The following is a 56625-nucleotide window of genomic DNA, read 5'->3' on the forward strand; positions in this document are numbered from 1 at the left end:
TCAGAAATCCTGTCACTACCTGTACGTATTGAGAAAAGGATGATGCATGCAAATGCACCTAGATTCATAAATAGATAGGCGACCATATATAACACCATTGATGCGAACCCGTCTTCGGTTCCACATACAAGACCAATCATGACAAACCCTGCTTGGCCAATAGAGCTATATGCCAACATTCTCTTCATGGATGTTTGGGCTAGGGCTACTACATTCCCTAACGTCATACTTAAGACTGCTAACACCGTAAAAAGTAGTTTCCATTGACTATCAAAAGCACTAAAACATCCAACTAGAAGCCTTAGAGCAAGAGCAAAGCCTGCCGCTTTTGAACCAACCGAAAGGAATGCAACAACTGGAGTTGGTGAACCTTCGTAAACATCTGGAGTCCATTGGTGAAATGGTACTGCTGCAATTTTGAAAGCAACAGTTGCAAGGATGAATACGAGTCCAACTGCTGCTAAAGGTGTTGGTGTTGTTGCAAGAGCTAGTCCAATGCTTTGTAAATTCGTAGTTCCGCTTATGCCATAAAGCAACGATGCTCCATAAAGAAATACAGCCGCCGCCGCAGAACCTACAAGGAGATATTTCAGAGCCGCTTCAGAACTTCTAGCATCGGTTTTTAGATATCCAGCAAGTAGATAGCTTGCTACGGATAACGTTTCTAAAGAAACAAAAACGCTTACGAGATCGGTTGAGCCGCAGAGGAGCATCGCTCCCAAGGTAGCTGCAAGCAGAATGGCTGCATATTCACCAACTGGGCTTCCACTTTCTTCTGCGTAGCGCCAGCTGATCAGTAGGGATATGAGCGTAGAAAGGGCTACTACTGCTCTAAATGCAATGGCTAAGTTGTCAGCTAGAAATGCACCTAGAAACGCGTCCTCTAGGGGGCCATTCCATTGCAGTGCGAGTAGCACTAATGAAGCAATTAATCCCAAATAACAAATTGGAGGAGCCCACTTTGCAGCAGCTTTTTCGCCTGCTAGGTCCACTATGAGTGTCCCCAGCAATGCTAGTAATACTGCGCCTTCTGGGGCAATTGCCCCGGCATTTAAGGCAAGGTTTAGCAGTTCTGGTGGAGCTGCTGTGACCATGGTGGAAAACAAAAAGACACCCGTCTCGGGCATTGCGAGTGTGGGTTTAAACCTGTATTAGTAACTGTAGCGGTGGCAGCCTCCAGGATTTTATGAAAATGTTGATCTATGTAGTTTCGACCTCAATGCGATAGACAAAGAAGATGGCAAAAAGTTCGTCTGTGGCACAAACATTAGTGATCGTTGAGAGCCCTACAAAGGCTAGAACGATTAGAGGGTTCTTACCAAAGGCCTTTCAGGTAGAGGCTTCCATGGGGCATGTGAGGGATTTGCCCAACAACGCCAGTGAAATTCCTGCAGCTCAGAAAGGGCAGAAATGGGCCAACCTTGGTGTGAATACTGGAGCAGATTTTGAACCGCTTTATGTTGTTCCTAAGGACAAGAAAAAGATTGTTAAGGAGCTCAAAGCGGCTCTAAAGAATGCAGATCAATTGCTTTTGGCTACTGATGAGGACCGAGAGGGTGAGAGCATTAGTTGGCATTTACTTCAGTTGCTTGCACCAAAGGTGCCTGTCAAGAGGATGGTTTTTCATGAGATAACCAAGGAGGCAATTGCTAAAGCGCTCGATGAAACCAGGGATCTAGATATGCAGTTGGTTCATGCGCAAGAAACTCGCAGGATTTTGGATCGCTTGGTTGGCTATACCCTTTCTCCCCTACTTTGGAAGAAAGTTGCATGGGGACTTTCTGCAGGACGAGTTCAATCAGTTGCTGTACGTTTGTTAGTTTTAAGAGAAAGAGATAGACGAGCTTTTCGAGTAGGAAATTATTGGGATTTGAAAGCAGGGCTTGAGAAAAAAGGAAGTCGCTTTGAAGCCAAATTAGTTAATTTAGCTGGTAAGAAAATTGCTACAGGGAGTGATTTTGATGAGACAACTGGAACTTTAAAATCTGGAAGTAATGTTCGACTGATTAATGAAGAAGAGGCGCTTAAACTTGTTGAAGATATTAGTAAAGGTGATTGGCGGGTACAGAAAGTAGAAGAAAAGCCAAGTGTTAGAAAACCTGTTCCACCTTTCACAACAAGCACACTTCAGCAAGAGGCAAATCGCAAACTTCGCTTATCTGCCCGGGAAACAATGAGATGTGCTCAGGGCCTTTATGAGCGAGGGTTTATCACATATATGCGTACAGATTCTGTGAATTTGTCGCAACAAGCTATTCAGGCTGCACGTGATTGTGTTGGTTCTCTATATGGGAAAGAGTATTTGAGCAAGACTGTTCGAGAGTTCAGCACTAAGGCCAGGAATGCTCAAGAAGCACATGAGGCTATTAGGCCTGCAGGAGAAAGGTTCCGTATGCCTAATGAAACAAACCTAGAAGGACGTGATCTTTCTCTCTATGAATTGATTTGGAAGCGAACTGTTGCAAGTCAAATGGCCGAAGCACGCCTAACAATGTTGTCTGTGGATATAAGTGTAAAGGAAGCAACTTTTAGGGCCAATGGTAAGAGAATTGACTTTCCAGGTTTCTTTAGGGCCTATGTAGAGGGAAGTGATGATCCAGATGCAGCTATTGAAGGCAAAGAAGTTCTTCTGCCTGATTTAAAGGTTGGTGATTCCCCTGTGGCTAATCAAGTGGAAGCTTTGCCCCATCAAACTCAACCGCCTGCTCGCTATAGCGAAGCTTCTTTGGTCAAGATGCTTGAAAAGGAGGGTATAGGTAGACCATCCACATACGCGAGCATTATCGGAACTATCGTTGATCGTGGATACGCAGCCCTTCAGAGCAATTCCCTGACACCTAGCTTTACTGCTTTTGCTGTTACAGCCTTATTGGAGAAACATTTCCCTGATTTAGTCGATACAAGCTTTACTGCAAGAATGGAATCAACATTGGATGAAATTTCTACAGGGAAAGTTAATTGGCTTCCATATTTAGAAGATTTTTATAAAGGAGAAGAGGGCCTTGAAATTCAGGTTCAACAACGAGAGGGAGATATTGATCCTGGTGCTTCAAGAACCATTGATCTTGAAGGTTTGCCTTGTGTTGTGCGTATAGGGCGTTTCGGCGCCTATCTAGAAGCTAAGCGACAAGGTGATGATGGCCAAGAGGAGTTGATTAAGGCCAATCTTCCTAAGGAAATTACCCCTGCAGATCTAGACGAGAAAAAGGCGGAGTTGCTTTTGAAGCAGAAGGCAGAAGGACCTGAGTCAATTGGCGAAGATCCTGAAACGGGTGAGAAAATTTATTTGCTATTTGGTCAGTATGGCCCTTACGTGCAACGTGGTGAAGTTAGTGAAGAGAATCCAAAGCCGAAAAGAGCTTCTTTGCCAAAAGGAGTCAAACCTGAGGAATTAGTTCTTGAGGATGCGCTTGGTCTTTTGCGTCTTCCAAGATTGTTGGGGGAGCATCCAGATGGAGGCAAAGTTCAGGCTGGACTTGGTCGGTTTGGTCCTTATGTTGTTTGGAATAAAGGTAAGGGTGAGAAGGATTATCGATCTCTTAAAGGTGATGATGATGTTTTGGATGTTGGATTAAGTCGAGCACTTGAGCTGTTGGCTATGCCTAAACGAGGGCGTGGTGGCCGAACAGCATTGAAAGATTTGGGTCTCCCTGAAGGTAGCAAGGAAAATGTACAGGTTTTTGATGGGCCTTATGGTTTATACGTCAAGCAGGGCAAGGTAAATGCTTCTTTGCCAGAGGGCAAAAGTGCGGATGACATTACTTTAGAAGAAGCTGTAGAACTTTTGGTTGCGAAGTTAGCTACTAAAAAACCTGCTGGTCGAAAGAAAAGTCCATCTTCGAAGGCCCCTAAAAAGAAAACTTCAAAAGCTGCTTCTGCAAAGAAAAAACCTCCAGCAACAACTAAGACAGGACGCCTTAGGGCTAGTGCGGTGAGAGTTATTAAGCCTGGGGATCCTTGATGCAAAAAACTTCAATAATATCCATACCCTATAAGTATTCAGCAATAATAATTTGCTGCTCATTCGTTATAGGAATCCAATCTTGTGCAGGTACAGAATTTGGGAAGGAACTTGCTGAAAGTTTTGATTCAACAAGGGGTATTGATGACACTATCTTGCCGCGCAAAAAGTCAATTAAAAAAGCTGTCAGGGTAATTTCCAATAAAGATAGTAGGAAGTTAGAAGAAGTTGTTGATTCCAACCCTAAAAAGATCAAGGTAGTTGCTCGTAATCAGAAAAATAGAGTGATTGAAACTAGAAAACCATTTAAGCCACAACCATATCGAATAACTATTCAACTCTCTGCTGCTGACCCTTCTGCACCAGCAGAGAGTGTTACTAAGGCATTGAGAGGTGCAGGCGTCAGTTTTGAAGTTGAAAAGATTGAGCGTGTTTTGTCGAATTCTTTGAGAGAGTAATAGAAACTCTTCTTCGATCTATGAATCTTTTTTTGTGGTTTTCAGTAAGCGGAATATCAGAGGAGCTTTTAATTGAGAAGCTTTAGCCGAAGAAAAGCTCTACGAATGATGGAGACGTCATATTTGGCAGCTGCTTTTGCCTTGATATGGCTTGCTTTGTATTACTTGCCAATAGGAGGAGCTTTTTTTCGCTTAGCACTACCATTGCCTCTTGCTTTGCTGCAATTACGCCGAGGCTTTAAAGCTGGGTATGAGGGGCTTCTGCTTGCAGTGATGCTTCTAGTTGTACTTATGGGGCCTGTGCGGGGGCCGTTGGTTTTGTTCCCTTATGGCTTCTTGGCCTTGTGGTTGGGGTGGTGTTGGCACAAAGGGTGTAATTGGTGGTTTAGTTGGTGGATAGGAGTTGTTATTGGATCTACAGGTTTTTTGGTAAGGGTTTTGATGTTGTCTCTTTTAGTTGGTGAAAATCTTTGGGTGGTAATTATTAGGGCGGGGTCTGGACTCCTTGATCGATTATTTGATTTTTTAAATCTTGGAATTACTCCTGAGTTAAATCAAGTGCAGCTTGCAGCGATTGGGTTAGTTGTTGTTCAAGAGATTATTTACGTTTTAGTTCTGCATGCTTTGGCTTTTTGGCTATTCCCTAGACTGAGGTCGCCAATTCCTGATCCCCCAGGAATTTTGCAAGGATTAGTAGCACTTGATCCACTGTAAATTGAAGCAGAGTGTCTCGTTCAAAATAGGCTCCCAAGATTTTTCGGCCTTTGGCGATTCGGCTGATCCAGTAGTTCTCAATCGCTGGTTAGAGGCATGGGTAGATCAGGCAAAATCAACGAATTTCGTTTTGGTTTTAGCGGGTTCTAAAACTTCTGAAATAGAGGGAATTTCTTCTGCAGGAGCTACTGGACTGTCTCGTAGGTATACAGCTTTGGCTGATGCTGAATTTGTTCTTAAAGGCCCTGGTTTTAAAAGTCAATACCCTTTGCCTTCACTTAAGGCTGGGTTTTCCCCTGCATTAATTACTTATGTAGCTGCTTGTTCCTTGGGGTTAGTCCCTTTGGTTTTAGTCGTAGGAATTCTAGGAAATGCGAGATTCCCTCATTTACTCTTTGAACCGCCTTCTTTGGGACCAGCTAATTGTCTTAGCAGTGGCAAAGCAATGCCATTAAATCGCGTTGAAAGACTCTGGGATAGAGGATTCGCAATGGGTAGAAAATTAAAAGGAAATTTAGTTTTAGCTGAATGTGTTCCGGGTGGAACAACTACGGCTCAGGCAGTACTTACTGGTTTGGGTATCTGTGTGAGTGACTTGATTAGTGGGAGTGGAAAAACACCTCCATTGAAGTTGAAAAAGGAGCTAGTAGAAATTGGCCTTAGATCAGCATCGTTAGGGCCTAATCCATTGCCAAAGGAACTAATTGCCGCAGTTGGGGATCCTTTTCAAGCTGCTGCAGTTGGACTTTTGCTTGGGGCTAGAAGTGCTGAAAAACCAGTTTTATTGGGTGGCGGGAGTCAAATGCTTGCCGTCCTTGCAATCGCTTTGGCAACTTTGAAGCCGTCAAGACGCAAAAAATTTTTAGATGGAGTATCAATTGGTACTACAGCTTGGTTGATGAATGAATCTCTTCAGTCAGGCTCAAGAGCGAGTTCTCTTGGTGCATTGATGAATCGTGTAGAAGAACATTTTGGAGTCAGCCTTTTAGGCCTGGCATCAGGATTGAGGTTCCATATGAGTAACCATCAATGCTTACGAGATTATGAACTTGGTTATGTAAAAGAAGGAGTTGGAGCTGGCGCTCTTGCATTATTGGCTCAGTTGCATGGAAAGTCTTGTGAAGACTTGGTCAAAGCCTGTGATTTTGGCGTTGAAACATATATGAAAACAGTTAGTGAGGGGATATCCCCTTCAGATAAATAATTTTTGAAATGGGATTTCAAATGCTTGGTAGAAGAGAATTCTTGAGGGGGGCATTATCTGTAGGCCTTCTGAGCCTTTCGGGCTGTTCTTCTACTAAAAGCAGATCGATCTTGATGGCTAGTCCTGAAACTGTACCGAAGTATTGGCGACAAGTTTTGCCTATTGATTGGAGGTATAAACCATTGTCCTCAGGTTCTGAGCAAAAACCTTTTGATAAAGGACTTAAAGATGCAGATTTGCTTGCTCTTGGAGATGGCTGGCTAATGAATTTGCCTATAGACCGTTTAAAGCCAATTGATGCAGATCTTTTGAAGAAAAGGTTAGGCTTTCAGGCCCAATCTTTTCTGGAGGGTCTGAATGAAAATCTTTCTAGTCGAGTATTACCTGTAGGGGTTAGCCCTTGGGCATTGCTTTTTAGAAATGGCGACTACTGGCAGGATGAAGCAAGTAATGGTTGGGATGTTTTATTAGATCAAAAATTAAAAGGATTAATAGTTATGCCTGAAAGTCCTCTTTTGGTAATGAGTATTGCTCAAAGAATCAAAAGTTCTGATGCGCTTAAGCAATTAGTTGCTCAGGTTTACTCTTTTGATGATAGAAATGCATTGAATTGGTTATTAAAAGATAAGGCTCGAGTTGCGATTCTTCCCGTAGAGCGATGTTTTGGTCTTTTAAGAAGAGATCCACGATTGAAGGCAATACTGCCTAATAGTGGTTCACCATTGCATTGGACTGTTTTGACCATTCCTGCTTCCAGTGGACAGAAACTTCCTAAAGAGTGGGTTGAAGCGGCTTGGGATTCATCTTTGACTAAAAAGCTTCTCTCTGAAGGGTGGTTGCCTCCTTTACCGTATGAAAAGTTGAGTAAATTGGTTGCGCCTCTTCCTTTTAAAGACGCCTTATTGCCATCTCAAACTGTTTGGGACAGGTGCTGGTCTATCCCTCAATTAACTTTTGAAAAGCAAAAAGAACTTCTTGAAGTGTGGAATCAATCATTCCCATAGTCGTCTACGCGGCGAATCCTTTAATAGTTGATGAGTGTTTGAAAGTAGTTCAGGTATAGGTAGTTGATATGGACACCTGGGCAGACATTCTTGACAATTTTCACAAGCATCACCATTAACGCTTTCCCACCAATGGCCTGCTTTACCAATGAGGTTGTATCTTTCTTTGGCAAATCCAATTAGGTCATGACCTATTGCAAGATTTCTCAAGCGTAAAATCTCGGGAATAGGGACAGCTTCAGGACATGGGAGGCATTTTTGGCATTGACCACATTGTGTAATTCCAAGTCTTTTTTTCCCAGCAAATTGAAGATGTAAAAGACAAGCTTCTTCCTGTTTTGTTAGAGGCCCATCTTTATGGGCTAGTTTTTGTGCAATAGAAAAGTCTTCGGGTTTAGAAGCTCCAAGGGTGAGCGTGCTTATGCCGTTTGCGATTAGGAACCTATATGCAAGTTCAAGGGGAGGGATTGGATTGCAATCTTCAGTTAGGATTTTGCTAGGTGCTTGGAGTCTCCCTCCTTTATCGGCTGGTGAGATAGCCATGACTCCTATTCCTTCCTCTAAGGCTTTTTTTGCGAGGGGCAATCTCCCGGGGTCCAGAAGGTGAAGATGAAGGCTACAGAATTGAAATACTTTGCTAGTTAGTGCTTTTTTAATTAAGACTTTTGATCCATGGCTACTGAAACCAATTTGATCAATTAATCCTTCTCTCTTGGCCCAATTTAGGAGCTTCTTTCCGTCACCATTAATGGCCCAATGAAGATGTTCTGGGAGGTTTAGTCCATGAATTGCAAGATTGTTAACTTTAGAAATTCCAAGTCGCAAAATTGATTTTTTGAGTTGGTTTTTTCCTTCTTCGAACGATAGACCTGGAATGATTTTGCTTGTAATTACCCATCCTCCAGGAGGATTGAGCTCAAGAAGCTTCATTTCTTTTAGAGCTAATCCCACAAAAGCTTCTGCTTGTCCATATGAAGGAGCTGTTTCAATGTGATTGATTCCAGAGAAATAAGCAGCTTTGAGAACATTGAACATTTGCTCGGATGACTCGAGCGCTCTCATTGTGCCAAGAGTAAAGAGACTTACTTGTGAGCCTGCACCAAATGAACGCCGCATCATCGACATTATTTCGTGCTTTTGTCTTCGGGATCAGATGGTTCTTCCCCTTTAGGGGTACGAGATTTGAGATGCCTGACTAAGGCGGCCGGACTTACTTCATCTAAAAAACGTCTGAATTTGTCTTGGTCTTCTTCATCTGCTTCAGCATCAACTGGAATGGAAGCTTCTCCTACAACTTTTTCAAGCATCCAAATGCCGCAGTTTGTCCGCACTGCTAAAGCAATTGCATCGCTTGGGCGTGCATCAACATCAAGTAGAGCTTTTGGCTTTTCATTGTTTTCGGTTTCATCTTTTGTAACTGGACTAATTTTGAGTATTGCTTGAAATGTGTTTGCTTCAATCGCATGAATGATTACTTTCTCTAGATGGAGGTTCCCAGCATGTAGAAGGTCAACCATTAGGTCATGACTAAGAGGACGCTCAAGGTGAGTACCTTTAATCCCCGCCAAAATATTGTGGGCTTGTGCATGATCTATCCAAATCGGCACTTGTCTTCTACCGGAGGGATCACGAAGTAAAACAATTGGTGTTCGATTGGACGCGTCGAGTGCGAGACCGGCCACGCTCATCTCGACCACAGTTCCTCCTTTATCTTTTATCTAATTATGGCTAGTTTTCATTAGCAGGGAACTTCAATGTTTACTGGGCTTGTTCAAGGCATTGGGAAAATTAGGCGTCGTTCACGTGGACTCCTGATTGAGAATTGTGAGTCTTTGGGACCTTTGACGCTGGGAGACAGCATTGCCGTAGATGGTGTTTGCCTTACCGTGGCGGAAATTGTTCCAAATGGTTTTTTGGCAGATGTTTCAGAAGAGACACTTCGTCGTACAACACTTGGGCTAAAGGCCGATGCATTGGCGTGCGTGAATCTTGAACCCGCACTCAGATTGTCTGACCGGATGGGTGGTCACATAGTTAGTGGACATATAGACGGACTTGGAAAAGTAGTTGAAATTGTCTCTAATCCCCAGTCCGTACATCTTGAAGTGATGTGGCAGGAGTCTTCGTATGGACGGTATGTATGCGACAAAGCCAGTATTTGTCTTAATGGAATTAGCTTGACCGTTGCTGCAAGTATTAGTAATGGCAGTCGCTTTTCAATAGCTGTTATTCCCCATACATGGACAAATACTTCGCTTAAGGTTCTTAAAGAGGGTGATCTGGTGAATTTGGAGGCTGATCTGATGGCTAAATATGCCGAAAGCTTGTTGTCAGCAATGTTTGAAGAAACAAATATAAAATCCTCAGCGCATCCTCTTATTTCAAAAGAATGGCTGGCTAACCAAGGTTGGGTTTAAAAAAATTAAGCCCTAGAAGATTCCTAGGGCTTTAAAAGTATAGAAATGAGATGTTTCTAAGAGGTTTCGTCGGAGGCTTTTTTGTTTTGCAATGGGAGAAGCCCAATGATTCCAGAATCTCGATGAAGTTCAATTCGGAACTCTTGCCCAGGTTCTAGTCCTAGCTTCTTTGTATAGGCATGACCTATTAAAAGGTTGCCGTTCCCATGGACCTTCGTACGAAACTCGGCTTGGCGGCCACGAGAGGATCGATTTCCTGGCCTCCCAGAACGATTGGTACGTAATTTGTAGCCTTTAGCTTCTACTAGGGCTCGGTAGAAGCTTTTGCGTAGAACGCGACCACTGGGGCCCACATACCCACAACCTCGAGCAATTTCATCCTCAGGACGATTGCTGAGAGATCTGGCTTTGTCCAGGAGTTCTTTTCCGACCAGCATTTCGCCAGCATTAGTTGAATCAATTCTGACTAGAAAGTGCAACTGTGGCAAGGGATTGCTCTAATCTTTGTTGATTGACAAGTCATAGCAAGGGTTTAAAGGAGGTAGAGGATGATAAATAAAATCACCCATATGCCATCAACAAAGTGCCAATAGAGCTCAGCAGCCTCAAGAGGAAAATGGTTATTGCTGTTAACTCGACCACCAGGGGAACGTGCTTGCCACCAGACAATTAAGATCATTATTGTTCCAAGACAAACATGTAATCCGTGAAAACCTGTTAATGCATAGAATGTGCTTGCGTAGAGATTGTCAGTCAAGCCAAATGGCAGTGTAAAATATTCGAACATCTGGCTAATTAGGAACAAAGAACCCAAGGATGCAGTTAAAAGAAGCCAGCTTTGGCAAGTCTTTGACATGTCTTTTCTTAGTGCCTGTCCTGCTCGATGAAATGTTGCACTGCTTACAAGCAATAAGATTGTATTAAGCGTTGGGAGTGGAAGCTCTAATTCATATATAGCATCAGGTAATAATGGGTTTACAGCTTTAAAAGTTAGATAAGCAGCAAAAAAACCTGCGAACGTCATCCCATCTGCTACGAGGAATGCAGCTAGGCCAAAAAGTCTATAATCTCCGTGATTTTCCTGCTGTTCAATTTCAGGAGAACTTTCTTTGTTAATTGTTGATGAAGTTGTCATTTTTCCACCTCTTTGGAATCTTCAAAGGGAGCTTGCTTTGTTTCCATATCAAGACTTAAGCCTTTTTGAGTCTCTCCATATCCATAAGGCTCTTTGACGAGGGGAGCTGGGCCAGACCAGTTTTCAATTGGAGGAGGAGATGTGGTGAGCCACTCTGGGGTAAGTGCTTCCCATGGATTGTTCCCTGAAGGGATTCCATCAAATGCGCTTTTAACTACGTTCCAAAGAAAAGGAATAGTGCTGATGGCCATTATTAGTGCACCAGCGCTACTGATTTGATTAACTAAAGTGAATTGAGGGTCATATTCTGCAACCCGACGAGGCATTCCGTTAAGACCAAGCCAATGTTGGGGGGCAAAACAAAGGTTGAAGCCTATAAAAGTCAAAAGAAAGTGAATGCGACCCAGATTTTCGTTAAGCATGTGACCAGTAAATTTTGGGTACCAATGATAGATAGAGGAAAAAATTACAAACACTGACCCTCCGTAAACAATGTAGTGAAAATGGGCCACTACAAAGTAGGTGTCATGAACATGAACATCGAATGGAACTTGCGCGAGTGCAACACCTGTTATTCCACCTAAGACAAAGTTAACTATGAATCCACATGAAAAAAGAAGAGCAGAGTTAAGTGAGATTCTTCCTCCCCAAAGCGTTGCAACCCAATTGAAAAATTTTATCCCGGTTGGAACAGCAATAAATGAGGTAGCAATTGTAAAAAAGAGTCTCATCCAAGGGGGGGTTCCACTCGTGAACATGTGATGAGCCCATACCACCAACCCTAAAACAACTATTGCCATGATTGAATAAACCATTGTGGTATAGCCGAACAGTGGTTTTCGACAATGAACTGGAAGTATTTCACTCACCAGGCCAAAAGCAGGCAAAACCATTATGTAAACAGCTGGGTGAGAGTAAAACCAAAAAAGATGCTGATAGACAATTACATTCCCTCCTAATGAAGGATTGAAGAAGCCTGTATGAGCAACAATATCAAAGCTTAAAAGTATTAAAGTTCCCGCAAGAACTGGAGTGGATAGAACAACTAGAATACTTGTTCCCAGCATTGCCCAGCAATACATTGGAAGTTGCATCAGCTTTAAACCAGGCCTTCTAAGCTTTAAGATCGTCGCGATGAAATTGATGCCTCCAAAAATTGAACTTCCTCCTAATAGGAGAACACTAAGTATCCATATGATTTGCCCTGCTGCTGGAGTGGTTATGCTTAAAGGCGGGTACGCTGTCCAGCCTGATTGAGCTGCACCAGTTATGAAGTAGCTAGTTATTAGCATTAATCCAGCTGGGGGAATTAGCCAAAAGGCGACAGCATTTAGCCTCGGGAATGCCATGTCCCTTGCTCCAACGTAAAATGGAATTAGGTAATTACCAAATGCCCCATTTACCACAGGAACAATCCAGAGAAATATCATTATTGTTCCATGTAGAGTTAAAATTTGGTTATATACATCTCTGGGCATAAAGTCTGAAATGGGGCTTGTAAGCTCTATTCGAATTGCTCCAGCTAGTAATCCACCAATTAAATAAAATATAAAACCACAGATTAAGTATTGAAGGCCGATGACCTTGTGATCCAGGCTGAAACTGAAGTACTTTAGCCAACCAGTTGGTTGAAGACTAAGTTCAGAAAGATCACTTTCTTGAGGATTGGAAGTTGTCATGCTATTGGATTAGTTGGCTTTGCATTTGTGTTAAACCATTCTTCGTAATTTTCAGGTTCTTCTACAACGACTGAAGACCTCATTCCGCCATGGTATGGGCCACATAACTCTGCGCAGATGATTGGATATCTTCCTGTTTTTGTTGCGGTGAAATTAAGGATTGTTGGTTGGCCAGGAATAATATCTTGTTTTAGACGAAATTCTGGGACCCAAAAAGCATGAATTACATCCTTGGAGTCCATTCGCATACTTATCGGTTGTCCTTTAGGAACATGTAATTCTCCTGAGGTGATATCTCCTTCAGGGTAATGAAAGATGAAGGCGAATTGGAGAGCATTTACCTCAATACGTAGAGGTGCGAACATCCCTGTTTTTGTGGCATCTTCAGGATTGGAGCCGATGCCTCCCCAGATTCTTTGATCATTCGACATGGCCGCGTGGTCATGCACTCCATGATCCAATGGTTGCATCCCTCCCATTCGGTCATAAATGTCGTAGCTGTAGAGCCCAACAAATAAAACGACAACAGCAGGAACTGCAGTCCAAAGTATTTCAAGAGGCAGGTTCCCTTCTATGGGCAATCCATCACCAATTTCATCAGGGCGGCGCCGGAATTTGAAAAGGCTATATACAACTAGTCCTGTCATCCCGAGGAAAAGAATTGTCCCAATACTGAATAGAACTTTGAAAAGTTCGTCGTAAACAGGGGCATTCTCACTGGCATCAACCGGGAGTAAATTGACGTTCTGTCCAGCCCACAGTCCCATAAGAATGAGGGCTGTGGAGATTAAAAGCGTCTTGATGGCCGAGGGAATCGGCAATTGTGGCCTCCAATATTTCACTAAGCCTATGTAGTTACTGGGCGTTCATCATTCAGGGATTGTTAAGGCGTTATGAAGTCCTGATGGAAACTTGCTTTGAAAGGGATTGATTAGTGGTCGAACCGTGGTCGCAAATAATTTGTGTCAGGGATATGAGATTTTTCAAGGTTTTTTGATGTTGTAGTCGTCCATACAACCTGACGTTTCTGCATCAATCGCTAGCTTTCACGAACATCAACCCATTTATGAATAAGGGTGGATCATTGACTACTTCCTCCCTCCCTGTGATTCGATTGCGTCTTGCCCAATTGACTTCACATCTTGTGGTGGCCCTAATAGCCCTTGTGGTTATTGGTGGCTCCACAAGGGTTATGGAAGCGGGACTTGCATGTCCAGATTGGCCTCTTTGTTATGGCTCGCTTTTCCCTGGCAGGCAGATGAACCTTCAAGTTTTTCTTGAATGGTTTCACCGATTAGATGCCTTTTTAGTAGGGGTCGCGGTGTTGGCTCAGTTTTGGGTCAGCTTGAGGTGGCGAAAGGTTTTGCCAACATGGCTTCCTTTTATATCTGGTTTACTTGTCCTTATGGTTGGGATCCAAGGAGGGTTGGGAGCCCTAACAGTCCTTCAATTGTTGCCTTCTGGTGTCGTTAGTGCTCACTTGGTTTTGGCACTAACTCTTGTTGCAATGGTTAGTGGAATAACTCAGCGGTTGTTTTCTCGCTCAAATTCTAATTCGCCATTTTGGTGGAGGTTGATGGGGGTTATTTCACTCTTTGCGGTAATTATTCAATCGCTTTTGGGTGGTCAAATGGCTACTGCCTGGGCTGCACAGAGGTGTAGGAATTTCGGACAGGCTTGTGAGCTCATTGATTTTCATCGCTTCTCTGCTGTTCTAACTTCTGCAACTATTTTGAGCTTTGTATTAGTTGCCTTTATTGCAGGTGGGTGGCCTAGGAGTCAATGGCGGTTTCTTTTGTCTGTAGTTGGGCTCTTAATCATCCAAATCACTCTTGGAGTACTTACCCTTCGTTTTGGTTCCTTCTACCCAACCATCACTATTTCCCACCAGTTAGTGGCAGCTTTGTTAGTTGCTTTTTTGGCGGCGTTGGTTTGCCGACGTCCCGATATTCCTACTAAGGAAATTAGTTTCATTTCCGAGATCTCATCCCCCCTGGAGCATTGTCATGGTTAGTTCCACCTCCGAGATGCTTCAGCCTCAAGCGATTCGGGAGCAAGTGGTCCCATCTCGCAGGTTTATAAAGCTCCCTCCATGGTTAGAGGTGGCAAAACCTCGTCTTATTCCTCTACTTCTAGCTACAACCATTGGAGGGATGGCTCTTACAGAGGGATGGCCATTGCCCTCTCCAAGACTGGCATGCACTTTGGGTGGCGGCGCCTTGGCGGCGGCGGCGGCAGGAGTGCTCAATTGTCTTTGGGAACAGGATCTTGATGGGAGGATGAAACGCACGAGTGGACGAGCACTGCCTTCAGGTCGTTTATCTTCGAAAACAGCTTTTGCAGTAGCTATTTCTTGCACCTTGGCGGCTGCAACCCTTCTTGTTAGTGGGGTTAACTGCCTTGCCGCTGGCTTGTCTTTGCTCGGACTTTGTAGTTATGTCTTGCTATACACAGCACTTTTAAAGCCAAGAACATCTAAAAATATTGTTGTAGGAGGTGTTGCAGGTGCAATACCTCCACTGGTAGGGGCAGCAGCTGCAACTGGGCATGTCGGTTTGGGAGGTTGGTGGTTATTTGCTTTGGTGATGGTCTGGACCCCAGCTCATTTTTGGGCATTGGCGTTGTTATTAAAGGATGACTATCGCTCAGTAGGCATACCTATGCTTCCAGTTGTGAAAGGTTCTTTCTTTACGGCAAAAGCAATCACCCGTTACGGTTGGGCAACGGCATTCTTAAGCGTTTTTGGAATATGGGCACTACCTGAAGGTGGTCTTTTATATGGTTTGCTGTGTTTGCCTTTTAATTTTCGGCTAATTCAAATGGTCCGCCGTCTTTGGCATGATCCTGAAGATCTGGAAAGGGCCAAGGGACTGTTTAGATGGTCAATCTTGTACATGTTCGGGATTTGTTTGCTCTTAGTTCTTAGTCGCCTTCCAGTCTCTGTTCAGTTCGATACACAGAGTGTCCTTTTGCTCCAACAGCTGGCAATGGGTGGTCAATTGAGCTAAAGATATTTAAACTCTCCATTTTTATTTTTTTAATAGCACTTCTTTTTTGCTGTCTACATTTCACCAATGATCCTTAAGTTGTCCGCTAGATTCGATCGCTGTGATTGAACTTCAGGAGCTCGAAAAGTCTTATGGGCCTGTAAAGGCTCTGAGAGGGTTAAGCCTTCAGGTTCCTTATGGGTGCTTATATGGCTTGCTAGGACCAAATGGAGCTGGGAAGACAACCACTCTTAGGATTTTGTGTACACTTCTTGCTCCAGATTCTGGGAAAGTCAGACTGGCTGGAATTGATGCATTAGAAGATCCTCGTGGAGCTAGGACTAGACTTGGATATGTGGCACAGGAAGTAGCAATTGATAAAATCCTTTCAGGAAGAGAGTTGTTGCAATTACAAGGTGATCTTTATCATTTGCGTACTAAAGAAAGAGACAAGCGAATATCGGAATTGATAGACCAGCTTGATATGAGTTCATGGATAGATCGTCGTTGTGGTACTTATTCTGGAGGGATGAGGCGAAGACTTGATCTGGCTACAGGCTTGTTACATCAGCCTGAGTTACTTGTTTTGGATGAACCAACAGTAGGTTTGGATATAGAAAGTCGCTCTGCAATTTGGAGTTTGTTGCGTAAGTTAGTCGATCAAGGGAAAACAATTCTTTTGAGTAGTCATTACTTAGAAGAGGTTGAGGCGCTGGCTGACCAGATGGCAATTATTGATAATGGACGAGTTATTGCAGAAGGTACACCTTCAAGTCTTAAGCAGCAACTTGGGGGAGACAGAGTTACTTTAAGAGTCCGTGAATTTAGTGATAAAAATGAGGCTGAAAAAGTTAAGGGACTTCTTGTAAATGTTGATGGTGTTCGCAAGGTGGTTGTTAATCGAGCACAAGGTTTTTCTCTGAACCTTGTGGTTGACAATGAAAAGGTATTGCAGCGCTTAAGAGATGTGCTTGCTAGTGCTCAAGTGCCCATCTTTGCGATTTCTCAGAGCCGCCCAAGTCTTGATGATGTTTATCTTCAAGCTACTGGTAGAACACTTATGGATGCTGAATTGGAAGTTGCTGGTCAGCGAGATATAAAACTAGAAACCAAAAAATCTATGCGCTGAGCTTTGCTTGACGAACACCCTCTTTTCTCATTTTATCAACATCCTAATGACTATTAACAACTCAGTGTTTCTTGAAAAGTCTTCTCCAAATGGAGCTTTTGCAGAAATAACCCAAGAAACTCTTGGCTTGACTCGGCGGCTTTTCTTGCAATTGATGAGACGACCATCAACTTTGATAGCGGGAATTATTCAGCCTTTGATTTGGCTTGTTCTGTTTGGGGCATTGTTTGCCAAAGCTCCTGAAGGAATGCTTCCTGGTGGAATTAGTTATGGTCAGTTTTTAGGAGCAGGCGTAATAGTGTTTACAGCATTTAGTGGCGCCTTAAATGCTGGTTTGCCTGTGATGTTTGATCGTGAATTTGGATTTTTGAACCGACTTTTAGTTGCGCCCTTGAGAAGTAGAAATTCTATTGTCTTTGCTTCTGTTATTTACATTACGATTATCAGTCTTTTGCAGAGCCTTGCAATTATGTTTACCGCGTCTTTGTTGGGTTATGGATGGCCAGGCACCTCTGGGCTTTTGGTTGTTTTAGTCACCTTGCTTTTGTTGATATTTGCTGTTACGGCTATGAGTCTTGGTTTGGCATTTGCTCTACCAGGTCATATAGAGCTTATCGCTGTCATATTTGTGGTGAACTTGCCGCTTTTATTTGCAAGCACCGCATTGGCTCCAATTTCTTTCATGCCTACGTGGTTGGGGTGGCTAGCTTCCATAAATCCGCTTACCTTTGCTATTGAACCGATTCGTGCCGCATATTGTGGTTCGATTGACCTGGGCCAGGCTTTAATTCATGCTCCCTATGGGGATGTAAATGGTTATGGTTGTCTTAGTGTTTTATTGGCTCTAACTTTTGGACTTTTCTTTTTGGTTAGTCCTTTGCTAAATCGTAAACTCACTTAATCCAGTGAAAGACTTACCTTCTTCTGATTGTTTACTTAGGTCTAGAAAGAAGAATATTCAACAACAAATTAGGATCGCTATAGATCAAGGACGCTTCCAGGAGGTTTATAAACTGCAGTCACGATGGGTTCATCGCTATGGCTATTCAGATCTTCCATTGAGTTTGAGTGGACCAAATCAGCATAAGGAAAATATAAGTTTGGAAAGTCTTCTTGTTATGGACCTTGAATCTAATGATTTAAGCTTTGCAGATAAAAAACAAGGAAGGCGATCGATTTGTGATGAACTTATTAATTCAGAAAAATCAGGCATTCAGCCTAAAGTAGGCTTTCAAGAAGATTTGCCTATTCGTAGAGTGAGATCATTCATTGGAAACTCTTCTGAAGAGTTTGTTGCACCTGTAAGTCAAATACCAGCAAAACAATTAAAGCAATCTGAAAATAATGTCTCTAGCTCCTTCCCGCCACCTCCACGAAAATCGACTCCTAGGAATTTAAGAAGGTGGCTTGCTGATAGTGAGGATGAGCGTCCAAAAGCATGCTAAACCTAACCAATTACCTTCATCCCTTGGTTTAGATTGTCAAATTAAAGTAAATTTCTTCCTTCTATTTGTAATTATGATGTAGAAAAATACCCCCGATAAATTTATTTATCGGGGGTATTTTTCTACATCATCCCTGGCATACCCATTCCACCCATTCCACCCATTCCACCCATTCCACCCATTCCACCCATTCCACCCATCATGCCACCCATAGGATCAGCACCACCTTCACCTGCAGGTGGTGCTGGAGGTTCTGGTTTGTCAGCTATCACTACTTCAGTTGTTATTAGGAGAGATGCAATAGAGACTGCGTCTTGGATTGCAAGCCTTAGGATTTTTGCTGCATCAACTATCCCTGCTTTTAGCAGGTCTTCGTAAGTTCCCTTCAGGGCATTGAAGCCTTTGCCAGAATTTTTGACTGAGGAAATAACCACATCACCATTCTCCCCAGCATTGATAGCAATTTGGCGAAGTGGGGCACTTAAAGCTCTTTGAACAATTTCAACTCCTGTGAGTTGGTCGCCTGTGAGTTGTTTCGCTAATTGATTGAGATCATCACTTAGCTGAAGCAATGTAGTTCCTCCGCCAGCAACTATGCCTTCTTCGACTGCAGCTCGAGTGGCATTTAAGGCATCTTCGATTCTAAGTTTTTTATTTTTTAGTTCAGTTTCAGTAGGTGCTCCAACCTTTATAACTGCTACTCCCCCAGCCAATTTGGCAATTCTTTCGTTGAGCTTATCTCTATCATATTCAGAATCAGTAGCCTCAAGTTCTCTTTTTATTGATGCCACCCTTGCAACTACTGCATCTTTGTGGTCATCATTAGCAACAATAGTTGTACTGTCTTTGGTGATAGTTATTCTCCTTGCTTTCCCGAGATCAGATAACTCTACTTTGTCTAAAGTCATGGCCCGATCTTCACTAATAAGGGTGCCACCAGTTAGAACAGCAATATCCGCCAATGCAGATTTTCTCCTTTCGCCAAAAGAGGGTGCACGTACTGCTGCAACTTGTAAAACACCTCTATTTTTATTAACCACTAAGGTCGCAAGGGCTTCTCCTTCCACTTCTTCAGAAAGGATTACCAAGGGAGAACTTTCTTTTTGAATAGTTTCTAGAATAGGAACAAGATCAGTTACTGCTGAAATTTTTCGATCCGTTATTAAAAGTAATGCATTTTCAAATTCACATATTTGGTTTTCTGCATCAGTCACAAAATAAGGAGAACTGAAACCTCTATCAAAAGCCATTCCTTCAGTTACTTCTAATTCAGTCGCTAGAGACTTAGATTCTTCTACAGTTATTACACCATCAACACTTACCTTTTCCATAGCTTCCGAGACTATTTTGCCGATTTCTTCATCACTTCCAGAGCTCACAGTTGCAACCTGGAGAATTTCATTTGGACCAACTTTTTGGCTTCGTTTCTGAAGCCCTTGCAGAGCCGTTGTAACGGCTTTTTCCATGCCTCTTCGTAATTCTATTGGACTTGCACCAGCAGTAGCATTTCTAAGTCCCTCATGAACCATTACTTGGGCTAGAACAGTCGCGGTAGTCGTGCCATCACCGGCTTTGTCTTTGGTCTTAGATGCGACTTGTTCTATAAGCTTTGCTCCTAAATTTTCAAAAGGATCTTCGAGTTCGATTTCTTTGGCAATAGTGACCCCATCATTAACAATGTCAGGAGCTCCAAATTTCTTTTCAAGAACAACATTTCGCCCTCGGGGGCCAATGGTCACTTTTACCGCATCAGCCAAGGCATTAACGCCTCGTTCAAGGGCGTTACGGGAATCATCTGAAAAGCTGAGGAGTTTTGCCATGGTCTTCTAATACCCGATGACAATTTCCCACAGCAAGTTGACTCAGTGGGAGGGGGAATGAGTGGGGAAAGCCGAATGCTTTGTGATTTTCGTGTGCCGGCAACGAATTTGCTAGTTATCGTTTGTGTATGAATGATTCAGGAACTCTATTTTTTGTTCTGATGGCTGGTCTTGCGGGAACGATGACATTGGTTTACTTCCCATTGCGCTTTTTTTTAACAGCTACAGCAAGAAGTCGAAGGTTGAGACTATTGCAACGTATTCGAAGACTTCGTGATGAATTGGGTCAGCCTTTAGACTCCTAAAACTTTTTAAATATTGTCTCTAAAGTTATTCTTTTAAATTGCATTAGTTGTGGCCTATTATCGGTGAATTTAGTGTTCTGAGTTTAGTTTTATAAAACCCCCTTTATATTCATTGATATGCTATCAATTACCCCATAACCATTCCTCCATCAACTTGTAGGACCTGTCCTGTTATATATGCAGCAGCAGGATCCGCTGCTAAGAATCGAACACTTCCAGCTATTTCTTCTGGTGAACCCAATCTTGCCAAGGGAATTGCTGTCAATATTGGTTCTACATTCAAACCCTTAGTCATATCTGTTTCAATGAATCCTGGTGCAACTGCATTGACCGTAATTCCCCTACTGGCAAACTCTTTTGCGGAGCTTTTTGTTAAACCAATGACACCTGCCTTTGCTGCAGCGTAATTAGCTTGTCCCGCATTTCCCATTAGTCCAACAACAGATGTGATATTTATAATTCTTCCTTTTTTCTGCTTAAGCATTGTTCTGGCAACAGCTTTTGTACATAGAAAAACTCCTTTTAAGTTGAGATTCATAACTGCTTCCCAGTCTTCGCTTTTCATTCTCATCAAAAGGCCATCACGGGTAATGCCTGCATTGTTTACAAGGATGTCTATCTGACCACTTTTTTCAAGGATGGTTTTGAAAAGATCATCAACCTCTATTTCGTCAGCAACGTTTGCCTTGACGCTGTAAGCAACCCCTCCAGAACTCTCTATTGCTTTAACTACTTCGTTGGCTTTTTCAGGGGAATTGGCGTAGTTAATCACCACTTCTGCTCCAGAATTAGCAAGCGCTAGTGCAATTGCCCGTCCTATGCCACGACTTGCTCCTGTTACTAGGGCAGTTTGACCTTGGAGTTGAGTTTGGAAAGTCATATTGGTGAAATGAGCTAAGGGGGATCGTAGTAATGCAAGAGCTGTCTTCAGCTAGACATTTGCTCTACTGTTTCTAGTGTTTGACCTAAAAGGTCACGTAGGCGAGTCAGTTGAGACTTGCTGCCTAAGACCACAAGTAATTGACCAGGCGAAATCTCTACATTGCTTCCTGGGTTGGTTATTAAGTTTGAACCATCTCGAATTGCTAAAACCATTGCTCCACTATCTCTTCCTAACTGCAGTTTGGAAAGACTTCTATGGGCAAGGTTCTTGAAAAGTTCTGGATTGCTGCTAAGTCGAAATTCTTCAATTTCGCAGTTTGATCCTGCTAGTAAATCCATAAAGTCAACTGCTAAGGGACGTAATGCCGTGGCTGCCATCGTTCGACCGGCGGCGACATAAGGACTAACTACAACGCTTGCCCCAGCAAGCTTCAGCTTGACTGCCGCTTCTTGACTCTCAGCTCTCGCAATGAGACGACATTCTGGACGTAACCCTTTTGCGCTAAGAATTACATACAAGTTGGCAGCATTATTAGGAAGGGTTGCCACCAAGCTCTTGCATTTCTCCAATCCAGCCATTAACAAAGTTTCATCTAATGTTGCATCAGCCTGTAAAACATTAAGGCCACATTCTTCGGCTGCAAGCTTTCTGGAAGGGTCAATCTCTACAACTAGTATTGGAACACCTTCTAAAAGAAGTTGCTCTGCAATCTCCTGACCTATTCGTCCATAACCGCAGACAATTACGTGATCACGCATGCGACGTATGACTCTTCTAAACCTTAGCTCTTTGAGCTGCCGAAAGTAGCCAGAGTCCGCCAGCCTTAGGATTCTCTGGATAGTTAATTGCACAACAATCAAACCACCAGTGATTATTAGTACTGTTACGACACGTCCCGCTGCACTTAGAGGCTCTACTTCTCCAAACCCTATTGTTGTAATAGTGATTAGGACCATCCACAGACAATCTCCTAGGTCCCACCCTTCTGTAAGCCTGTATCCAATTGTTCCTCCTATAACCAGTAAATTCAAGGCAAGGATTGGGCCGAGCCAGGGCTTTGTTAGTGCGCGCAGCTTCAAATCTTTGAATTGACTAGGCTTTACTAGGGCAAAACCCTTTTCGCATTATAAGCCAAGCATGTTAAAAATTTTCTCTTCATTTATTGTACGCAAGTGATGTTCACCTGACTTTATACAATAGATTCCTTGTAAGTCTGGCCAGGTTTATTTATCATTCCCTAAACTTATTAAGGGTATTCTATGGAATAGATATAGAAGTTGAGATGTATAGAAATTTGTTATTACAACATCAGAGGATCCTATTTCGCTCGATCTAAGTCGAAAGATTAGCCCCTTGAAAGTATCTTTGTTTGAATATTAGGTGATTTAGTTCTTAGTTTAAAGGCAAGATCTATCCAGATTTGTTTGAGGTAATCTCCTTTGCTCTACCTTAGTAACAGCAGTATGAGTGGGTCATCTCCACTTGGAGGATTCCTTCTGGCCTCAGCTAAATTCTTGCTTGGTAATGATGTTCGAAATTTACTTGCTTCTAGCTTTACTCCTAAAGATGTTAAATAGCTTTCCCATTGTTGCGCGGGCCAAGTATTAGAAAGTCTTACAATATTATTAGCAGCAAAACCTTCTTGGGTAATTCGATTGGGGGATTTGGCTAATTAAGAGCATTAAATTTATTGGATTACCTTTAGAGAATTTGAGACATGTTTGGAAGCCTGCTTCTCTTATGGCTCCTAGCAAATGGGCCCATTCTACTAGTGAGGTTTGGGACTGAGTTGCGAAAGGAATTACTTTCTCAATTGATTGTAAAAACAGAAAACCTCAGTTGCAGAAGGCTCGCATATAATTTGTCGACGAGCATTAAGCTGTTTGTTTAAGCTCCCTAGTGTAGTTAGCTTTACAAGCTGCTCATCAATAGATCCTGGACTGAGAGCAAGCACACGCATCGAATGAGGTCTTATGAATTATGTAAGTGGATTTGATGAAGAAATCCTCACTATTTACCTGTAGGACTTGAACATGCACCTTTTAATTGCAGCAGCTGGAAGCGGTCGCCGAATGGGTGCTGATAAAAATAAGTTGCTTTTAAATCTCGCTGGTCGAGCAGTCTTAGCGTGGACTTTGGATGCGGCTTTTGGAGCTGAATCAATTCATTGGATTGGAGTAGTTGGACAAAATAAAGACAAAGAGTCAATTATGGATCTAGTGGTTAATACCTCTAAGCCAATTCAGTGGATTGAAGGCGGGGAGACTAGACAAGAATCTGTAAAGCGGGGCTTAGCGGCTTTACCTGCAGATGCAACTCAAGTTCTCATTCATGATGGGGCGAGATGCATGGTTGACCCGGCTTTTTTTGATAAATGTTCGGAGGAGATGTTCTCAGGACAGGCTGTAATTGCTGCAACACCAATTACAGATACGATTAAGCAAGTTGATAGTCATGGCCTTATAGAAACAACACTTGATCGTTCAGTGTTGTGGGCTGCCCAAACACCACAAGGATTTGTAGTTGAAGACTTGAAGAGAGCCCACATTGAGGCGGAGATTAGAGGTTGGAGTGTTACTGATGATGCATCGCTTTATGAGCGACTTGGCTGGCCTGTAAAGGTATTGGAGTCAAGTCCATCAAACATAAAGGTCACAACACCGTTTGATTTGTCTGTTGCTGAAGCACTCCTTGAGATTAGGTAATCAGCTTAAGTAGTCCTTTTGTTCCGTTCAGAAGAGTTTTGTGCCCAAGTGGCATAGCGGCATTTCCACACCCATGTCCGATAGGCAGGTTGCCAACAACAGGAATACCTAGATCGGAACTTCTTTCTTTTAGGACTTCGTCTAGACGGAATGTTTCTTGGGGAGGGATCTCCTCCGGAGCCTCACAATTTAGGAACTTGCCAAAGCCCAACCCAGCAATGGCTTGAAGAATTCCACTAAGTCTCCATTGGGTAAGCATTCGATCTATTCGATAGGGCTCTTCTCCAATATCTTCTAAAACAAGAATTGCTCCTCTAAGGTCAGGAAAATAACGGCTACCAATGAGGTGTGAGGCGACGGTTAGGTTCGCTACTACTAGAGGACCTATTGCTAAGCCATAGCTCCAGGAATCTCCATGAAGATCATTTACTTGTTCTTTGAAAAGGATACTTTTGAGCCTTTCTTTGCTCCAATCAGGCTCTTTGTAGAGGGTTGTTAATAGCGGTCCATGAATACACCCTCCAAAACCAGATGTCAGTCTTGCAAGTAATAGAGATGTCACGTCTGAGAAACCAAGCATCCAGCCTATAGACCAACTTTTTTCTTGGTCGAGTTCAAGTAGTCGGGCTGAGCCCCAACCTCCTCGAGCAAAAATGATTAAGGGAGCATTATTTTTAGCGTGAAGTTCTGAAAAACGGGTTTGATCGTTACCAGCAAGATAACCCCAACGCCTTTTGTAATTCGTTTGAGGACGACAGATTAGGCCCCAACTTTCTAGAACTTTCAATCCTTGTATGATTTCTTCCTCATTATCAATTGCCGAGCTGGCTGCGACAGCTACTACTTCGTCTCCCTGAACTAATGCAGGTGCTGACTTTGTGGGGTCTACAGTTGCCATGCTTTAAATTAGCCGCCCTAAAAATAGCCCTATAAATATCACTCCCCCTAAATAAACTTGATATTGAAAATGTTTACCATAGGGAGTTGTATTCTCATATTCTGAACTTTTAAGTAGAGAAACTGTTCTAATCATTCCAATGCTAGCAACTAACCAGAATGGCCAAAAAAATAAACCAATTCCTGCATGGAAAGCAGCAATCGCTAAGCATATGCATGCAGATATATAGCTTGTTAAGACTACTTTTTTTACCTTTTTACCAAGAGTTAATGCACTGCTTTTTAGTCCAAGCTTTTTATCATCGATTCGATCAGACATTGCATATACAGTGTCAAAACCAAAGGTCCACATCACAGCTGCAAGCCATGTGCCAAGTAAGGGCAGCCCACCAGCAACAATAGATGAAAAAAGATTATGGCCAGGATGATCATTGTTGGGTTGGTTGGCCACCCAGGGAATTAATACTGAAAAACCCCAGCAGATAGCAAGAATTGCTTGGGGATAGCTAAACCATCTCTTAGCAGAGGGGTAGATCAATATTGAAGGTAAAGCTAATAAAGCTAGTTTTAGAACGGATCCTCTTGTTGCTTCTGGCAGGGCTACAACTGAACTTAAGCTCAGAAAAAGCATTATTACTAGAAGTAATGAGGCTGTTGAGACTTTTAGTTGGCCGCTGGCCAACGGTCGGTTTTTAGTTCGAGTAACCAAACCATCAACTTTTCTGTCCCAAAGATCATTGGCTATACATCCAGCTCCACTAATGGCGATGCCCCCAAGAGCTATCTTCATTACCAGGGATAGTTGGGGTGGTGCATTAGGGCTTATCCAAAGGGCCCATCCTGCTGGTATTAGAAGAATTAACCTTCCGCTTGGCCTATCCCAGCGAAGTAATTGGATTAAGGCTGTGATTTGGTTTGGGATGATTCGTTACCTGGAGAACTTTTCTTTGAGAAAGCTAGTCAGGCCGTCTAGCTATTAACTGCTGATGGCAGACTGTTGTAGTTAATGGCAATGGTGTTCCATGTCGGAAGTAGAGCCATTCCATAGAGAGGGCCCTGACACCATTAGTCAGGAGTACAGATTCCTTAAAAAAAACCAAGAGCTGCGTGCTGGTAGTCATTTAATTCAAGTGGCCGCTATTGACATAGGGACTAACTCCACACACCTTTTAATTGCATCAGTAGATCCTTCTTTACATACATTTAATGTTGATCTTGCTGAGAAATCAACCACACGCCTCGGTGAATGTGACCTGGATACTGGAAATCTCAGTGAAGTCTCAATGCAGAGAGTTCTTGATGTCCTGAAACGCTTTAAAGAGTTAGCTGATAGTCATCAAGTTGAACAATTAATTGTTACAGCTACAAGTGCTGTTAGAGAGGCTCCAAATGGATTATTTTTTCTAAAGAGGATTGATGATGAGCTGAATTTAGCCGTTGATCTTATTAGTGGAGCTGAAGAAGCAAGGTTGATTTATCTTGGAGTTCTCTCTGGTAAGTCATTTGGAGAGCGCCCTCACTTTTTATTGGACATAGGTGGTGGATCGACAGAATTGATTTTGGCAGATGAGATTGATGCAAGAGCTCTCACTAGCACGAGAGTAGGGGCTGTACGTTTGCAAAGAGATTTCATTAAAGAAGAGCCAATATCTATTAATAGACGAAAATTTTTGAAAACTTTTATACAAGGCTCTATGGAGCCTGCTATAGACAAAGTATTAAGTCGAGTTAATTCAGAGGATAGCCCTGTGATGGTAGCTACTAGTGGAACTGCAATGGCGATAGGTTCTTTGATCGCTGCCGAAGAAGAACATCCACCTGTGAAATTACATGGATATTCACTGTCGGTTAACCAGGTGGAAAGGCTAATAGAAAAGCTTGTAGAAATGACGCCTGAAGATAGGAGATCTTTAGCCGCAATTAATGATAGACGTGCTGAAATAATTGTCCCTGGAGCATTAATTCTTCACACGACTATGAAAATGCTAGGAGTTAAAGAATTGACCCTTAGTGAGAGGGCTTTGAGAGAAGGTTTAATAGTGGACTGGATGCTAAGGCGTGGATTATTAGAAGACAGATTTAATTTCCAACGTAGTATTAGAAATCGTACAGTTTTACATCAGGTCAAAAGGTTTCGAGTTAATACTGTTCGAGCTGAGAGAGTGGCAAAGCATGCAATGTCAATTTATGACAATACTTTTGGGGCTTTGCATGATGACAAGGGCTTTGGAAGGGAGCTTTTGTGGGCTGCATCAATGCTCCATTCTTGTGGACTACATATCAATCGAACTGCATACCATAAGCACTCTTGGTATTTAATTCGTCATGGAGAGTTGCTTGGCTATTCTCATAGAGAGCATTTGATGGTTGCAGGAATTGCTCGTTATCATCGTAAAAGTTTGCCCAAGAAACGTCATGAAGCTTGGCAAGTTTTAGCAAGCAAGAGTGATAGGAAGCTTGTTTTAGAAATGTCTTTGATTTTGAGGCTTTCTGTGGCTTTAGATCTTCGACCTGAACCAGCAGCAATTGATATAAATATAAATAAGATGAAGCAGAAAATCATCATTCAGTTGATAGCTAAAGCTGAGTCCAATGATCTAGGACTGGAGCAGTGGAATTTAGCTAGTTGTAATCCTATAGTTAAAGAATTGACAGGACTTGAACTTGATATTCAGGTGAAAACTTAATGGTCAGCGATCTTGGCCTGAGACTTTTTAGAAACAGGTTTTAGTTTTTAATCAATTGTGGTCATTAGGCCGTTGAATTATTTGAAAAGATTTATATATCGAATTTAATTCAAATCTTTTTTGTTATTAAGGAACTGGGTTACCTTGTTTAGTAGTTTTTTGGATGTAATTTCTTGCTCCCTTGAATTGATTTGGTCTATTTTCTTTGGGGCAGGATCAGGAGTCATATCTTTATAACCTTTGAGGTCGCTATTTGAGTTCAATATAGATAGCCCTACGCCTGTAAAAGTCACTCCTACCAGACCAGCAAAAATGGAGATGCTTGTTAGGAATTTTTTATGTGAAATTGGTTTAGGTATAGATTTTTTATTGGTAGGGCTTGTTGCTGTTTGAAGTGGGGGTGACAGCTCAGTTGAGGCTAGTTCGACTTTTTTATCAAGTTGTTTAATAAGTGGTGTCGCATCTAGATTTAGCCGATCAGAGACTCGGCGAACCATTGCCTTTATAAATACTGTTTCTGGCAGCAAGTCTTGTTCTCCATTCTCAAGTGCAAGTAATTGCTCTTTCCCAATCCGAAGACTTTGGGCGATACTCCCTGCGTCCAATTTTTGTTCAAGGCGAGCTTCTCGAAGTACTGCTCCCACCGCAATTAGTGGGTTTGACTCACCTTTGGGAGAAGTTTGCTCAGGCTGTCTGTTTGGAAGGCTCTCGGAAGTCAAGGAAACTTTTTTAGAGCTTTGAGAAGAACTTAGTCCTAATGAGAGCTTTTGTCAGCGTTTTGGACCAGTTGCCGACCGCCGTCATTGGTAATTTTGTTACATTTACAAATGATTAATATAACAATAATGCCTGAAATAAGGAGATGGCAGATTTATATACAGACTAACTCCTCTGAAGATTGAATTACTCCTCAGCTTTATTTGCCTTCTGTCTAAATAAATGACTGTGAGTTTGATCATATAATTTCGATCTACAGTTACTTTTAGTGAGTGCGGGACTTATTACATAAAGAGTTGTTCTAATTAACCCACGTTCTTTTGATACTTCTGCCATTTGCCTTAAAGGTACAATCTGTAACCATTGATCTGGCCAGCTAACTCTATAACCAATAGCAACAGGTGTATCTGATGGGTAGTGGATTTGAAGTAGTTTTTGCACATCTTCTACATGCCTAGCACTTAGATATAAACAAAGCGAAGCTCTTAATGCTGCAAGGTTCTCTATTTGTTCTCTCTCTGGAACTCCTGTTACTCCCCCAAATCTACTGAGAATAATTGTTTGTACAACACCAGGAATAGTTAGCTCAGCCTGAAGCGATGCAGCAGTTGCCTGAAATGCACTTACTCCAGGGACGACTTCAATCTCGATACCAGCATCAGCTAGGCCGCAGATTTGTTCAGACAGTGCACCGTATAAACAAGGATCTCCATCATGGAGGCGAACAATGTTTTTACCTTTTTGAAATCTATCTGTTAATAGTTTAAGGATTTGTTCAAGAGTTAATGAGCTTGTTCGTATCTTCTCGCATGATCTAGGTGCTAAATCTACAATTTCTGGAGAGACAAGTGAGTCGGTCCAAATCAGCACTTCGGCGTTTTCTATGCGATTTTTTGCACGAATGGTCAAAAGGTCTTTAGCCCCTGGGCCAGCTCCTACTATTGAAATTTTTTTCATTCAGCCTCTGATTTATAACGGAGAGGTTCAGGGAGTCTCCTTTTTCTTGCAAATAGCCACCAAATGCCAAGAGCTCCTAGTCCCATAAGAAACATGCTTATTATCTGGGCTATTCGAAAGCCCCCAGCACATAGTGGTTGTGAAGAGAATAAGCAAAGAGGGTCTACTCGTAGACTTTCTATCCACACTCTGCCGAGGCTATATCCAAATATGTAAATGCAGCTTATTGATCCGCTGGGAATTTTTACTTTATTCCTTAGACCTTGTTTAAATAAGCCTAGAAGTATTATAAATAATATTAGATCCCAAATTGATTCATATAAAAATGTTGGGTGAAAGAATTGATTGTTTATGTACATATTGGGTCTTAGAATTGTAAATGAATCTGGATCGATTTTAGGTATGAACAATTTCCAGGGAAGGTTTGTTGGGATTCCGAATGCTTCTTGATTGAAGAAATTACCCCAACGCCCAATTGCTTGCCCAAGAGCAACTGAGGGAACTATTAAATCCATCAACTCCCAAAAAGATTGTTTCCTTTGCCTGCAAAAAAGAATTATTGCCAATGACCCTGCAATAAGTGCACCATGGATAGCTATGCCTCCTCCCCAAATTTCTAATGCTCTTGGTATGGGAATATTCAACTCAAAGAAATTTAAATTGCCCCAGAAATTTTCTGCGGAATATTGCTTCCATTCAAACGCAACGTAATAGGCCCGCGCTCCAATTATTGAGGCAACTATTAGACCTGGAAGTAAGTCGTTTAGAAGCTCATCATCTAAGCCTTTGAGTTTTGCTAGTTTTCTTGAAATATTTAGACCTATTATTACAGAAAATGCAATCAAAAGGCCATACCACCTTAGGGAAAAAGAGCCTATCCTTATTAAGACTGGCCCTGGAGATTGAAAAGTCGCTAAGAAAGCGTCAATCAATTTTTAATTTCCTCTTTTAGGTTAAATACCTTCTGCTGCTTGAACTTTTTCCACTTGCTTTTTCTTCAGAACAAGTAATACTTGGGCAATGGAAACTGCTGCAAAGAAGGCAAGAAGGCCATATATTCTTGCAGGATTTTGTAGCACTACTTCTGCGTCAAGTTGCCCAAAACCACCGGCATTTGGGTCAATGGTGAAGGGGCTGCCAGCCTGAACTGTGTCACCAACTTTAACAACTAATTCTGGTCCTACAGGAATTGTTTCTTGGATTTCTTCCCCAGAGTCTGTTTGTACTGTGATAAGAGTTGTTCCGTCTTCAGCAGGTGTAATGGCAGAAACTTTACCTTGTTCGCTGGAAGTAAAGATGCTGTTATTACTTTTTTCACCCGTTGGATAAACCTGGCCACGGCCTCTGTTGCCTCCTACATGAATTGAATACTTCCCAAAGTGAATGTTGTCATCAGTTGCCGGGTTAGGTGAAAGGATTGGGAAGACAATTTCTTTATTGTTGTCACCTGGAAGTGGGCCTACAAGAATTATGTTGTCTTTTTCCTCGCTATAGGGGGTGAAATAAACCCCTTTGGTTTCTTCCTTGATTTCATCTGTCCAGCGATCTTGAGGCGCAAGCTTGAATCCATCTGGGAGCATTACAACTGCTCCTACTTGAAGAGGAACATTGCTTCCATCTGCACCAATTTCAGTTAGGTCCTTTTTATAAGGCACCTTTACTGTTGCTTTGAATACGCTATCTGCTCTAACCGATTGAGGGACTTCGGCCTGAGTAGTCATCTTGGCAAGATGACAGTTAGCGCAAACGATTTTGCCAGTCGCTTCGCGAGGATTCTCATAGTTCTGTTGAGCCCAGAAGGGATAAGCCCAGCTGCTTGCAGGCGATATGACTATGAAAATGGTTAGGAGAACGGGGCCGAGGAGCAGAGAAAAGAAGCGACGCATGGAGCGATTAGAGGTAAATGGGTCAGAAAGAAGTTGGCCTAGAAATTTGTCAGGTCCACCAAGCCTTTTCACCAGTTCGAAAGTCTGTTTCGGTCCATTGGCTAACAAAAACATTGTCATTCTCTACAGAGACATTTGCAAGTGCAAGAGATAGTGGGGCAGGACCTCTCACAACCTTCCCTGTTGGCGCGTATTGACTTCCATGACATGGACAAATGAATTTATTGGCTCCACTGTTCCAAGGCACGACGCAGCCAAGGTGAGTGCAAATGGCATTAATTCCATAACTGCCAATAGCCTCAGGGCCTTCAACAATTAGATAAGTAGGGTCTCCTTTAAGACCCTGAACAAGGCTTCGATCACCGGCTTGATGATTTTTCAGCCATCCACTTGCTGTAACTGGATTGCCAAGTTCGTCTTTGGCACTAGTTCCGCCGCCACTCCCAGCAGCTCTTGGAGGAATGAAGTAATTGACCACTGGATAAAGAGCACCCAGTGCAACTCCAGTGAGAGAGCCAAAGGTGAGCAGGTTCATGAACTGCCTGCGTCCCATTGAGGGCACATCGCTAGTGGGCATTTGTGTCATTACAGATGTTCAGTCTTTGCTCAATGATGCCCATTATGGACTGTGGGGGGTCCGTCACGCTTTGCGATGACTGGGGTTTTTAAGACCTTGAAAACTAATTCAGTGATTAATTCAATTCAGCCTGGAAATTCTGGTCCTTTAGAAGTCGATGAAGTGATCAATTGTTTTCGCAATCGTTGGCAATCAACCTATGACGTCCAATTGGTTGTGAGGAGTAAGAGGCTTTATTTTCAAGTGATGTGGGCATATCTAGAGCAGCAGTCCTTCCCAAAAACTAAAGAAACTTATATTGCAGATCTCCAGAACGTTGTTGAGGTGGTTAACCGGTTAGGCGTTTCTGCAGAGGTGCGTGACTGGTTATGGAATACCCCTAAGAGACCACGACTTGGCAAAGCAATTAGCCTTCATTTGAAGGCGACTCAGGCTCTAGAGGAGTTTGTTCTTTGAATTGATCTGCAAGAGCGACTAGTCCTACTCCCACAAGGAAAAGAGCACCTATAGCTCCTGTTAGTAGGAGCATTGTTATTGGATCAGTTGAGGGGGTTAACACAGCTCCAGAAATTGCTGCAATCATTACTACCCAACGCCATGATGAGAGCATTTGTTGCCAACGTACTAATCCCAGAACGCCTAAAAGCATTTGTAAAACTGGCAATTGAAACGCTAATCCAGTTGCCAGCATTAAAAGGAGAACAAAGTCGAGATATCTTTCAATAGACCAAATTGGCTCGACTACATCGGCGCCATAACTTATTAGGAACCGCAAGGCTGCTGGTACAAGGGCCCACCAGGCGAAGATGATTCCAATCGCAAATAAAATTGCTGAGCCTGCAACAGCAGGGGCAATTAAACGTTTTTCACGCCTGGTAAGCCCTGGTAAAACAAACGCTAGTGCTTGGTAAAGCATGTAAGGCAGGGCAAGAGTTAGACCTGCATATCCAGCAACCTTTATTGAGACGAATAGGAACTCTCCAGGAGCAAGTTGAAGAAAACGAATAGACCCGGCAGGAGCCTCTAAAACTCGAACTAGTGGCTTGATAGCTACTAGAGATACTGCTGCTGCTATCACTACAGATAGCAAGCTGCGCAAAATCCTTTGTCGGAGCTCCTCCAGGTGGTCAACCAAAGGCATTGTTTTGTCTTGATTAATCCCCTCTGTTTTTGAACTCCCTTGAACCTGAATTGGGGGAGGGGGAGGCAGAGGAGAATCTTCTTGATGATTCGGAATTGTCAGAAAAGGCAATATTGATATTTCCTTAGGCTAGGAGTTAATTCGTCGAGAGATAGTTTTTGCCTCGATCTGGTTTTGCCCAGAACACTTCTCCTCCTCGGTGGGAGATCGTTCCAGGTCCTGCCTCTGGAATTCCTCTCAGTTGCTTTGTAGGGACAGCTATTACAGCAACCTTTTGGTTCCCTTTTGCTTTGCTGAAATATGCAGCAAGATCAGCTGCTAACTGAATGTCCTCATCTTGGGGTAAGCCCGCAGATGATTTAAGGACAACATGACTACCAGGACATTCTTGTGCATGAAACCAAAGGTCCCCAGGTTTTGCCTGTCGCAGACTTATAAAGTCATTTTGAAGGTGATTTCTGCCAATTTGAATCACCAAACCTCCAGCGGTTTTAATTTCTAGGGGTTGATGTTTAAGCTTCGTCTGAGTACTGTTTCGACCAAATCTTTTTTTTGTTCTTGACAGTAATGTTTCTAACTCTTGTTGAAGATCAAGAAGCTTATTTATTTTCTCCAAGTTATTTTCCAGCTTCTTAATCATTAGATCTTCAAGGAAGGCTTCGCTACCTGAGATCATTTCTATTCTCCTTTGATGATAGACAGCCCTGTCTTGTAATATTGGAATTGATCGCCTAAGTTTTTTGGCTCTCTGGAAAAGTTTCTGAGATTTTATAATGATTTCCTTGCTTGGTGAGGGCAGGCAAAGTAAACGATTTGCTTCTTTTTGGATTGACTCACTTTCTGAGGTGACTCCAAGCTTGGTTTTGATTCTATTTAGTTTTTCCTTTTCCGCTATCTGGTAGGCAATAATTTTCTTTTTTAGCTCATCAGAAAGTTGATTGATTTTCTTTTTTTCAAGATATTCTTTATAGTAAATTCCTAATGAAAGGCTGATGTCTTTTTCTTGATTAATACATTCATTTTCAGCAGTCCATACCATGTAACTTGTTGGCCCATGAAAGGAAAGTTGAAAGTTCTCTTTTTCAAGGTAACTTAGCCATATACGCCATCGACTATAGATTCGCTCCCATTTTTCTTCTGTTAGCTCATTAACTGAAGAGAGCAGCAGTTTTTGCGATTCATTTCTGTCGTCATTAACTAATTGGTGGGCAAGGCTAGGGCTAATGCCTTGATAACTATCTTGAAAGGCTTTTTTCAGAGAGCTTGGAGTTAGGCAGAGCCTTTCTTTCCATTCTTTCATCGATTCTTTTATAGTAGGCTTTATACCCTTTAGCGCAGGGGGAGGTACATATAAATCGCCTGTGCTTATGGGACGAATTCTTGATTTGTTTATTCGTATTTGCCTGCCAATTGTTATGACCTTATGCTCTTGGTCTAGAAGTATAAGATTGCTGTGCCTTCCCATTACTTCAAGAATTAAAATCCTATCTATACTTTCGCCCGGTCGTTTCGCAAATTTGAATTCAATTACTCTTTCAAAGTCTTTTTGATGAACTTCCAGTAAGGCTAATTGACTTAGGCTGTATTGTATTTGTTGCGCAAGTGTGCTTTGAGATTTTGACTTTATAGGTGTTGGAATAGTCACAAGGCGAGGTGCTTCTGCTTGCCAACTAAGTTCCAACCATGTCAATCCTTTTAATGTTCTTAGCCCAATATTTAAGGTGCATGAATCAGGCTGTTGTGCTTTTTCGAATCGGCTTGGCACTATTCTTTGACGCAGTTCCGCAACCACTGCCCGAAGGGTTGTCAGATCCATTGGTTGGAGGACTTCCTTGACCATTGATTCGGTAAAGGCCATAGACCGATCTAGCCTTCTTAGTCTGCACTCCCATTTGATTTACAGCATGACTGCATCAGGAGCGAAAGCAAGACTTACTTTGATTACAGGCCCTAGTGGGGTAGGGAAGGGATCTCTAGTAAAGAAATTGCTGCAACGCCATGTAGGAATTTGGCTTTCTGTTTCAGCAACTACTCGCATTCCTAGAGCAGGAGAGGTTGAAGGACAGCATTATTTCTTTTTAAAAAGAGATGCCTTTGAGAAGATCGCAAGTACTGGAGGCTTGATCGAATGGGCAGAGTTCGCTGGAAACTTATATGGAACGCCTCGAAAGCCAGTAGAGGAAAAATTAGCTAATGACAATCCGGTTTTACTCGAAATAGAACTGGAAGGGGCTAGACAGGTTCGTAAAAGCTTTCCTGAAGCATTTCAGATTTTCCTTGCGCCTCCAAATTTTCAGGAGTTGGAGAGTCGGATCCGAGGAAGAGCGACTGACTCAGAAGAAGCTATTCAACGTAGATTGATTAGAGCTAAAGAAGAGATGAATGCAAGGAATGAGTTTGATGCAGTTGTGATTAATGATGATCTTGAGATAGCTCTTGGGGAAATTGAGAAACTGATGGGATTTGAATTTGAAAAAAAATAATTTCTAAAAAAAGAGGTCAGTCTGATAAAAGACTGACCTCTTTTTTAGTTCAAATTGGTTTGGACTTTTTAAACTTTCAAACTTTCAATGTAGTTGAAAACTTAATTTCACCCACCAATTCCGCCTGACATTGGGTGGAAAAGTAGATCTGGGTGAAAACGGTTGAACTCAATAAGGTATCCAGCCGTAATGGTGATCCAAACTGCAGCAACTACATGAGCTGATCGAAAAATCTTAGGCATCGTATTTGGAGAGATGAGGTTGGAATTTTGGGTTGGTTTTTGTGACTATCTCACCGAGGAGAGACTGTGACGTTGTTGTCACTCTCAAGAAGAGACCCTGGTGTTCCAGAAGCTTTTCTAGCCTCTTTGTCTGCTTCAAGGGGCCACATGGCTCCTTTGATCAAGGAAGAGCGAACTAAGTCGAAATCGATAAAAATCTCTTTGTCAGCTGGATCCTTAGAAGCTTTAGAAGCTTTCAGATACTCTCTGCCAGACCAGCCAATGATTCCAGCAACGTAGAGAAAAATATGTCCGGGAATAAGTACGTCGCCCTCATGGCCGCGTAGAAAATTCCAGGAGAAAGGCTCAATGGTTGGGGTAATTATTAGATGGGGTAGCCCATCCTCACCACAAACTGCTTTGCTGTATCGATCAAACCTGGCTACTGCCTGAGCATTTGATGCGGCACTAGCACGCTCTTGAAAGCGGGCATTTTCTGAGCAAGGGGTGAGTCCGCCATGTGAGGGCGCAATGTTTTCAGCTTTAACAACTGGTGCAAAGCCAAAAACAAGCAAAGCGGAGAGCACGACTGCGAAGAGACGACGCATTAGTTGGATTCCTGTTTAAGCCTGCCCCTTAACAAGGCAGGAAGGCACAGGTAAAAGTTAGAGGAGATATGACCTAAAGATGCAAAGAGTGCTTGCCCTCGAAACAAGTTGTGACGAGTCGGCCGTTGCAGTGGTTCAGCTTCAGGAAGGTGAAATCGAGGTTTTGGCTAATTTCATAGCATCTCAGGCGACCGAACATGCCCGTTGGGGAGGGGTGGTTCCTGAAATCTCTTCGAGGAGACATTTAGAAGCTTTGCCTGATTTAATTGCGAAAGCGTTAAACGATGTTCGTCTTCCTTTAAGTGCTTTTGATGCAGTTGCTGCGACAGTTGCACCTGGCCTGGCAGGGGCTCTTATGGTTGGTTCTGTGACAGCAAGAACGCTTGCTTCACTCCATTCGTTACCTTTCTTAGGCATACATCATTTAGAAGGACATATTGCTTCTGTTTCTTTAGGGGATAAACCTCCTGAACCGCCTTACATGGTGCTTTTGGTTAGTGGAGGCCATACAGAGTTAATAGAAATGAAGGTGGATGGAAGTCTCGAACGGCATGGTCGGAGTCATGATGATGCTGCCGGAGAGGCTTTTGACAAGGTTGCTCGTTTACTGGGACTCTCTTATCCAGGCGGCCCTGCTATTGAATCTGCTTCTTATGGCGGTGACTCAGAAAGATTTGTTCTTCCTAAGGGCAGGATTTCACTTCCAGGGGGTGGGTTCCATCCCTATGACTTCTCCTTTAGTGGCTTGAAAACCGCAATGCTTAGAAAGGTGCAGGAACTAGAAACCAAATCGGGGCACCTGCCTATAAGTGACCTTGCTGCAAGTTTTCAGAAAGTTGTTGCTGAAGTCTTGGTAGAGAGAAGTATTCGTTGCACTTTGGATCAAGGACTTAAAACTCTAGTAATGGTTGGAGGAGTTGCTGCAAACTCAAAATTGAGAGAATTAATGCAAGAAAGGGCTGGAATTGAGGGGATAGAAATTTCCCTTGCCCCAAAAGCCTTTTGTACAGACAATGCCGCAATGGTGGGCGCGGCGGCTTTAAAACGATTAGAATTAGTCTATTGCACCAGTTCACTGGAACTGGGAGTTGCTCCACGTTGGCCTCTTGAGCAAGCTAATGACTTTTACAAGCAGAAACCCCCATTTTGAATATTTTTATTTAATCGCTTCAAGTTAGTTGAGGTATTTTGATGGATTCTGAAACTCCGATTCACACCTCTCAATTAGGTAAGCCTGTGAGCAGTGGCGAGTTGAACTCATGGCGACGTGGATTCACTCCTCAGGCTGAGATATGGAATGGAAGAATGGCGATGTTTGGCCTTGCTGTAGGCCTTTGCTTTTTGTTCACTTGGCGTTTGTTTTTTAGTTGAATAAATAACAGGAAAATAGAATACTGAAAATTTATCTTTGACTAGAAAGCCTTTAAAATGCATATCTTAAATTTAAGTAGGTTTTAGTTCCTTATGTTTAGTCTGCCTCGCGTTACCATCGTGTTGGGCACTCGCCCCGAGGCAATCAAACTTGCCCCAGTAATTAAGGTATTTCAGGCTTGCAAAGTTTTTAGTACACGAGTTGTTCTTACTGGTCAACATCGAGAAATGGTTGCTCAAGTAATGGATCTTTTTGGTTTACAAGCCGATCATGATCTTGATTTGATGAAGCCACGGCAAAGTCTTACTCATGTAACTTGCTCAGCGCTTAAAGGACTTCGAGACGAATTTCGAAAGTTTCCTGCAGATTTGGTTTTGGTTCAGGGCGATACATCCACTGCCTTTTCAGCTGCATTGGCTGCTTTTTATGAACAGATACCTGTTGGTCATGTAGAGGCGGGATTGAGAACTGAGAATTTGATGGACCCTTTTCCTGAGGAAGCTAATCGACGTTTAATTTCTCAGATCGCTAGTTTGAATTTTGCACCTACTGCTCTTTCAGCATCTAATCTTACTTCTTCGGGGGTAATAGGTGATGTTTTTATAACAGGCAACACTGTTATAGATGCACTTTTGACTATTGCTGAAATTGCAAAGCCTATTGATATTAAAGGTGCAAATTGGGAAAATCAAAGAGTCATTTTCACTACTGTGCATAGAAGAGAGAATTGGGGGGACAAACTTATTGGCATAGCTGATGGAATCAGCAGAGTCCTTGATTCTCATCACGACGTATCATTGTTGCTGCCTCTTCACAAAAATCCAATAGTTAGGGAGCCCCTAGAAAAATATTTTGGTAATAATTCCAAAGTTTTTTTGACTGAACCCTTGTCTTATGACCGCTTAGTAGCTGCGGTTAAAAGGTGTTGCTTGCTTCTGACAGATTCTGGTGGACTGCAGGAAGAGGCACCAGCTTTGGGTAAGCCTGTTTTAGTACTAAGAGAAACAACTGAAAGGCCTGAAGCAGTTGAAGCAGGAACGGCAGTTCTAGTTGGTACTCAGCCTGAGAAGATAGCCTCTATTGCGAATAATCTTCTGAATGACCCTAATGCATATAACTCCATGGCAAGGGTGGTCAATCCTTTTGGGGATGGGAAGGCTAGTAGACGCATACTGAAGGCTTGTCGTGGATTTCTCAATATCTAAAGCGAGTTTTAGTAATTGTGGCCATTACAGATGGGTTTTAAAGCGTTCTTGGGATAATCGAAAGAAGAAAATTATTTTTGTTGGGTTAAACCCCTCTAAGGCTGATGCGTCTAAGGAAGATCCAACCCTTAGGCGGCTTATAGGATTTTCGGATTCTTGGGGATACGGTTGTCTTGTGGTGGTGAACTTATTTGGTCGAGTCAGCAGTTCTCCACTTTCTCTTAGGCAATGTAAGGATCCAATTGGATTAGAAAATGATCAATATCTCACCAGGTTGATTAAAAAATGGTCTTCAAGTGCCAAATGGGATCTTTGGCTTGGTTGGGGTGAAGGAGGTACGTGGCGGGGACGTCATTTTGACTTAATTGACTTGATTGCAAGCTATATGCAGGAACGTATTTGCTCGGTTCCATATGGGTTAGGTCCAATGGCTTTAGGATTGACCGCAAAAGGACACCCTCGACATCCTTTATATATTCCTAAAGGAACTTTTCTGAAGCCTTACCCTATTTCTATTAGCACTTACAAGTAGCCATTCTTGGAGATAGAACTTTTGAAGACTTAAGAAATTTTAATTGCTTGCAACTTTCAAGATGGTTTTAAAAAGATTCTTTAGAGTTCATACAAGAAAGATGTTCATTCGACTTCCTTGTTTAGTTTTTAATAGGTATAAAGTGAGATCATTAATGCCTTCTGGTTTGAGGTTTGGTTAACGTGCACCCAGAAAAAAACCAGGAAGCCTATTTATACCTTCCTGTCATTGCAATTAATTTTGTCAACTGTTTATGACGCCTGAGCGGTTAGGTCTGCTATGGGGTATCACCGTCTTTGCAGGCGCAGGTGCACGACTTTTGGCGGCCTTAACAGGCTTGCCAGGAGTAGTGCTTTTATTGTTATCTGGTTTGCTCATTGGACGTTCTGGCTTTGGGTTGGTAGAGCCATTGGATCTGGGACAGGGACTGGAAACAATTGTTGGCCTGTTAGTAAGTCTTGTTCTTTTTGATGGTGGTCTAAACCTTCGTCTTCCTGGGGAGACCATTAAGAACACAGTTTTGCGAATTTCAGTAATTCGCCTTGTGGTTTCTTTGGCAGCAGGTTTGTTGGCTGCGCATTGGCTGGCCGGATTGGGTTGGTCAGTTGCAGCTGTATACAGTGCAATTGTTCTTGCTACTGGACCAACTGTTGTAACTCCGTTGGTACAACAAATTCGTTTGGCGTCGCCTTTGGGTGATGTTTTAGAGGCAGAGGGCTTGGTTTTGGAACCAGTAGGAGCAGTTTTGGCCCTACTGCTTTTGGAATTATTGCTTGGAGATTTGCATGGTTGGAGAGAAGTCGCTTTTGGCCTTTTGGCGCGGCTTGGGGGAGGCGTGCTTATGGGTTCAGCAGCTGGTTGGCTTCTTTCTGAGGCACTACGTAGAGTCAAACCTGATCGGTCCGTTGGGCTGAGATTGCAAATCACATTGGGTGTTCTGTTTCTTCTGTACGGGATTTGTGAATGGCTTTTGCCTGAGTCGGGTTTGCCTGCCTCAGTCGCTGCAGGGGTTGTGGTTGGACGTAGGCCGGCTACTGAAGCAAACCAATTGGATCTTCTGATTAGAGAACTTGCAAGGCTGGCTATCACTATGCTTTTCCCCTTGCTTGCAGCAGATGTATCTTGGGCAGAACTCAGCCCATTGGGGTGGGGTGGTGTCACCTGTGTGTTGACATTAATGGTGATAGTTAGGCCTGCTGCAGTTAGTTTGGCGACTTTTGGGTTGCCCTTAGACCTAAGACAGAAATTGTTTTTAGGTTGGTTAGCTCCTCGGGGAATCGTTACTGCAGCTGTTGCTTCATTGTTTTCAATTCGCCTAGAGCAAGCAGGGATCTTGGGTGCAGGGCGGCTTCAAGGTTTGGTGTTCTTAACCATTTTGATGACAGTGGGTATTCAAGGGTTAACAGCTCAGCCATTAGCTAGGGCCCTTGGATTATTGGCTCCAGAAGATTCTTCAGAGGAAGCGCCTGAGTCTGGTTCGATCCTTCCCGGCCCTAGCTAGTAGTCCCCAAGTAGTTATTAAGTCAGGACCTTGTAAGCATCCAAGAAGGGCAGCTCTAAGACTTTTCATGACTACACCTTTCTTTACTCCTGCAGATTCTGCGGCAACTTTTAAAAGCTCTTTAGCCTTTTGATTTTCCCTGCCATCCCAAGGATTTTTCTCAAGTTCTTGCAGAAGACCTCTAATAGATTGTTGCCCCTCATTTGTTTGAAGTTGCTTTGATCCATCAGGGAGGAGATTTGGCTCCTCGAAAAAAGGCCGAGACAGTTCTAATCCATCGGTAAGTAGCGTAAGAGAAGGGCTGATCAACTCCAAAAGGTCTTTGCTCCAGGACTTATCTGGTATCTCCCAGCCAGCTGCAATCCAAAGAGGAATAATCTCCTGTAGTAGTTTTTCCGGAGACCATTCATGTAAGACTTGCGCGTTTAACCAGTTCAGTTTGTCCCAGTCAAATTTAGCCCCAGCTTTATTAACTCTTGAGAAGTTGAAGACGGAAGAGACTTCTTTCAGACTAAACCTTTCTCCCATTCCTTCTGGTGCCGACCACCCAAGAAGTGTCATGTAATTAGCTAGTGCCTCGGATGTATATCCCATGTTTTTAAATTCGCTTATAGAGGTAACTCCATCTCTTTTAGAAAGTTTTCTACCCTCTGAATTTAGGATTAAAGGGGTGTGAGCAAATTCAGGGATTTGAATGCCTAAAGCTTTATAAATCAGTATTTGTTTTGCAGTATTAGAGATGTGATCCTCTCCTCTGATTACATGTGTAATGTTCATTGAGGCATCATCAATTACTACAACAAGGTTGTACAGAGGATCTCCTATCTCATCAGCTTGGGCACGTCTTGCAATGACCATGTCACCTCCAAGATCTGCTCCTTTCCAACTCATGTGGCCTCGGATGAGATCATCCCAGGCAATTATGGATTGTTCTTCTATGCGGAATCTCACCACAGCCGTTCTTCCCTCGGCCTTAAAGGTTGTTTCTTCTTTATTAGATAAATTTCTATGGCGGTTGTCGTAGCGAGGCGGCTGACCGCGAAGTTTTTGAAGCGTACGCATTTCAGCAAGTTCTTCTTCCGTGGCATAGCACCGATAGGCAAAGCCTTGGTCTAGTAATTTTTGGATCCCTTGTTTGTGTTCTTTAACGCGCTCGCTTTGGATAATTGGGGTTTCGTCCCAAGAAAGGCCAAGCCATTTCAGACCTTCAAGAATATTTTCTGTGAACTCAGGCTTAGATCTCTCTTTATCTGTGTCTTCAATCCGAAGAAGGAACTTTCCCCCTTCATTGGCAGCAAAAAGCCAATTGAACAATGCCGTTCTGGCTGTACCTATATGGAGCGTACCTGTAGGACTAGGAGCGAGCCTTACTCGGACCTTCACAATGCTTCTCTCTATTGATAACGGGACCGACGGGGTTCGAACCCGCAACTTCCGCCGTGACAGGGCGGTGCTCTAACCAGTTGAACTACGGTCCCAGGGTTATTGATCCATTAGTCAGCTGACCAGATGGATTGCCCTTTTGTCGACAAAGCGACCAAAGAAGTATCAACCTATGCCCTGCCCTCCGTCAACTTCAAGGTGTTTTCTGTGATTTCTGTCAGTGTTTAGCCAATGGCATTAAATGCAGAAAAAAACAGTTTTGAGGCTTTCTTGGGCCGTATAAGAACCTACATTCATTTAATGAATTTCTTAGGTGGCTTAAAAATTGAAAAAATATTTTTCATTAAAATCTTCTCTTGCTCGACTTTTGCAAGAGTTGATGAGCGTTTTAAAGGGTTGTTGGCGATTTGAGGGGAATTATTCCCTCAAGGTCTGAAACCTGCTGGCTCAATAAGTCTGACTTGATTACCTCGTGCAGTGAATTCGCGGCCTTGATCGCTTTGGACCACAACGCGACCACCAGATTTGACTCGTATAACGCGTGCACGAACCCAACCGAGAGCGGCTGACTCGAGCACCTTCACGACATCACCAGGTTGAAGATCCAACTCCATTCTCAAAACTAGGAAACTGCAGGAAGGGGCATCGGACGCGCCGTGGAGGACTCGAACCCCCGACATCAGGTTTTGGAGACCTGCGTTCTACCAACTGAACTAACGGCGCATGGGATTTGTCTCGTGAAAAATCGCCAGAGACGACGGCATTTGGATTGAACGAGGCCGTAACCTCAGCGGTCGAAGCGCTGCTTAACGCGGGTGGCTTTGCCAACCCGCTCCCGCAGATAGAAAAGCTTCGCCCTACGGACTTTACCGCGACGCTCAACTTTTATGGAAGCAACCTGCGGGCTATGCAGCATGAATATACGCTCTACTCCAATTCCTTGGAAGATCCGACGAACTGTAATGGTTTCATTTAGCCCTCCATTGCGTTTAGAGATAACCACTCCTTCATAGGGCTGAACGCGCTCTTTGTTGCCCTCGCTAATTCTGACGCCAACCTTGACAGTATCTCCAACATAAATTTCAGGAAGGCTGTCTTTTTGCTGGGCTTGTTCGAATTCCCTTACAAGATCAACTCCACTGACCTTTGCTGAATCCAGCGTTTTAGTTTTAGAAGCCACCTCTGAGGAATTGGCCGACTCCTTCTCAGGTGCTTTCTTACTTGTTTCCTCCTGAATGGAGGTGTCTTTTGAATCAGCAGCCATCCCAGATCAAAATTATTTCACCAAACGACAATTGTAACTGCTCATTAATCCATCTATGAAAGTTTTGCACTTCTTGCTTTGGCGAGAATTGTCTCGACTATCAGGTTTGAACCTGTATGAGCATCAAGATCAGCTCAAGGGCATTGATGAAAACAAAAACGACTTCTCCTTTAGCCCCAGGTAACTAGCCTTAATGAATTGCCATTAATCAATCAACTTGGTCTCCAGAAAGCTTCCCGCAGTTTTTAGGGAATAGGTCTGCCCTGCCTTAGGAGAGACTGACTAGAAGAGGGGGGAGAATCGCAAATGGAATTAGTCATAGATGGAGTGAATGGCTTGTTTGAACCAACTCATCGAGACCCTGTTTTGCTAATTGTTGAGAATGATGAGAGGGGTTATTGGACTTAATGTGAATGATGACCAACAATTAGCAGTAGATAGTTTTAGTTTTCACCAAGGCAATATGAAACTCTTTGCTGATTTGCTGGCTGCCAGCTCCTCAGGTCGTCTGGACTCTGCAGGGCCATCAATACAAAAACGCAGGGGAGTCGAAATTAAGTCTGCAAGAGAGGTCGAAATCATGCGGAAGGCTAGTGAAATAGTCGCCACAGTATTGAGAGAGATCAACTTAATGGCTGAACCTGGTCTTAGTACTGGTGATTTAGATGCTTTTGCGGAACGACGTATACGCGAAATGGGGGCTGTCCCAAGTTTTAAGGGTTATCACGGTTTCCCTGGGAGTATCTGCGCAAGTATTAATGATGAAGTTGTGCATGGGATTCCCAGCAATAAAAGAATTATCCGAAAGGGTGATTTACTCAAGGTAGATACAGGTGCATATTTTGATGGCTATCACGGAGATAGTTGCATCACAATATGTATTGGAGATGTCCCTTCTCCTGGTGACAGATTGAGTCGTGTTGCTAAAGAAGCTTTAATGGCAGGACTCTCAAAAATTAAAGCTAATAACACTCTTTTAGATATTGCGGGAGCAATTGAGGATCATGTTTTAAAAAATGGATTTAGTGTTGTAGAGGATTACACTGGCCATGGGGTAGGACGTAACCTTCATGAAGAACCTTCCGTATTTAATTTTCGCACTAATGACCTGCCTAATCTAACTCTTAGACCGGGCATGACATTGGCTGTTGAGCCTATATTAAATGCTGGTAAAAAGGATTGTCGGACTCTTAAAGATAGATGGACTGTAGTTACTAAAGATAAAAGTCTTTCTGCTCAATGGGAGCATACAATCTTGGTTACTTCAGATGGTTGTGAGATACTTACGGATAGAGGTGATTAGAATTCTGAATTTTTTTCTTTTAATTCAAGGCTAGATAGAGACCTTGTGTATATAGACCTAATAAGCTCAACCAATGGCATTATTATATATGTCAAAGGATTTGGCGTAACTATTATTAAGTTCAGCCCTAGTCCAGCTTGGAAAATGATTTGATCAGCTACCCAGTTGGAGGGCATTACTCCTATTGGGTTCAGCTTAGATCGAAAAGGACCAAGGATTAATTTTCTGACTCTAATGGATTTTCTTTTTTGATTGCTTAAGTTATTCCAGTAAATACTTACTAAATTTCCTAGCAATCTTTTGCTTAGTTCATAAGCAGGACTTAAGGCTGGCTGGATCTCGGCTTCGGATGTATTTACCCATATTTCACGGCTTCTATCTTGATGATTTTGTGTAAGGTTGGCTTGTTCAAATAATTCAATCAATCTCCAACTGCTTAGTGCATTAATCTCAAGAGCACTATTTATATCAGCAGGACTTTGTTTCCCTTTTGGATTTACCCCATGATTTAAAATAAGTATGTCTAGCTTTTTAAGAGTCTCTTGTAGTAATTGCTCTTCCCCACATTCCCATTGAATCCATTCTTGAGGCCCTTGATGTTGAGCCTTAAGTTGTAAAGCTGACCCATGAGTTAAACCTATTACAAAAGCACCTTTCTCTTGAAGTTTTTTGCTAAGTGCTGAACCTAATTCACCTGTGGCACCTGTTATGCCTATTCGACATCCTTCCAGTTTATTTTTATCAAAATAGGAATGCTTCAATGTTAGCATCAACCTTCAAGTTGACTTTGAGTTTCTTGGAAGAAAATTCAGGCAGTTGTGAAATGCGCTTTGTCTCTTGAGTCTGGGATTACAAACCATTATGTGTGATAGTACTTGAGCAGGCATGACAAAGGTTGAAGATGCTGCAATAGGTTTTGTAGTCAACCGCTTAGAGGGAGAGCGTTAATTTAGACCTTCTACTGATTACTCAAGCTGTAGTTTGGTCCTTAAGAGCTTTTTAGGGATTGAGGAGTTTGAAGTTAATGTCTAAAATTTGTGGAGGTTAATGGTTAGGGAGTCCGGTCATGGGCAAGACCTTGATGATCGGATCATGTGAGCCTTTTAGTGGTAAATCTGCCCTTGTGCTTGGGATAGCTCGTCATATCCTTGCTTCTAATCAAGGAATAAGGTTTGGGAAGCCTTTGGCTACGAGCATTGAGAGGATTGAAAATAGAGAAGGCTGCCCTAATCCATTAATTGATGATGATGTTCGTTTTGTAGGCGAGACCCTTGGACTTGGAGAAGAAAACCTCATTCCTTCTCTTCATTTACTGGAGCCAGGTAAAACAGATGTTCGCCTTCAAGAGGCCAACCTAGATGCTGGGAAGCGATTTGATGAGTTTTGCGAGAAGCTTCTTGCTCCTTTTGAAGGGGTCACACTTCTAGAGGCAGCTGGAAGCCTCCATGAAGGACTGTTGTTTGGTCTAAGTCTTGATCAACTGGCTGTTGGTCTAGATGCGCAAGTTTTGCTTGTGCATCTATGGGAAGACAGTAGGAGTGTTGATGCCTTACTAGCTGCTAGGGATCAGTTGGGAGAAAGATTGTTGGGTATTGTCTTGAATGCGGTAACCCCTGATGAAGTAGAAGATATAAAGACATCAGTGACACCTTGTTTGGATGCTCTTGGGATGAGAGTTTTTGGTGTCATGCCAAGATCACCCTTGCTTCGGAGCGTAACTGTTGGAGAGTTGGTGAGAAGGCTCAAAGCCAGAGTTATTTGCTGTTCTGAAAAACTCGAACTGATGGTTGAGACATTGAGTATTGGGGCTATGAATGTCAATTCAGCCATGGAGTTTTTTCGTAGACGTAGGAATATGGCTGTTGTAACAGGCGCTGACCGTACTGATATTCAGTTAGCCGCTTTGGAAGCTTCTACTCAATGCTTAATACTTACAGGCGCTGGAGAGCCATTGCCTCAACTAATTAATAGGGCCGAAGAGCTAGAGGTGCCATTGTTGAAGGTGGATACTGACACTTTGGCCACAGTTGAGGTTATAGAGCATGCATTTGGTCATGTTCGTTTGCATGAAACGGTTAAGGCCACCTATGCATTCAGGCTGGTTGACGAGCATTGTGACCTTAAAAGTCTTTTTGAGATTCTCGAAATTTCCTGCAGTATTTAAGAACGCTGCTAGCTTCAAAAAAGTTGTTTGGGATTTCCTTGAGTAGGTCTCTGGATGTTCCCGAAGTAAATCGTATAGACACCCTTGCTCAGGAGCTTGCTTTACTGCAAGACAAGGGTAAGAGACGAATTGCTTTTCTAGGTAGTAGGCACGTTCCAGTGGTGTCTATACAAATCGTTGAACTAATTGCGAGATCTTTAGCCCAACAAGGTCATTCTTTGATCACTTCTGGCTCACAGGGGGTGAATGCTGCAGTGATAAGAGGGGTATTAGAAGTTGACCCTTCACTTTTGACTGTTTTGCTGCCTCAAAGCCTCGATAGGCAGGTCCCTGAAATCAGGGATCAGCTGGCAATGGTTTTGCACTTAATTGAGAAAGCCGAACATGATGACTTGCCTTTACCTATGGCCAGTAGTTTGTGTAATCAAGAAATTATTAATCGTTGCGATCAGTTAATTTGCTTTGCCTTTCACGACAGCGAGACTTTATTAAACAGCTGTAGAAGTGCTGAGGATATTGGTAAAATTGTTAGCCTTTTGTTTTTTGACTGAACTTATCTAAATCTGGTTTTTTGCGATTTTTCTCTTGAAATAAACAAACCTAGACTATCCTTTTTGATATATTTCCTTATGCCCGCATAGACTTGATGGAAAAGGAAAAGACTATAAAATAATGATAAATGAGGGAATTTTAAGCTTCCTCAAGTCAAACCTCTTTCCCTATGGCAGATACTTATTCATTTGATGTTGTTTCTGACTTTGACCGTCAAGAGTTAGTAAATGCCTTAGATCAATTGAGAAGAGAGGTTGGTCAGCGATATGATCTAAAAGATTCCAATAGTGAGGTCCTGCTTGAGGAATCCTCAATTATTATTTCTACTGCTAGTGATATGACATTGAAGGCGGTTGAAGATGTATTAAGGCAAAAAGCTACTAAGCGGAATCTTTCCTTGAAAATATTTGACTTTCAATCTGTAGAGGCTTCTGGTGGCAATCGGGTTCGACAAGAGGTCAAGCTTAGAAAGGGGCTTAGTCAAGAAATGGCAAAGAAGTTAAGCAAAGTTGTTCGTGAAAAAATTAAGAAAGTTAGTGTTTCTATTCAAGGTGAAAGCCTTAGAATTGTCGGTAAAAGTAAAGATGACCTTCAGTCTGCTATTGCTCTCTTGCGGGAGCAAGAAGAAGAATTTGATATACCTCTTCAATTTGAAAATTACAGATAAAGTTCTTGCTAAAATAATTGAGTTTTAATTCATTGGATAAAGATAGTTTAGAAGCTATTGAATCAGTTGTCGCAAGAGCTATTTCTCTTGCGGGTCAGCCCCCTAAAGATGTCGAGCGGGCTTGTTGGTTGGCTGTACATGAATACTGCCATGGGTTTATGCCTTCTGAATATGATATTCGTGAGACCGATGAAGACTTCTATCTTGAAGTGCTTGCAAAAGTTCGTTTAACTATTCAGATTGACTTTTAGTTGAAGTGTAATCCTTTAGCGATTTGAGTCTCATTCAGGCGGAGTGCTAGTGCTGCAACCCAGCTTGAATTAAAGAATGGGTTTGTTCATCACATCTTGCGGCAGTTCTCAATATTATGAAGTTACTAACTTTTGGTTATGACTACTCCTTTTCGCAACGTTACCCCTAATGGTCCCTCGGGGTCAGCAACACTCCTATTAGCCCTATCATTTACTGGTCTTCTCCTTCTAGCGCAATGCCTTTTCATTGTGCCTGCTGGACAGGTTGCTGTAGTCACCACCTTGGGGAAAGTCAGTGGTGGGTCTAGGCGCCCTGGGCTGAACCTAAAAATACCTTTTCTTCAGTCCGTTTATCCCTTTGATGTACGCACTCAAGTGAGACCAGAGAAGTTTGCAACACTGACCAAAGATTTACAAGTAATTGAAGCTACAGCAACGATTAAATATGCAGTAAAACCTACTGAAGCGGGAAGGGTTTATAGCACGATTGCCTATAACGATAGAGAAGTTTATCCTCGAATAATACAACCTTCTTTGCTAAAGGCTTTAAAGTCAGTTTTTTCTCAATATGAGTTGGTTACTATTGCAAGTAAGTGGAGCGATATATCTGAGATTGTAGAAAAAACTGTGGCCGAAGAGCTTGATAAGTTCGACTATGTTGACGTTCGCGGTCTTGATTTGACTGGACTTGAAATTGCTGAGGAGTATCGTGCAGCTATTGAGCAAAAACAGATAGCTGAGCAGCAACTTCTTAGAGCACAAACTGAAGTTAAAATCGCAGAGCAAGAAGCCTTAAGATATGAAACCCTTACTCAGAGCCTTGATGACCAAGTTTTATTCAAATTATTTCTAGATAAATGGGACGGAAAAACCCAGGTTGTGCCTGCTTTGCCAGGAAGCAAGAGCTCGGGAACACCAGTAATAGTAGGAGGGAAGAGATAAGTTTTTTTGATTTATAAATTACGTCCAAAAACTTATTATATTACTACGATTAATTATCTTTTTGTTCCCCAGAAGATATTTCTCACTAATGAATAAGCTAAAGTGAATAAAAGCAGAAATAAAATAAAGTTGATTATTAATGCTATGCCCCCTAATGTGAAGATGAAGCTTAAAACAAATAAAACTATTAATGAGATTGAGGAGATTATGCGTTTTAGGCGTTTCTTCCAGTGAGATCCATTTAGTCTGTCCAATTCTTTAAGAACTTCCTGTTGAGCTTTAGAAAGACTATATATGTCTCTTGCATGCCATTTTGCTGATTCTCTAGCTGTTATGAAACTACTTTTTCTTTGAATTTCCCCAAAGAGGCCTCTTGGTTCTGTTATATATGCTTTTAAAAGGACTTTGAGGGAGAGAATGAGGTTGTTTTTTGCATAGTCTATTTCCCTTTGTATTTGTTTAACCTCTTCTTCAAGTACTTCCTTCGAACGATATTTATTTCCATGCATGTCATCAGTCTTGATAATTGCAGTATGGATTTTCTTTTGGTTCTCTTTAAAGCGTTTTAGGCGTCTGAAAATAAACATATTTTTTGCTAGAAGTTGAATTAATCGTAATTACCTGGGGTGATCCATGCATATTGCCACAGGTGCATTATCTCTGCATTGATAGCATCATATCCAGTTAATAAATTCACAGGATGAGATTTTCTAAATGGCCTTAGTTTAATTATATAAAAAATTGGAAACTGCTTTTCTTTATTAGGGTTAACCCCTTCAGAAGTAATAATGGAAATCAAGCAATTTCTGCAAAACTTTCTTTAAATGCTTGCAAAGTTGCATCAATATCGGCTTCTGAATGGGCAAGAGATGTGAAGCCAGCCTCGAAGGCACTTGGTGCAAGATAAACACCCTTTTCAAGCATTGATCTATGTAATCTGCCAAAGCGATCTGTATCAGCACCTTTGGCCTCTTCAAAGTTCCTTACAGGCCCTTCGCATAGATAAAAGCCAAACATTGCACTAATACTGCTACCAGTTATTGAGAGGCCAGATTCATTTGCAGCCTTCAAAATTCCTTTAAGTAATCTTTGTGTTGTTGCTTCTAATCGCTCATAGGTTCCTTCTTGGCGAAGCAGTTCAAGTGTTTTGATGCCCGCTGTCATTGCCAAGGGATTCCCGCTGAGAGTTCCTGCTTGATACATAGGGCCTGCTGGTGCAACCATTGCCATGATTTCTGCTCTGCCTCCATAAGCTCCTACAGGAAGGCCTCCTCCAATTACTTTCCCCATTGTTGTTAGATCTGGAATTACTCCGAATCTCTCTTGAGCTCCTCCGTAACTGATTCTGAAACCGGTCATCACTTCATCAAAAACCAGAAGAGCGCCGTTTTCCTTAGTTAATTCTCTAAGCCCTTCTAGGAAACCTGGTTCAGGAGTAATAAATCCTGCATTGCCAACAACAGGCTCAAGGATTACACCGCTTATCGCATCTGGATTTTCAGCAAAGAGTTCTTTGACTGCCTCTAGGTCGTTGTAAGGGGCTGTAAGGGTGTTTGAAGTTGTACTTCTAGGCACTCCCGGTGAATCAGGAAGCCCAAGAGTCGCAACACCCGAACCGGCTTTTACAAGGAACATGTCTGCATGACCGTGATAGCAGCCTTCGAATTTGATCACTTTGTCCCTACCGGTAAAAGCTCTCATTAGGCGCAGGACTGCCATGCATGCTTCAGTGCCGCTATTTACAAAACGAACCATCTCCACGCTAGGGACGGCATCAATAACCATTTGGGCTAAATGGTTTTCTAGTTCGCAAGGGGCTCCAAAACTAGTGCCTTTCTCCAGAGTCTCTTGCAGGGCGGATATCACCTCAGGATGCGCATGTCCGCAAATGGCTGGTCCCCAGCTCCCTACATAGTCGATGAAACGATTTCCATCTACGTCCCATGCATAGGGGCCTTTTACTCGATCAAAGACGATTGGCTGTCCGCCAACTGATCGAAATGCTCTAACGGGAGAGCTGACACCACCAGGCATAAGCTCTTGAGCGGTGCCGAAAATAGCCTGGGAACGGCTTGTGTTTAAGGCGTTAGCTGTCACAGGGTGATGCCGATTGGGTTCTAAACCGATGGGTATCTTGCCTTAAATAGGTCGAATACGTCTCAACTTTATTTTTGTATTGCATGTCTTCGTTGTTGATTCTCTAGGTTACTAAAAAGCCGAGCTTTCACCTTGAACCACGACTGGGCTGTTCTGGAAAGGGAACTTAGGGAATTCCTTCCAAAGAAAGCTGTGATCAATAAGCGTCAAGATTTGCTCGTTTATGACTGTGATGGACTCACCATCAATCGTCATGAACCTCCTCTGGCCGTTTTGCCTGAGACAACTGAACACGTTTCTAGGATTCTCTCTAGTTGTCACAAGCATGGGATCCCTTTTGTCGCAAGGGGAAGTGGAACAGGACTTTCAGGTGGTGCTGTAGTCGAGAAGGAGGCTCTGCTTGTCATAACTAGTCGCATGCGAGAAGTCCTTTCAATTGATTTGGATAATCAAAAAATTGTCGTACAGCCTGGTGTTATCAATAGTTGGGTTACACGTGCTGTCTCTGGAGAAGGGTTTTATTACGCGCCAGATCCATCTAGTCAGGTCGTTTGCAGTATTGGAGGCAACATTGCAGAAAATTCAGGTGGTGTTCACTGTTTGAAATATGGGGTGACAAGTAATCATGTTCTTGGTTTAGAAGTAGTGCTTCCTGATGGCCAAATTACAAATTTGGCAGGAGAACTTTATGAATATCCTGAACTCGATTTGCGAGGTGCTTTTATTGGAAGTGAAGGGACTCTTGGAATAGCCACTTCTATTACCTTAAGACTTTTAAGGGCTCCAGAACATGTAACTGTTTTGTTGGCAGACTTCTTAAATATTGAAGAGGCTGGTGAGGCAGTACGTCTTGTAACAAGGGCAGGGCTTTTACCTGCTGGCATGGAAATAATGGACAATTTTATGATTAATGCAGTAGATGATCTTTTTGGCTTTGATGAATATCCCCGTGATGCTGGGGCTGTCTTATTGATTGAATTAGATGGTCAAAATGAAGAAGTTAATTTTTCGGCAGAGAAAGCAATAGAAATATGTAAACAAACAGGTGCTAGAACTGTTAGGCGTGCTGACGAAGTATCGGATAGAAATTTACTCTGGAAGGGGCGTAAAGCTGCTTTTGCAGCTGTTGGTCAAATCTCATCTGGGTATTATGTACAAGACGGAGTTGTGCCAAGGAGTACACTGCCAAAAGTCCTTTCAGAAATAGAGAAGTTGAGTGCAATATATGAACTTCCTGTAGCAAATGTTTTTCATGCAGGTGATGGAAATTTACATCCTTTGATTCTTTATGATCCAATGATTCCTGATATTGAAGTTAAGGTCACAGAGTTGGGAGCAGCGATTCTTCGTGAATGTTTGGCTGTTGGCGGCAGTATTACTGGAGAACATGGTATTGGCTCAGATAAGAGATGTTATTTGGATTGGATGTTTAGCAGTGATGATTTGGCGACGATGAGCTTGGTGCGCCAGGCATTTGATCCAGATGGTCTGGCTAACCCAGGTAAAATATTTCCAACACCGCGAAGCTGTGGTGAATCATCTCGCAGAAAAGTAAATATGAAAATCAAGAAGAATTATCAATTTAATGATCTAGAGGCCTTTTGATTTGTTTCGAGGCTTTGATGTTCCTAATTTTAAGGGTTAATTCTTAAGAATAGTTTTTACTTATTCCTCTTCTAATTCAATTGGCCAACAAATTTCTACCATTACAGGAGCATGATCACTGGGCTGGGTATTTCCGCGTACGTCCTTGTGTATTGCACAGCTCTTTGCGTAAGAAAGTAATTCATTGCATAAGTAAATGTGATCAATTCTCCATCCTCTATCGCGATCCCAAGCCCCAGTTCGGTAATCCCACCAACTCCAATGATTGCTGTTTGGTTCGAAAATTCTGAAGACATCATGGAGTCTGCTCCCTAGGACTTTTTGTAAAGCTTCTCTTTCTTCTTTACTTGCCATGATTCCACCACTTAAACGGTTGGGATCATGAATGTCCTTATCTTCGAGAGCAATGTTGAAGTCTCCTACCACGCAAAGTGGTTCATCTCTTTGGTTTTGTTTTTCAAGGTATTTATGCAAGCAAGCAAGCCATTCGAGTTTGTAATTGAACTTTGGTGATTTAAGAGCAGATCCATTGGGAACGTATAGGTTTACGATTCGAATTCCATCAATTAGAGCACTGATCACTCTCTTTTGTTCTCCAAGTCGAATCGCATTTGGATCATCTGTTAACTCGCCTATGAATCCAAAACGTACATCTTCAATATTCGTCTTGCTTATTAGCGCAACACCGTTATAAGCTTTTTGCCCGTGGAACTGGACTTGATATCCCTCGGCGGAAAAATCTTCATGAGGGAAAAGAGGATCATCAACTTTAGTTTCCTGTAAGCAGAGAACATCTGGACTTGCTTCTTTTAGCCAAGTCCTTACCTGCTCACTGCGCGTGCGGATAGAGTTGACGTTCCAGGTTGCAATTCTCACAAGTCCGAAATTTTGTAGAAAACCCTATAGGATGGTTTTCATGATATTAGAGGAGCAATTGAATTGAATAGAAAATCAGTGCGCTTTATCTCTAATGTCCTAGTTAATCTTTTTGCTTCATTCCCAATAGTAGTTGGTTCGATAATAGATTTTGCTAGTGCTGAAGTTACCGGACTTGAGGTCCAGTCTCCGCACGAAAGAGATATTTTCAATACTTCTCCTGGAAGTGGTCAGCCAAATGTTTTTGAAGTTACTAATCCAATGCAATTAATGAATCAGTTGCGACGAATGACTGCAATGGATGATGCGACTAGTCCTTCGGAAGCAGTTGATGCTGCTCTTGATGCGCTTGAATTAGATCAATGAAATAAAAACCAAATTTCCGTAAATTATGTTTATCGATAATCCAAGTTAGATCTTTCGGCCTGGAGGCCCCACTCGCTAGCAAGGTCATCAATAAGAGAATCTATCTGCCCTGGCTTAGTTCTTCTTTTACGTGCTTCCCTAAGAAGTAATTGTGCTTCGCTAAAGAGTTTTTCCTTCTGCTTCATTTCTGCTAGTGCTATTACAGGTTTGGCATCACCTTTCATTTCTTCCGCTAATAATTTGTAAATCAACTCTGCAGAAGAGCTTTGTTTCATGTTTTGGTGGAGATCTGCCAATAGAAGCCCTAACCTCATTCGATTGGGTTTGGTTGCATTCTCGAAGCGCTTTTTAATTAATGAAAGCGAAGCATATGGGGTTTTATTTTCAATATCAAGTAATGCCTTTAGCTCAAGAATCTCTATATTTTTATGATGAACGCCAGCTAAATAGTTGATTTCTTCCAAAGCTATTTTCTTGTCACCCGTTTGACGCTTCAGCTCTACTAGAAGCAGCCTCCAGCCTAGCTTTGATTGATCTTTGTCAACGATCTCCTCAACAGCGGATCTGGCTTCCTGAATTCGGCCGAGAGTTAATAGGCTTTTTATCATCTTTTTCTCAGCTTTGGGATTGAGACCAAGGCTGTGATGCCTTTTCAAAAGGATATTTACACGACTTTCGAGAATCCTTCTGTCCCCAGACCTTCTTGACTCTGTTGAAAGAGAACTAGCTAATACCCAGCAAAGGCCAAATGCCATCACTAGTAAAGTCAGTGCTTGAACTGGTTGGGAAGAGAGAAAAATCTTCTTGTTTGTCTTGTCCAACTAAAGCAGGTAGAAATAATGATTAGTTTGAGGTTGGCTGGCAACTCTGGCTAGATTAAGTACTGGACGAATAAATCTTTTTTTTTCGATGCGCGTCCATCCAATCCCTCCGGTTACAGAACCCTTGCAATACCGGGCTATAGGTATCGTACGAGGAATTTACCAACCTGAAGACTCTGAACAGTTAACAAGAGGATTTCTTGTTGATTCCAAAGGAGAAAAGGTTGAGGCCGTAGTGCTTGGAAGAGTTTTAACTTTAATGCGCCGTCATTTGGCGATCGACAAGCCTCATTTATGGGTCGTTTACCCTCGTTGTCGGGAAGAAAGTCACTTACATCTTCAAATTGTTGGCATATGGGAGCCAAGCTCCTTATATAGAGCAGATTCACAAAGTGCTGGGGTTGATCCAAATTTGTCTATATCAAATGACCTAACTGATACTTTGCCTGAGGGAGATGACTATTTCTCTATACGTGGGGAGCTTATTTTTACACGGCCTGAGACTAGGGAATTAGTTGTCAAGGTTAGGCAGAAACGCAGGGCTAATGGCAGTCGACCTATTCCATTTAAGCTTCAGATTAAGGGAGATCTTCCCTTGAAAAACTTACGTCATTTTGTTTCAATGGATGTGAGGCGAATTGGACAGGAACTTCATTTAGAAGATTGCAAAGTGCTAGAGGCTCTCCAAGAGAAGGTGGGCAAACGCCGTGGAGTTGCAGGCAAAGGCTCTATAAATAAAAGACAATTTAATAACAAAGAGAAATCTTCTAATTCCTAATTCTTCTCTTTGAGCCTTTTGACTTTTTCATAAACTTTCTCGAGCTTGAGTGACCTTTGGTAAATGGCAGTTCTTTATTTTGATTGTGCTTCTGGTTTAGCAGGAGACATGCTATTGGGCGCATTGCTCGATTTAGGAGTTCCGCTTAATGCAATCGAAGAGCCTCTTAGAGCTATTGGGCTAGGTAATACTTTCTCTATTAATGCTGGTGAAAGCAGCAGCTTTGGAATGAGAGGGCTTCGAGTTTCTGTTCAAGAGTTAGAGACTCCACCTCCTTGTAGACATTGGAGAGATATCAAGAAAATGATTGCTGAAGCAACTTGGTCAAAAGATTTACGGAATAACGTTTTAAGGGTTTTTGAATTACTTGCTGAAGCGGAGGCCTTTGTTCACGGAAATAGTGTGGAGGAGGTTCATTTTCACGAGATAGGTGCGATTGACTCTTTAGTTGATGTTGTTGGTGTCTGTGCAGCGATTGAATATTTGGCTCCAGCAAGAGTTCTTAGTGCAGTGCCTCCTGCAGGCAGCGGAAATGTTGAAACTTCTCATGGAATTTTGCCAGTGCCCGTTCCCGCTGTTTTGGAGTTGGCACGAAGGAATGGGATACGCCTGATGTCTGACCCGCAATCTTCACTGGGTGAATTAACTACGCCAACTGGTCTTGCATTGATGGCTATTCTTGCGGAGAGTTTTGGGTTGCCTTCGTCTTTTGGTATTCAGCGTATTGGAATAGGCCTAGGGCATAGGAATTTCAATAGGCCAAATTTACTAAGAGTTTATGAGCTGGATGATCTTTCATTGACTCCTGTAGATGGAGAAAAAGTAGGGTTGAGTTGGCAACCTTTGGTTGTACAGGAGGCTTGGATTGATGATTCAACCCCAGAGGATTTGACCATCTTTATTGATCAGTTGAAGAAAGCTGGTGC

At 42.5% G+C, this 56625-nt stretch carries 60 protein-coding genes and 2 tRNA genes (2 of these 62 running past the window's edge); 31 read left to right on the plus strand and 31 right to left on the minus strand.

Features of this window, described 5'->3' with window-relative positions:
- Positions 1-1127, minus strand: partial view of an NAD(P)H-quinone oxidoreductase subunit N gene (locus tag SOI83_RS08955; RefSeq protein ID WP_320676347.1) — the 5' portion only. The gene continues 448 nt to the left of window position 1, outside the view; the window shows 1127 of its 1575 coding nt (coding positions 1-1127); it begins with the start codon at positions 1125-1127; its stop codon lies beyond the left edge, outside the window.
- A gap of 128 nt (positions 1128-1255) precedes the next feature.
- Between SOI83_RS08955 and topA the strand changes: the two genes are divergently transcribed.
- The 5 genes from topA to SOI83_RS08980 all read left to right on the plus strand — a co-directional run bounded on the left by topA (position 1256) and on the right by SOI83_RS08980 (position 7341).
- The gene (gene topA, locus SOI83_RS08960) at positions 1256-3961 is read left to right on the plus strand and encodes a type I DNA topoisomerase (RefSeq protein ID WP_320677733.1); all 2706 of its coding nucleotides are present in this window, start codon (positions 1256-1258) and stop codon (positions 3959-3961) included.
- Complete coding sequence (locus tag SOI83_RS08965) at positions 3961-4419, plus strand: hypothetical protein (RefSeq protein WP_320676348.1); 459 nt, start codon at positions 3961-3963, stop codon at positions 4417-4419. The genes topA and SOI83_RS08965 overlap by 1 nt, the downstream gene beginning before the upstream one ends.
- Positions 4420-4524: 105 nt before the next feature.
- Positions 4525-5133, plus strand: coding sequence for a DUF2232 domain-containing protein (locus tag SOI83_RS08970; protein ID WP_320676349.1), 609 nt, complete (start codon positions 4525-4527; stop codon positions 5131-5133).
- 1 nt (position 5134) lies between these two features.
- Positions 5135-6337, plus strand: coding sequence for a nicotinate-nucleotide--dimethylbenzimidazole phosphoribosyltransferase (locus SOI83_RS08975; RefSeq protein WP_320676350.1), 1203 nt, complete (start codon positions 5135-5137; stop codon positions 6335-6337).
- Between the two features lie 113 nt (positions 6338-6450).
- Positions 6451-7341: an ABC transporter substrate-binding protein gene (locus SOI83_RS08980; protein ID WP_320676351.1), complete on the plus strand. Its 891-nt coding sequence runs from the start codon at positions 6451-6453 to the stop codon at positions 7339-7341.
- Here the strand turns inward: SOI83_RS08980 and SOI83_RS08985 are convergent.
- Positions 7330-8466, minus strand: coding sequence for an aldo/keto reductase (locus tag SOI83_RS08985; RefSeq protein ID WP_414153410.1), 1137 nt, complete (start codon positions 8464-8466; stop codon positions 7330-7332). The genes SOI83_RS08980 and SOI83_RS08985 overlap by 12 nt on opposite strands.
- On the minus strand, positions 8466-9029 hold the full coding sequence (locus SOI83_RS08990) for a bifunctional nuclease family protein (RefSeq protein ID WP_414153411.1): 564 nt from the start codon (positions 9027-9029) through the stop codon (positions 8466-8468). Before SOI83_RS08990 ends, SOI83_RS08985 begins: the two co-directional genes overlap by 1 nt.
- Positions 9030-9095: 66 nt before the next feature.
- Here SOI83_RS08990 and SOI83_RS08995 point away from each other — a divergent pair, with 66 nt between their 5' ends.
- On the plus strand, positions 9096-9758 hold the full coding sequence (locus SOI83_RS08995) for a riboflavin synthase (protein WP_320676354.1): 663 nt from the start codon (positions 9096-9098) through the stop codon (positions 9756-9758).
- A 56-nt stretch (positions 9759-9814) separates the two neighbouring features.
- Here the strand turns inward: SOI83_RS08995 and SOI83_RS09000 are convergent, their stop codons facing one another.
- The 4 genes from SOI83_RS09000 to coxB all read right to left on the minus strand — a co-directional run bounded on the left by SOI83_RS09000 (position 9815) and on the right by coxB (position 13393).
- Positions 9815-10195, minus strand: coding sequence for an AbrB family transcriptional regulator (locus SOI83_RS09000; RefSeq protein WP_320676355.1), 381 nt, complete (start codon positions 10193-10195; stop codon positions 9815-9817).
- Between the two features lie 95 nt (positions 10196-10290).
- Positions 10291-10893, minus strand: coding sequence for a cytochrome c oxidase subunit 3 (locus SOI83_RS09005; protein WP_320676356.1), 603 nt, complete (start codon positions 10891-10893; stop codon positions 10291-10293).
- A complete protein-coding gene (gene ctaD, locus SOI83_RS09010; protein ID WP_320676357.1) occupies positions 10890-12572 on the minus strand; it encodes a cytochrome c oxidase subunit I in 1683 nt (560 codons plus the stop codon). Before ctaD ends, SOI83_RS09005 begins: the two co-directional genes overlap by 4 nt.
- Positions 12569-13393, minus strand: coding sequence for a cytochrome c oxidase subunit II (gene coxB, locus SOI83_RS09015; protein ID WP_320676358.1), 825 nt, complete (start codon positions 13391-13393; stop codon positions 12569-12571). The genes ctaD and coxB overlap by 4 nt, the downstream gene beginning before the upstream one ends.
- A gap of 263 nt (positions 13394-13656) precedes the next feature.
- Between coxB and SOI83_RS09020 the strand changes: the two genes are divergently transcribed.
- The 5 genes from SOI83_RS09020 (at position 13657) to SOI83_RS09040 (ending at position 18133) form a co-directional block, all read left to right on the plus strand.
- Entirely contained in the window at positions 13657-14586 is a 930-nt protein-coding gene (locus tag SOI83_RS09020; protein ID WP_320676359.1) for a COX15/CtaA family protein, read from the plus strand.
- Positions 14579-15580 carry a heme o synthase gene (locus SOI83_RS09025; protein ID WP_320676360.1) on the plus strand — a complete coding sequence of 334 codons (1002 nt, stop codon included), beginning with the start codon at positions 14579-14581 and terminating at the stop codon, positions 15578-15580. Before SOI83_RS09020 ends, SOI83_RS09025 begins: the two co-directional genes overlap by 8 nt.
- Positions 15581-15674: 94 nt before the next feature.
- Positions 15675-16688: an ATP-binding cassette domain-containing protein gene (locus SOI83_RS09030; RefSeq protein ID WP_320677734.1), complete on the plus strand. Its 1014-nt coding sequence runs from the start codon at positions 15675-15677 to the stop codon at positions 16686-16688.
- A 46-nt stretch (positions 16689-16734) separates the two neighbouring features.
- On the plus strand, positions 16735-17589 hold the full coding sequence (locus SOI83_RS09035; protein WP_320676361.1) for an ABC transporter permease: 855 nt from the start codon (positions 16735-16737) through the stop codon (positions 17587-17589).
- A gap of 4 nt (positions 17590-17593) precedes the next feature.
- Positions 17594-18133, plus strand: a complete 540-nt coding sequence (locus SOI83_RS09040) for a hypothetical protein (protein ID WP_320676362.1) — start codon at positions 17594-17596, stop codon at positions 18131-18133.
- Between the two features lie 122 nt (positions 18134-18255).
- On the opposite strand, the gene groL is transcribed toward SOI83_RS09040, so the two are convergent.
- The 3 genes from groL to SOI83_RS09055 form a co-directional block, all read right to left on the minus strand.
- The gene (gene groL, locus SOI83_RS09045; RefSeq protein ID WP_320676363.1) at positions 18256-19953 is read right to left on the minus strand and encodes a chaperonin GroEL; all 1698 of its coding nucleotides are present in this window, start codon (positions 19951-19953) and stop codon (positions 18256-18258) included.
- Positions 19954-20385: 432 nt separating this feature from the next.
- Positions 20386-21138: a 3-oxoacyl-[acyl-carrier-protein] reductase gene (fabG, locus tag SOI83_RS09050; protein ID WP_320676364.1), complete on the minus strand. Its 753-nt coding sequence runs from the start codon at positions 21136-21138 to the stop codon at positions 20386-20388.
- Positions 21139-21185: 47 nt separating this feature from the next.
- Entirely contained in the window at positions 21186-22220 is a 1035-nt protein-coding gene (locus tag SOI83_RS09055) for a potassium channel family protein (RefSeq protein ID WP_320676365.1), read from the minus strand.
- Between the two features lie 954 nt (positions 22221-23174).
- Between SOI83_RS09055 and ispD the strand changes: the two genes are divergently transcribed.
- Positions 23175-23846, plus strand: coding sequence for a 2-C-methyl-D-erythritol 4-phosphate cytidylyltransferase (gene ispD, locus SOI83_RS09060; RefSeq protein ID WP_320676366.1), 672 nt, complete (start codon positions 23175-23177; stop codon positions 23844-23846).
- Here ispD and SOI83_RS09065 read toward each other — a convergent pair.
- A complete protein-coding gene (locus SOI83_RS09065) occupies positions 23839-24744 on the minus strand; it encodes an LD-carboxypeptidase (protein ID WP_320676367.1) in 906 nt (301 codons plus the stop codon). The genes ispD and SOI83_RS09065 overlap by 8 nt on opposite strands.
- Before the next feature lie 3 nt (positions 24745-24747).
- Complete coding sequence (locus SOI83_RS09070; protein ID WP_320677736.1) at positions 24748-25668, minus strand: 4-hydroxybenzoate polyprenyltransferase; 921 nt, start codon at positions 25666-25668, stop codon at positions 24748-24750.
- A gap of 97 nt (positions 25669-25765) precedes the next feature.
- On the opposite strand from SOI83_RS09070, the gene SOI83_RS09075 reads away from it, so the two are divergent.
- On the plus strand, positions 25766-27430 hold the full coding sequence (locus tag SOI83_RS09075; RefSeq protein WP_320676368.1) for a Ppx/GppA phosphatase family protein: 1665 nt from the start codon (positions 25766-25768) through the stop codon (positions 27428-27430).
- Between the two features lie 104 nt (positions 27431-27534).
- On the opposite strand, the gene SOI83_RS09080 is transcribed toward SOI83_RS09075, so the two are convergent.
- From SOI83_RS09080 to petC, 5 genes are all read right to left on the minus strand, one after another.
- Positions 27535-28149: a helix-turn-helix domain-containing protein gene (locus tag SOI83_RS09080; protein WP_320676370.1), complete on the minus strand. Its 615-nt coding sequence runs from the start codon at positions 28147-28149 to the stop codon at positions 27535-27537.
- Positions 28150-28333: 184 nt separating this feature from the next.
- Positions 28334-29104 carry a precorrin-4 C(11)-methyltransferase gene (cobM, locus tag SOI83_RS09085; protein WP_320676371.1) on the minus strand — a complete coding sequence of 257 codons (771 nt, stop codon included), beginning with the start codon at positions 29102-29104 and terminating at the stop codon, positions 28334-28336.
- Positions 29101-30033, minus strand: a complete 933-nt coding sequence (lgt, locus tag SOI83_RS09090; protein ID WP_320677738.1) for a prolipoprotein diacylglyceryl transferase — start codon at positions 30031-30033, stop codon at positions 29101-29103. Before lgt ends, cobM begins: the two co-directional genes overlap by 4 nt.
- Before the next feature lie 24 nt (positions 30034-30057).
- The gene (petA, locus tag SOI83_RS09095; RefSeq protein ID WP_320677741.1) at positions 30058-30990 is read right to left on the minus strand and encodes a cytochrome f; all 933 of its coding nucleotides are present in this window, start codon (positions 30988-30990) and stop codon (positions 30058-30060) included.
- Between the two features lie 49 nt (positions 30991-31039).
- On the minus strand, positions 31040-31576 hold the full coding sequence (gene petC / locus SOI83_RS09100; RefSeq protein WP_320676372.1) for a cytochrome b6-f complex iron-sulfur subunit: 537 nt from the start codon (positions 31574-31576) through the stop codon (positions 31040-31042).
- Positions 31577-31663: 87 nt separating this feature from the next.
- Between petC and SOI83_RS09105 the strand changes: the two genes are divergently transcribed.
- Entirely contained in the window at positions 31664-32023 is a 360-nt protein-coding gene (locus SOI83_RS09105; RefSeq protein WP_320676373.1) for a DUF3067 family protein, read from the plus strand.
- Here the strand turns inward: SOI83_RS09105 and tatC are convergent.
- Together tatC and SOI83_RS09115 are read right to left on the minus strand one after the other, a co-directional pair.
- Entirely contained in the window at positions 31974-32708 is a 735-nt protein-coding gene (tatC, locus tag SOI83_RS09110) for a twin-arginine translocase subunit TatC (protein ID WP_320677743.1), read from the minus strand. The genes SOI83_RS09105 and tatC overlap by 50 nt on opposite strands.
- 136 nt (positions 32709-32844) lie before the next feature.
- The gene (locus tag SOI83_RS09115; RefSeq protein WP_320676374.1) at positions 32845-34566 is read right to left on the minus strand and encodes an NFACT family protein; all 1722 of its coding nucleotides are present in this window, start codon (positions 34564-34566) and stop codon (positions 32845-32847) included.
- Positions 34567-34612: 46 nt separating this feature from the next.
- On the opposite strand from SOI83_RS09115, the gene gmk reads away from it, so the two are divergent.
- Complete coding sequence (gmk, locus tag SOI83_RS09120) at positions 34613-35191, plus strand: guanylate kinase (RefSeq protein WP_320676375.1); 579 nt, start codon at positions 34613-34615, stop codon at positions 35189-35191.
- Between the two features lie 107 nt (positions 35192-35298).
- On the opposite strand, the gene psaJ is transcribed toward gmk, so the two are convergent.
- Positions 35299-35433 carry a photosystem I reaction center subunit IX gene (gene psaJ, locus SOI83_RS09125; RefSeq protein ID WP_320676376.1) on the minus strand — a complete coding sequence of 45 codons (135 nt, stop codon included), beginning with the start codon at positions 35431-35433 and terminating at the stop codon, positions 35299-35301.
- Positions 35434-35483: 50 nt separating this feature from the next.
- A complete protein-coding gene (locus SOI83_RS09130; protein WP_320676377.1) occupies positions 35484-36020 on the minus strand; it encodes a Photosystem I reaction center subunit III in 537 nt (178 codons plus the stop codon).
- 79 nt (positions 36021-36099) lie between these two features.
- On the opposite strand from SOI83_RS09130, the gene tsaD reads away from it, so the two are divergent.
- The 5 genes from tsaD to SOI83_RS09155 all read left to right on the plus strand — a co-directional run bounded on the left by tsaD (position 36100) and on the right by SOI83_RS09155 (position 40630).
- On the plus strand, positions 36100-37170 hold the full coding sequence (gene tsaD / locus SOI83_RS09135) for a tRNA (adenosine(37)-N6)-threonylcarbamoyltransferase complex transferase subunit TsaD (RefSeq protein ID WP_320676379.1): 1071 nt from the start codon (positions 36100-36102) through the stop codon (positions 37168-37170).
- A 41-nt stretch (positions 37171-37211) separates the two neighbouring features.
- A complete protein-coding gene (locus SOI83_RS09140; RefSeq protein ID WP_320676382.1) occupies positions 37212-37391 on the plus strand; it encodes a high light inducible protein in 180 nt (59 codons plus the stop codon).
- A gap of 93 nt (positions 37392-37484) precedes the next feature.
- A complete protein-coding gene (gene wecB, locus SOI83_RS09145; protein WP_320676384.1) occupies positions 37485-38597 on the plus strand; it encodes a non-hydrolyzing UDP-N-acetylglucosamine 2-epimerase in 1113 nt (370 codons plus the stop codon).
- Positions 38578-39129 (plus strand): DUF1643 domain-containing protein, encoded by a 552-nt coding sequence (locus tag SOI83_RS09150; RefSeq protein WP_320676386.1) that lies wholly within the window; start codon positions 38578-38580, stop codon positions 39127-39129. The genes wecB and SOI83_RS09150 overlap by 20 nt, the downstream gene beginning before the upstream one ends.
- A 253-nt stretch (positions 39130-39382) precedes the next feature.
- Entirely contained in the window at positions 39383-40630 is a 1248-nt protein-coding gene (locus tag SOI83_RS09155) for a cation:proton antiporter (protein WP_320676387.1), read from the plus strand.
- Here SOI83_RS09155 and gltX read toward each other — a convergent pair.
- Both gltX and SOI83_RS09165 read right to left on the minus strand, forming a co-directional pair.
- Positions 40583-42013: a glutamate--tRNA ligase gene (gene gltX / locus SOI83_RS09160; RefSeq protein WP_320676388.1), complete on the minus strand. Its 1431-nt coding sequence runs from the start codon at positions 42011-42013 to the stop codon at positions 40583-40585. The two genes, SOI83_RS09155 and gltX, sit on opposite strands and share 48 nt — an antisense overlap.
- A 21-nt stretch (positions 42014-42034) precedes the next feature.
- Positions 42035-42108 (minus strand) — tRNA-Asp (locus tag SOI83_RS09165).
- 136 nt (positions 42109-42244) lie between these two features.
- Here SOI83_RS09165 and SOI83_RS09170 point away from each other — a divergent pair.
- Entirely contained in the window at positions 42245-42424 is a 180-nt protein-coding gene (locus SOI83_RS09170; RefSeq protein WP_320676389.1) for a hypothetical protein, read from the plus strand.
- Between the two features lie 14 nt (positions 42425-42438).
- Here SOI83_RS09170 and SOI83_RS09175 read toward each other — a convergent pair whose 3' ends face one another.
- The 3 genes from SOI83_RS09175 to rplS form a co-directional block, all read right to left on the minus strand.
- Positions 42439-42627 (minus strand): hyperconserved protein Hcp, encoded by a 189-nt coding sequence (locus SOI83_RS09175; RefSeq protein WP_006043540.1) that lies wholly within the window; start codon positions 42625-42627, stop codon positions 42439-42441.
- 36 nt (positions 42628-42663) lie between these two features.
- Positions 42664-42736 (minus strand) — tRNA-Trp (locus tag SOI83_RS09180).
- A 64-nt stretch (positions 42737-42800) separates the two neighbouring features.
- Positions 42801-43277, minus strand: coding sequence for a 50S ribosomal protein L19 (rplS, locus tag SOI83_RS09185; RefSeq protein ID WP_320676390.1), 477 nt, complete (start codon positions 43275-43277; stop codon positions 42801-42803).
- Between the two features lie 463 nt (positions 43278-43740).
- Here rplS and map point away from each other — a divergent pair, with 463 nt between their 5' ends.
- Positions 43741-44580 (plus strand): type I methionyl aminopeptidase, encoded by an 840-nt coding sequence (map, locus tag SOI83_RS09190; RefSeq protein ID WP_320677744.1) that lies wholly within the window; start codon positions 43741-43743, stop codon positions 44578-44580.
- On the opposite strand, the gene SOI83_RS09195 is transcribed toward map, so the two are convergent.
- Positions 44577-45341: an SDR family oxidoreductase gene (locus SOI83_RS09195; protein WP_320676391.1), complete on the minus strand. Its 765-nt coding sequence runs from the start codon at positions 45339-45341 to the stop codon at positions 44577-44579. The genes map and SOI83_RS09195 overlap by 4 nt on opposite strands.
- A 305-nt stretch (positions 45342-45646) precedes the next feature.
- Here SOI83_RS09195 and SOI83_RS09200 point away from each other — a divergent pair, with 305 nt between their 5' ends.
- The 5 genes from SOI83_RS09200 (at position 45647) to SOI83_RS09220 (ending at position 49156) form a co-directional block, all read left to right on the plus strand.
- Complete coding sequence (locus tag SOI83_RS09200; RefSeq protein WP_320676392.1) at positions 45647-46744, plus strand: phosphotransacetylase family protein; 1098 nt, start codon at positions 45647-45649, stop codon at positions 46742-46744.
- Positions 46745-46782: 38 nt separating this feature from the next.
- Positions 46783-47295: a DNA recombination-mediator protein A gene (locus tag SOI83_RS09205; protein ID WP_320676393.1), complete on the plus strand. Its 513-nt coding sequence runs from the start codon at positions 46783-46785 to the stop codon at positions 47293-47295.
- Positions 47296-47465: 170 nt separating this feature from the next.
- Positions 47466-47963, plus strand: coding sequence for a YajQ family cyclic di-GMP-binding protein (locus SOI83_RS09210; protein ID WP_320676394.1), 498 nt, complete (start codon positions 47466-47468; stop codon positions 47961-47963).
- 17 nt (positions 47964-47980) lie between these two features.
- The gene (locus SOI83_RS09215) at positions 47981-48214 is read left to right on the plus strand and encodes a hypothetical protein (RefSeq protein WP_320676395.1); all 234 of its coding nucleotides are present in this window, start codon (positions 47981-47983) and stop codon (positions 48212-48214) included.
- A 138-nt stretch (positions 48215-48352) separates the two neighbouring features.
- Positions 48353-49156 carry a prohibitin family protein gene (locus tag SOI83_RS09220; RefSeq protein WP_320676396.1) on the plus strand — a complete coding sequence of 268 codons (804 nt, stop codon included), beginning with the start codon at positions 48353-48355 and terminating at the stop codon, positions 49154-49156.
- Positions 49157-49209: 53 nt separating this feature from the next.
- Here SOI83_RS09220 and SOI83_RS09225 read toward each other — a convergent pair whose 3' ends face one another.
- Together SOI83_RS09225 and hemL are read right to left on the minus strand one after the other, a co-directional pair.
- Positions 49210-49665 (minus strand): hypothetical protein, encoded by a 456-nt coding sequence (locus SOI83_RS09225; RefSeq protein ID WP_320676397.1) that lies wholly within the window; start codon positions 49663-49665, stop codon positions 49210-49212.
- Between the two features lie 286 nt (positions 49666-49951).
- On the minus strand, positions 49952-51253 hold the full coding sequence (gene hemL / locus SOI83_RS09230) for a glutamate-1-semialdehyde 2,1-aminomutase (RefSeq protein ID WP_320676398.1): 1302 nt from the start codon (positions 51251-51253) through the stop codon (positions 49952-49954).
- A 132-nt stretch (positions 51254-51385) separates the two neighbouring features.
- On the opposite strand from hemL, the gene SOI83_RS09235 reads away from it, so the two are divergent.
- A complete protein-coding gene (locus tag SOI83_RS09235) occupies positions 51386-52858 on the plus strand; it encodes an FAD-linked oxidase C-terminal domain-containing protein (RefSeq protein ID WP_320676399.1) in 1473 nt (490 codons plus the stop codon).
- Positions 52859-52918: 60 nt separating this feature from the next.
- On the opposite strand, the gene xth is transcribed toward SOI83_RS09235, so the two are convergent.
- A complete protein-coding gene (xth, locus tag SOI83_RS09240; protein ID WP_320676401.1) occupies positions 52919-53734 on the minus strand; it encodes an exodeoxyribonuclease III in 816 nt (271 codons plus the stop codon).
- Between the two features lie 78 nt (positions 53735-53812).
- Here xth and SOI83_RS09245 point away from each other — a divergent pair, with 78 nt between their 5' ends.
- A complete protein-coding gene (locus tag SOI83_RS09245; RefSeq protein WP_320676403.1) occupies positions 53813-54100 on the plus strand; it encodes a hypothetical protein in 288 nt (95 codons plus the stop codon).
- 29 nt (positions 54101-54129) lie between these two features.
- On the opposite strand, the gene SOI83_RS09250 is transcribed toward SOI83_RS09245, so the two are convergent.
- Complete coding sequence (locus SOI83_RS09250; RefSeq protein ID WP_320676404.1) at positions 54130-54855, minus strand: hypothetical protein; 726 nt, start codon at positions 54853-54855, stop codon at positions 54130-54132.
- A gap of 154 nt (positions 54856-55009) precedes the next feature.
- Between SOI83_RS09250 and SOI83_RS09255 the strand changes: the two genes are divergently transcribed.
- Both SOI83_RS09255 and SOI83_RS09260 read left to right on the plus strand, forming a co-directional pair.
- On the plus strand, positions 55010-55699 hold the full coding sequence (locus tag SOI83_RS09255; protein WP_320676405.1) for a hypothetical protein: 690 nt from the start codon (positions 55010-55012) through the stop codon (positions 55697-55699).
- A 63-nt stretch (positions 55700-55762) separates the two neighbouring features.
- Positions 55763-56625: the 5' portion of a LarC family nickel insertion protein gene (locus tag SOI83_RS09260; RefSeq protein WP_320676406.1), read on the plus strand. The gene runs 370 nt beyond the window's last position; the window shows 863 of its 1233 coding nt (coding positions 1-863); its start codon is at positions 55763-55765; its stop codon lies off the right edge, out of view.

The organism is Prochlorococcus sp. MIT 1300 (assembly GCF_034092375.1).
GTDB lineage: Bacteria > Cyanobacteriota > Cyanobacteriia > PCC-6307 > Cyanobiaceae > MIT-1300.

Bases quoted from the DNA above. Each gene is read 5' to 3' on its own strand.
- SOI83_RS08965 (WP_320676348.1), top strand. From the start codon at position 3,961: ATGCAAAAAACTTCAATAATATCCATACCCTATAAGTATTCAGCAATA.
- SOI83_RS09175 (WP_006043540.1), bottom strand. From the start codon at position 42,627: ATGGAGTTGGATCTTCAACCTGGTGATGTCGTGAAGGTGCTCGAGTCA.
- ctaD (WP_320676357.1), bottom strand. From the start codon at position 12,572: ATGACAACTTCCAATCCTCAAGAAAGTGATCTTTCTGAACTTAGTCTT.
- SOI83_RS09140 (WP_320676382.1), top strand. From the start codon at position 37,212: ATGGATTCTGAAACTCCGATTCACACCTCTCAATTAGGTAAGCCTGTG.
- ispD (WP_320676366.1), top strand. From the start codon at position 23,175: ATGCACCTTTTAATTGCAGCAGCTGGAAGCGGTCGCCGAATGGGTGCT.
- SOI83_RS09065 (WP_320676367.1), bottom strand. From the start codon at position 24,744: ATGGCAACTGTAGACCCCACAAAGTCAGCACCTGCATTAGTTCAGGGA.
- SOI83_RS09210 (WP_320676394.1), top strand. From the start codon at position 47,466: ATGGCAGATACTTATTCATTTGATGTTGTTTCTGACTTTGACCGTCAA.
- tatC (WP_320677743.1), bottom strand. From the start codon at position 32,708: ATGCCTTTGGTTGACCACCTGGAGGAGCTCCGACAAAGGATTTTGCGC.
- SOI83_RS09000 (WP_320676355.1), bottom strand. From the start codon at position 10,195: ATGCTGGTCGGAAAAGAACTCCTGGACAAAGCCAGATCTCTCAGCAAT.
- SOI83_RS09035 (WP_320676361.1), top strand. From the start codon at position 16,735: ATGACTATTAACAACTCAGTGTTTCTTGAAAAGTCTTCTCCAAATGGA.
- SOI83_RS09255 (WP_320676405.1), top strand. From the start codon at position 55,010: ATGCGCGTCCATCCAATCCCTCCGGTTACAGAACCCTTGCAATACCGG.
- SOI83_RS09155 (WP_320676387.1), top strand. From the start codon at position 39,383: ATGACGCCTGAGCGGTTAGGTCTGCTATGGGGTATCACCGTCTTTGCA.
- SOI83_RS09115 (WP_320676374.1), bottom strand. From the start codon at position 34,566: ATGGCCTTTACCGAATCAATGGTCAAGGAAGTCCTCCAACCAATGGAT.
- SOI83_RS09025 (WP_320676360.1), top strand. From the start codon at position 14,579: ATGGTTAGTTCCACCTCCGAGATGCTTCAGCCTCAAGCGATTCGGGAG.
- SOI83_RS09005 (WP_320676356.1), bottom strand. From the start codon at position 10,893: ATGACAACTTCATCAACAATTAACAAAGAAAGTTCTCCTGAAATTGAA.
- SOI83_RS08985 (WP_414153410.1), bottom strand. From the start codon at position 8,466: ATGTCGATGATGCGGCGTTCATTTGGTGCAGGCTCACAAGTAAGTCTC.
- SOI83_RS08970 (WP_320676349.1), top strand. From the start codon at position 4,525: ATGATGGAGACGTCATATTTGGCAGCTGCTTTTGCCTTGATATGGCTT.
- gmk (WP_320676375.1), top strand. From the start codon at position 34,613: ATGACTGCATCAGGAGCGAAAGCAAGACTTACTTTGATTACAGGCCCT.
- petC (WP_320676372.1), bottom strand. From the start codon at position 31,576: ATGACACAAATGCCCACTAGCGATGTGCCCTCAATGGGACGCAGGCAG.
- map (WP_320677744.1), top strand. From the start codon at position 43,741: ATGAAACTCTTTGCTGATTTGCTGGCTGCCAGCTCCTCAGGTCGTCTG.
- SOI83_RS09220 (WP_320676396.1), top strand. From the start codon at position 48,353: ATGACTACTCCTTTTCGCAACGTTACCCCTAATGGTCCCTCGGGGTCA.
- SOI83_RS09170 (WP_320676389.1), top strand. From the start codon at position 42,245: ATGGCATTAAATGCAGAAAAAAACAGTTTTGAGGCTTTCTTGGGCCGT.
- wecB (WP_320676384.1), top strand. From the start codon at position 37,485: ATGTTTAGTCTGCCTCGCGTTACCATCGTGTTGGGCACTCGCCCCGAG.
- SOI83_RS09130 (WP_320676377.1), bottom strand. From the start codon at position 36,020: ATGCGTCGTCTCTTCGCAGTCGTGCTCTCCGCTTTGCTTGTTTTTGGC.
- SOI83_RS09075 (WP_320676368.1), top strand. From the start codon at position 25,766: ATGTCGGAAGTAGAGCCATTCCATAGAGAGGGCCCTGACACCATTAGT.
- psaJ (WP_320676376.1), bottom strand. From the start codon at position 35,433: ATGCCTAAGATTTTTCGATCAGCTCATGTAGTTGCTGCAGTTTGGATC.
- rplS (WP_320676390.1), bottom strand. From the start codon at position 43,277: ATGGCTGCTGATTCAAAAGACACCTCCATTCAGGAGGAAACAAGTAAG.
- SOI83_RS08995 (WP_320676354.1), top strand. From the start codon at position 9,096: ATGTTTACTGGGCTTGTTCAAGGCATTGGGAAAATTAGGCGTCGTTCA.
- tsaD (WP_320676379.1), top strand. From the start codon at position 36,100: ATGCAAAGAGTGCTTGCCCTCGAAACAAGTTGTGACGAGTCGGCCGTT.
- fabG (WP_320676364.1), bottom strand. From the start codon at position 21,138: ATGACTTTCCAAACTCAACTCCAAGGTCAAACTGCCCTAGTAACAGGA.
- SOI83_RS09200 (WP_320676392.1), top strand. From the start codon at position 45,647: ATGGGCAAGACCTTGATGATCGGATCATGTGAGCCTTTTAGTGGTAAA.
- cobM (WP_320676371.1), bottom strand. From the start codon at position 29,104: ATGAAAAAAATTTCAATAGTAGGAGCTGGCCCAGGGGCTAAAGACCTT.
- SOI83_RS08980 (WP_320676351.1), top strand. From the start codon at position 6,451: ATGGCTAGTCCTGAAACTGTACCGAAGTATTGGCGACAAGTTTTGCCT.
- SOI83_RS09250 (WP_320676404.1), bottom strand. From the start codon at position 54,855: ATGGCATTTGGCCTTTGCTGGGTATTAGCTAGTTCTCTTTCAACAGAG.
- SOI83_RS09225 (WP_320676397.1), bottom strand. From the start codon at position 49,665: ATGCATGGAAATAAATATCGTTCGAAGGAAGTACTTGAAGAAGAGGTT.
- SOI83_RS08990 (WP_414153411.1), bottom strand. From the start codon at position 9,029: ATGAGCGTGGCCGGTCTCGCACTCGACGCGTCCAATCGAACACCAATT.
- groL (WP_320676363.1), bottom strand. From the start codon at position 19,953: ATGGCAAAACTCCTCAGCTTTTCAGATGATTCCCGTAACGCCCTTGAA.
- petA (WP_320677741.1), bottom strand. From the start codon at position 30,990: ATGCGTCGCTTCTTTTCTCTGCTCCTCGGCCCCGTTCTCCTAACCATT.